Origin of the sequence: Pseudarthrobacter sp. NPDC092424, assembly GCF_044754925.1 — a bacterium.
Taxonomy (GTDB): Bacteria; Actinomycetota; Actinomycetes; order Actinomycetales; family Micrococcaceae; genus Arthrobacter.
This window is the reverse complement of the sequence record NZ_JBIVQC010000001.1, coordinates 565,868-621,829: the sequence shown is the minus strand read 5'-3', so window position 1 is coordinate 621,829 and position 55,962 is coordinate 565,868. Positions and strand designations below refer to the sequence as shown.

Sequence of the window (55,962 nt, the reverse complement as noted above, 5' to 3'; positions counted from 1 at the left end):
GGAATCCGCTTGGCACCTTGGGAAGGCGGACCGTCATAGAGGGAGTCGACGTCGGAGAGCAGCACCAGCGCGTCGGCCCGGACCAGGTGCGCCACCAGGGCGGCGAGGCGGTCGTTGTCTCCGAAACGGATCTCATGCGTGGCCACGGTGTCGTTCTCGTTGACCACCGGCACCACACCGAGGTTCAGGAGCCGGTTGAGCGCCCGGAAGGCATTGGCGTGCTGGCTTCGGCGCATGAGGTCCTCCGCGGTGAGGAGGACCTGGCTGACGGTCACGCCGTGGGCACCGAAGGCCTGGGTGTACCGGGCCATGAGCAGGCCCTGGCCCACGCTGGCAGCAGCCTGCTGGGTAGCCAGGTCACGGGGGCGTTTGGCCAGTCCCAGCGGAGCGAGTCCCGCGGCGATGGCACCGGAGGACACCAGGATGATCTCGGCACCGGTGTTGCGCTTGGCCGCGAGGGCGTCTGCGAGGCTGGTCAGTGACTCCTCGGAGATGCCTCCCTTGATACTCGTCAGGGACGACGAACCGACCTTGACCACGATCCTGCGGGCATTGGCCAGTACGCTCCGGTCTGACGCGGGTACCGCTATCGGGGCAGGCGCGGATGCGCGCGCGTCGGCGGGCCTAGAACTCATCGCCTGCGTCCAGTCCACTCTCCTTGAGGGGCTTGGCCACGCGGCGGCTGCTCACGGACTCGGTCCAGATGCCGGCCTTGCGCTCAGCCTCAAGCTCGGCCCGGGCCGCAGCCTTGGCATCCTTGCGTTCCTGCTGCTCTTCGCGCTTCTGGCTGCGGGTGGGACGGTCGCCGATGTCCGCGAACCGGACGTCGGTGCCGCGCGGGGACGCCAGGAGTTCGGCGCCTGCCATCATGGTGGGCTCCCAATCGAAGACAACGCCGTCGTCCTCGCCGATAACCACGGTGTCGCCGGGCTTGGCCCCCTGCTTGAACAGCTCGGTTTCCACGCCCAGCTTGGCCAGGCGGTCAGCCAGGTAGCCGATGGCTTCCTCGTTGGTGAAGTCCGTCTGCTTGACCCAGCGCACGGGCTTTTCGCCGAGGACGCGGAACAGCGGCTCCAGGCCCTTCTCTTCGCGGCGGATCCGGAAGCCGGTCTCATTGACGGCGCGGGGACGCAGGACAACAGGCTGCACCTTGGGCGGGGCTGCGGCCACGGCATCGCGGGCGGCCTTGACGATTTCAGCCATGGCAAAGCCCAACTGGCGCAGGCCTTCATGGCTGGTGGCGGAAACCTCAAAGACGCGGTAGCCGCGGGACTCAAGCTCGGGGCGGACGAACTCGGCCATGTCCTTGCCGTCCGGAAGGTCCACTTTGTTCAGGGCCACCAGGCGCGGGCGGTGGTTCAACGGGACGACTTCGCCGTTCTGCCCGGCGTAGCTCATGTCCACGGCGTACTTCTCGAGTTCAGCCTCGATGATTGCGAGGTCGGAGAGCGGATCGCGGTCCGATTCGAGGGTGCCGCAGTCCAGGACATGGACCAGCGCGGCGCAGCGCTCCACGTGGCGCAGGAAGTGGTGGCCGAGGCCCTTGCCCTCGCTGGCGCCCTCGATCAGCCCGGGCACGTCGGCAATGGTGAAGCGGACGTCGCCTGCCTGCACCACGCCGAGGTTGGGAATGAGGGTGGTGAAGGGATAATCGGCAATCTTGGGCCGTGCGGCAGACATGGCCGCGATGAGGCTGGACTTGCCCGCGGAAGGGAAGCCGACCAACGCGATGTCCGCAATGGACTTCAGCTCCAGGACGATGTCGCGCGATTCGCCTTCGATGCCGAGCAGCGCAAATCCGGGAGCCCGGCGCTTCTGCGAGGACAGGGCGGCGTTGCCCAGGCCGCCGATCCCCCCGGCGGCCGCGACGAACTCGGCGCCTTCGCCGACGAGGTCCGCAAGGACGGTGCCGTCCTTGGACTTGACGACCGTGCCGTCCGGAACGGGCAGGACCAGGGTCTCGCCATTCTTGCCGCCGCGCCAGTCGCCCATTCCGGGGCCGCCGTTGGTGGCGTGCCGGTGCGGTGCGTGGTGGTAGTCAAGCAGGGTGGTGGTCTGGTGGTCCACGCGGAGGATGACGTCCCCGCCGTTGCCGCCGTTGCCGCCGTCGGGCCCGCCGAGGGGCTTGAACTTCTCACGGTGGACGGAGACGCACCCATGGCCGCCGGTACCGCCGGATACGTGCAGTACTACCCGGTCTACAAAGCTGGCCACGTGGATCTCCTCAAATGCTGTTTCCCGGCGCCGCTGGACGCCAAGACGATTGTAATGCGGTTAAAAGAACAGTGGAGCGGACCGTATGGCCCGCTCCACCGCTTCAGAACTGTTTGTTACTCTGCAGCTGCAGCAGCAACGATGTTGACGACGCGACGACCGCGGCGGGTGCCGAATTCAACGGCGCCCGGGGTCAGTGCGAACAGGGTGTCGTCGCCGCCACGGCCAACGCCGGCGCCCGGGTGGAAGTGGGTGCCGCGCTGGCGGACGATGATCTCGCCTGCGGAAACAACCTGGCCGCCGAAGCGCTTCACGCCGAGGTACTGAGCGTTGGAGTCACGACCGTTGCGAGTGGAGCTCGCGCCCTTTTTATGTGCCATCTGAAATGCCTGCCTCTAAATTCTGGGGAATCTGCTGAAAAAGCTGAACAGTAACCGGTGGTTACTTGATGCCGGTGATCTTGACCTTGGTCAGTTCCTGGCGGTGACCCTGGCGCTTCTTGTAACCGGTCTTGTTCTTGAACTTCTGGATGACAATCTTAGGACCACGGAGGTCCTGGAGGATCTCAGCCGTAACAGTCACCTTGGCCAGGTCAGCAGCGGCGGAGGTGACCTTGTCACCGTCTACCAGGAGCAGTGCGGGCAGCTCAATGGTGCTGCCGGCTCCACCGGCGACGCGGTTCAGGGTAACGAAGTCTCCAACGGAAACCTTCTCTTGGCGGCCGCCTGCGCGGACAATCGCGTACACCACTTGGGAACTCACTTCTCTCGACGTTTATTACTAAATTTGCGTGCGGCACCCGGCGCTGAATGGCTGGGTTTCCGCTGTGCCTCAACGCCGTGGATTTCCCGGGGGAACCCGTGAGCTATCCCGGAAGATTCCGCTGCATGTCCTGGACACGCGGCGGCCCCCCAGGGTCATAACCCAAGTGTTGGCGTAAGCACCGAAGATCTAGAATACGCTAGTTTTGGCTTCGGCCGCAAATGAGGCTGGTTCCGGCGGGTCGTCTGTGATAGTGGCCACAGGTTGCTCCGGCGCCGGGACCGTGCGTCACTATATTAGCCGCGGCGGGGCCCCGCCGGGGTCAGCAATGAAGGCGCGGCGCGTCGAAAAAATCCACTTCCAGGCGGCAGGACTGCCGGAACGCCGTTGCCATGGCAGCCCGGTCGGCCTCAGACGCGTTCCGGCCGGCATCATCCACAATCGCCACCGCCCGGCGCGTTGCCGCCGCGAAGGCCTCGTCCGCGTAGGTGCGCAGCCATTCGGCGTACGGATGGCCTGCTGGCTCACCCGCTGCCACGAAAGCTGCGTGCAGAGTCCGCCCCACCTCCGCATACAGCCAGAAACAGGGCAGGACCGCAGCGGCCAGTACCGCATAACTGCCCGACGCCGACGCCGCAGTCAGGTGGTCCACGTACGCCTTGGTCACGGGGCCAAGTCCGCCCTGGGCAGGCCTCGTGTTCAGCCAGGACCGGTGCAGCCCGGATTCAACTTCAAGGCACTGCTGCGCGGACCTGGCCCAGAAGAGCTGTTCCGCCTCCGTGGGGGCCAGCGCACTGGCCCTCGCCAGCACGCGGGAGTACCCGGCCAGGTAGATGGCATCCTGGGCGAGGTAATACGCGAATTCGCTTTCGGGCAGGGTGCCGGCGGCCAGCGACCGAATGAACGGCAGGGCGTGGATTTGCCCGAGGTGATCCTCGGCGTCAGCCCAAAGCTGTTGGGCGAAGGAGCCCTCCGCCCGGAAAACCGGCTGGTGGTGGAAATGGTGCACGGGCCCGTTGCCGGTTCCCACGGAGAGCCGATCCGAAGCGGCGAGGGCGCCCGCGAGCCACGGCTTGACCTCCCGCAGCGACGCTTCCCAGTCACCCAGCCGGGCCTGCATCGTGGCCATGGCCGACGACAGCGAGCAGCCCGTACCGTGGCTGTTCCGCGTAGCGATCCGCTCCCCCGGCAGTTCCACCACCTCCGCCGACAGTCGGCCGGACGTATCCACCAGGGCATCCGGGCAGTCCCGGCCGGCGAGGTGGCCGCCCTTAACCAGGATGGTGGCTCCCGTGGTCCGGGCAAGGCAGCGGCCCTGGTCCAGCGCGCCGACCCAGGTCGACTGCAGCCCGCCGCCTGCCAGGAGGGCAAGTTCGGCCAGGTTGGGGGTGATGAGGTCGGCCAGCGGCAACAGGTCCCCCAGCGCGGCCTCGGCGGACTCCTGAAGGAGCCGGTCACCGCTGGTGGCAACCATCACCGGATCGAGGACGACGACGGCCGGGCGCGCCTTTTCGAGCCAGGTCCGGACCACCTCAATCACCGCGGCCTCCCCCAGCATGCCGATCTTGACCGCGTCCACGGTGATGTCTTCGCTGATGGCGTCCAGCTGCTGTGCAAGGAAGGCTGCGGGCGGAACATGCACCGCACGCACGCCACGGGTGTTTTGCGCAGTGAGCGCGGTGATGGCAGCCATTCCGTAGCCACCGAGGGCGGCGATGCTCTTCAGGTCCGCCTGGATGCCCGCGCCGCCGGAGGGATCGGAACCCGCAATGGACAGGACCCGCGGAACGCTGCGCACTGTGGCAGTGGTTTCCGGCGGTTGCAGCTGGACAGTGGTCGACGACAAGAGACATCCCTTCGCCGGTGCTAACCGGACAGGTTCAACGGGTCTGGATCTCAGCCGGCCCTCTGCGCGGCACCCCGTGTCGGTTTCCCAGCCTAGTCCTCTTGCCGTCCCGGACGCAGAAATCCCCGCCTTATGAACAACTCCCCCTGTAGTTCAAGGGGCAGCGTCCATGAGACGGGGACTTCCGGAGGGCGTTTGCGCGGAACTACAGCTCCGACGCCGGCACACCGACACCCAGGATGATGGGCTCCTCGGCCCGCTTCCCGGCGGGCCGGGCGGTTCCCGGCGCGGCGGCCGGTGCAGGCTCCGGAGCCTTGGCCGCGTGGGAGTGCCCGGCAGCCGGGGCGGGCACGTTTTCGTGCTGCTCCACCGTGGTTGCGTTGGCTGCGCCCTGGGCACGGCTGGCGCTGCGGTTGCGCCGCGGCCTGCGCTGGCGGGACTGCTCAAGCGTGTGGTCGGAGTAGTCCTTTTCGGCGGCCGCAACTGCCGGAGCCGCAGCAGCTGGAGCAGCCGAAGGGGCCGGCGCGGCGGAGTCAGCGTCCGCAACGGCGGGCACGGCGTCAGGCTGCCGGGCAGGCTCACCCAGGTGGGCGAACGCCTCGGCCAGCCGGTCCAGGGACAGTGAGGGCTGGGGCTGTTGCTCTTCCGTGTGCTCCACGAACGGCAGCGCGACCTTCTCGCCGCCAAAGGTGAGGACGGCTGCGGGCCGGGCGGAAGCACCGGCGTCGCTCTTTTCCGCCTCTTCGCCGCGTCCAGCGGGAACGGGCCCGGCAGCGGGAGCCGGCGCTGCCTGCTTGCCTGCGGCCACCTCGTCATCGTGCAGGTGCGCTGCGTGGGCGGCTGCGGCAATGTTGGCCAGGGCCAGGCGGGTAGCTTCTGCCTTGGCGTGGCGTTCGGCATCCGAAGGGTCCGGGTGGACCGTGTGGACCTGGACCGCGGGTGCCGGTGTTGCCTCAACCTGCTGGCCGCCCCGTCCGCGCCGGCGCTTGCGCTCCGGGCGACCGCCCGGCTGGTTGGCGTCGCCGCGCTGGTTCTCGTTGCGGGACCCCTCCCCCCTGGCCTCGCCGCGGTTGTCGGCGCGGTGAACGTGGTGTTCGGCGGCCACAGTGTTGGCGCGGCGGTGCTCCACGGGATCGTCGTGGGTGATCATGCCGCGGCCTGCGCAGGCCTCGCACTGCTCACCGAAGACTTCCAGGAGTCCGGTGCCCATGCGCTTGCGGGTCATCTGGACCAGGCCGAGCGAGGTGACCTCGGCAACCTGGTGCTTGGTGCGGTCACGGCCCAGGCACTCCACCAGGCGGCGCAGGACCAGGTCGCGGTTGGACTCGAGCACCATGTCGATGAAGTCGATGACGATGATGCCGCCGATGTCCCGGAGGCGCAGCTGGCGCACCACTTCCTCGGCTGCCTCAAGGTTGTTCTTGGTGACGGTCTCTTCCAGGTTTCCGCCGCTGCCCGTGAACTTGCCGGTGTTGACGTCCACCACGGTCATGGCTTCGGTCCGGTCGATCACCAGAGAGCCGCCCGAGGGCAGGAAGACCTTGCGTTCCAGGGCCTTGTGGATCTGCTCGTCGATGCGCCAGGCGGAGAAGATGTCCTGGTCCTGGGTCCATTTTTCCAGCCGGCCCACCAGGTCCGGGGCCACATAGGTCACGTAGGCCTCGATGGTGTCCCAGGCTTCCTCGCCGGAAACGATGAGCTTGGAGAAGTCCTCGTTGAAGACGTCACGGACCACTTTGATGGTCAGGTCAGGTTCGCCGTAGAGCAGTTCCGGGGCAAGAATCTTGGTGGACCTGGACTGGCTCTCGATGCCCTCCCACTGCGCGCGGAGGCGGTTGATGTCGTGCGTCAGCTCTTCCTCGGAGGCGCCTTCGGCGGCCGTACGCACGATGACCCCGGCGTGCTCCGGGAGGCGGTCCTTGAGGATGCGCTTGAGGCGGTTGCGTTCCACGTCCGGCAGCTTCCGGGAGATGCCGGTCATGGAGCCGCCCGGAACGTACACCAGGTAGCGCCCCGGCAGCGAAATCTGGCTGGTGAGGCGCGCGCCCTTGTGGCCCACCGGGTCCTTGGTGACCTGGACCAGCACGGTATCCCCGGACTTCAGCGCGTTTTCGATGCGGCGCTGCTTGCCCTCGAGGTTCACGGCGTCCCAGTTGACTTCGCCGGCGTAAAGGACGGCGTTTCGGCCGCGTCCGATGTCCACGAACGCAGCTTCCATGGAGGGCAGCACGTTCTGGACCTTGCCCAGGTAAACGTTGCCGATCAGCGAGTCCTGCTGGGTTTTGGAGACAAAGTGCTCTGCCAGCACGCCGTCTTCCAGGACGCCGATCTGGATTCTGTCATCGCGCTGGCGGACGATCATCTGGCGGTCCACGGATTCCCGGCGAGCCAGGAACTCGGCCTCAGTGATGACGGTGCGGCGGCGGCCGGTGTCCCGCGATTCGCGGCGGCGCTGCTTCTTGGCCTCCAGTCGGGTGGAACCCTTGACGCTGGTGACGCGGTTGCTGGCCGGAACGTCGCTTACGGAGCGGGGGGCGCGGACGCGGGTCACCGTGTTGGGCGGGTCATCGTCCTCGCCGCCGGTGAGTTCAAGGTCCTGGTCGCCACGACGGCGGCGGCGCCGGCGGCGGGACGTCACCACGCCATCCTCGGCCGGCCCGGTGGAGTCCTCGTCGGCGCCGTCCGTGGTGTCTGAGCCTTCCTGGCCGTCCACGGTTTCGACGTCGCGGTCAGAGCGGCTGCGGCCCCGACGGCCCCGGCTGCGGCGGCGGCGCCGGTTGCCGGATTCCTCGGAGTCGTCCTCGTCCTCGTCTTCCTGGTCCGCTTCCACGGCGGCTGCCGCCGGACGGGCAACAGTGCTCAGGTCCGGGGCCTGGAACAGGACCGAGGTAGCCGAACCGGGTTCCATGAACAGCGAGCCAAACGCTGTGGCGGGGGCTGTTTCTTCGACCGGTTCTTCGCTGGCGGGTTCCGCGGTGGCGGCTTGCGCGGCGACAGGTTCCTCTGTCCCGGGCGCGGCGACAGGTTCTTCGGCGGACGGTGCGGTGGCAGGCGCTTCCACCGCGGTGGCTGCAGCTGCTGCTCCCACCACTGCTGGTTCAAGGCCGGCTTCCGCCGTTTCCGCGCCAGTGGCGGCCTGCACCTTGCGCGTTGACGTACGACGGCGGCGCACCGGCTTCGCGTCCGGCCCGTCTGGGGTGTCCTGGCTGGATTCTGCCGGCGCGCCAGGTTCGTGGGCAGTTGCCTCGGCCGGGGGAACTTCCGCACCTGTTTGAGCCGTTTCAGCAGCGGGCTCTGCTGCGTCCGGCTTCTTGCGGGACCGCGTGCGCCGGGCCGGGGCAGCTTTGGCCGGGACCGGAGTTTCCTCTGCAGAACCTGCTCCAGCGGCAGCCTCGGCCGGCGCAGAAGTGGTCGGTGCAGACGTGGTCGGTGCAGACGTGGTCGGTGCAGACCCAGCCGGAGCAGTCCCGGCCGCAGTCGGACTATCCGCTGCCGTTACTTCTGCGGCGTCCTTCCCGGGCGCAGCCTTGCGCCGGGTCCTGGCGGCCTTCTTGGGGGCAACTGCGGCCGCCGCACCAGCATCTTCGTTAACGGCCAAACCTTGTTCATTTTCCATATGTGGCAACACTCCTGCCCCTGACGTACCGCCACATCCGGCACCCATTGGGGCAAATATTGTCAAAACCCGCAGGCGTTGACAGAAGTCAAGTGGATACTCCCAGGTTCGCACCGGCGTTGGGGTGCGGCAGCCCTTGGGAGCCGGCAGGATGTTCTGAAACCCGTTGTTCTACGTGCCACAACCAGGTGCCGCCCAATGGAGTCGCGGGAGTCTGATCCGAATAAAACCGAAGCCTGCCCTGCTCATCATTGGCGGTCTTGCAAACAAGCCACCGGACCGGAGTCCGAATGTGGATCGGCTTCCAGCCACGCTTATTGTCTCACACCCCGGCAATCACAGGGCGGAAGCGCGGCCCGGACCCGCCCGGCTGGGCGGCCCTCCCAGCACGCGGCGTTACAATCGGGGCAGGAGCACCCTGACGAAAAGGACGCTATGCCAATGCCCAGCATCTCCCCCGCCAACGGCACGCCTGCACTGGACGGTTCAGCAGCGGACAGGACTGCCATGGACCGGGCCGCACTGGACCGGAAAGGCGGCCCGGCCGCCGGGAGCGCCGCGTCCGTCCCCGCGATGACCCGCACCCGGCCGTTCGGCTGGCTCCTGGTGATTACCGGCGTCGTTGGCTGGTTTGCCTCCGGCGTGCTGGTGCTGGAGAAGCTCGAAGTCCTCAAGGACCCCGGCCACACTACGGTGTGCGACGTAAACCCGTGGATCTCCTGCGGACAGGTCATGCAGACATGGCAAAGTTCGGTGTTCGGCTTCCCAAACATGTTCATCGGAATTGTGGCGTTCGCGGTGGTGATCACCATCGGCATGGCCTTGTTGGCGGGCGCAACTTTCGCGCGGTGGTACTGGATTGGCCTGCAGGTCGGCGTGACGCTGGGATTCGCCTTCGTGGTGTGGCTCTGGTCCCAGGCTCTCTATGTCATTAATATCCTCTGCCCGTTCTGCATGGTGGTGTGGGCCGCCATGATTCCCCTGTTCGTCTGGGTGACCATCCGCAACATCACTGCCGGCGTTATCCCCGTTCCGGCCAGGGCGGCCCGCGTCCTGGGCGATTCGGGCTGGGTGGTCACTGCCTTGCTGTATGTTGCGGTGATTGCCACGATCTTCTTCGCCTTCATCCAGGTATTCGCCGGAACCTCCGGATACTAGGTCTGCGGCTACGGATCCGCTGCTGCGAAACATGAGTACCTGCTACTCGTGCCAAGGCAGCATGTCGGCGTTCTGATGGAACTTCCCAACAGCGGGAAACCGTTCGGAGCGGACGGTAATTCCTTCAGACGAGAGGATCCATTGCAATGCGCAAAAACCTTTTCAGGGCAGCAATACCGATGGCGCTGGGTCTGTGCCTGGCCGGCGGCGCAGGCGTGCCGGCCATGGCCGCAACTCCGCCGGCCGCCGAGCAATCACCTTTGGGCGGAGAACACGCCCACCAGCACGTCGTCATGACTCCCAGTGGCTGCGTGGATATCGACCAGGTTCTGTTTGAGCCTGACGTCAGGGGCCTGCACCGTGCCGCTAATGAATCGGGACCGGCCAAGGGCCCCTGGCACATCTTCCCCGGGCTTGGCTGCGACGATCTTTAACGTCAAACAGCCTGGCACCCGCAGCTGGAGCTGCAGGTGCCGGGCTGGAGTCCTGTGGGACGGACAGGCGGCTCCGGCTGCCCGGACCACCTGTCCGTCCATCCCCGGCGTGGCTGCCGGGGCACGGAGCATCAGTCCTGGAACCAGATCTTGATCTCGCGTTCGGCTGACTCGGTGGAGTCGGAGCCGTGCACCAGGTTCTGCTGGACCTTCAGGCCCCAGTCGCGGCCGAAGTCGCCGCGGATGGTGCCGGGGGCCGCCGTCGTCGGGTCCGTGGTGCCGGCCAGGGAACGGAAGCCTTCGATGACCCGGTGCCCCTCGAAGATCGCAGCCACCACCGGGCCGCTGAGCATGAACTCCACGAGGGGCTCGTAGAACGGCTTGCCTACGTGCTCTTCGTAGTGCTGCTCGAGCAGTTCGCGGGTGGCGTCCACCTTCTTGAGTTCTGCCAGGGTGTAGCCCTTGGCTTCGATCCGGCCGAGGATGGCGCCGGTCAGGTTACGGGCGACGCCGTCTGGCTTAATCAGGACGAGGGTGCGCTCAGTGGTCACAACTGCTCCAATGCGTTTTTGGGGGGATTTCGGAAATTAGTCTACGGGGCCTGGTCCGGATGCGCCTGGCCATGGCCTGCCTGGTCAGGATGTGCCGCTTCCCACTCGGCCTGTTCCCGTTCGCGCTGGGCTCCTTCACGGTCCAGCCTGATTCCGGTCCGGATGCCGTACCACCAGGCGAGCGCAAACATGGCGCCCACCAGGAACATGGCCGGTTCAATGAAGCCGGTGAGGATCAGCACCGCCTGCAGCGCCCAGCCCAGGCCGATGCCCCACGGCCGGCTGAGGAAAGCGCACGCTGCCACCATCACCAGGCTGAGGCAAATGCCCACGGACAGGATGAGGACAGGGGAAATCTCGCCGCGCCGCAGGCCGAAGACCGCCAGTGTGGCAAAGAACATCACGAACGCTTCGAGCAGGAGCACGGAGGACGCGAACATGACCTTGGTGGAGCGCCGTTTCTTCGGCATGCCCGGCCGCCATTCGCGCTGGGCCTTGGTGAGCCTGGCCATCGCTATGCCTCCGTCTTCCCGAGCAGGATGCGGGCTTCGGCCACCAGGGTGATGGAGCCGGTGACCAGCACGCCGCCGGACAGGTCGTCGTTCGCCTCGGCCCGTTCGACGGCCCACTCGATGGCGTCGTCGAGCTTCTCAGCGATGTGCACGTTGTCCTCGCCGAAGCCCAGGTCCACTGCGAGTTCGGCCAGCTCCGCGGCAGGCACTGCGCGCGGCGAATTGGACTGCGTGAAGCAGTATTCTTCCGCAACCTCCCCCAGGGACTCCTTCAGCTGGCGCAGGATCTCTTCGGCGTCTTTTTCCTTCAGCACCCCGACCACCGGCACCAGCCGGGTGAAGGTGAAGGCTTCCTGCAGGGCGGCGGCCGAGGCCTTGATGCCGTCCGGGTTGTGCGCGGCGTCCACGATGATAGTGGGTGCGGTCCGCACTACCTCCAGCCGGCCCGGTGAGGTCACCTCAGCGAAGCCTTCCTGCAGCACTGCGAAGTCCAGCTCCTTCCCGCCGCCGAAGAACGCCTCCAGCGCCGCGATGGCCACGGCGGCATTCTGGGCCTGGTGGGCACCGTGGAGGGGCACCAACAGGTCGGGGTAGCGGCCGGCGATGCCCTGGACGGTCACCATCTGGCCGCCGACGGCAACCGTCCGGGATTCGACGCCGAACTCCACGCCTTCAAAGCGGAACGGCACCCCTACGTCCTTGGCTTTCTCGAGCAGCACCTGGGCGGCGTCCAGTGGCTGGGCGGCACTGATGAGGTAGCCGCCGGGCTTGATGATCCCGGCCTTTTCGTGCGCGATGTCCTCCGTGGTGTCGCCCAGCAGGTCCGTATGGTCCAGGGAGATCGGCGTGACCACCGAAACCTGGCCGTCGCCAACGTTGGTGGCATCGGTGATGCCGCCAAGGCCAACCTCGATGACGGCCACGTTCACCGGCTGGTCCGCGAACACGGCGAATGCCAGGATGGTAAGGCACTCGAAGTAGGTCAGGCGCGGCTGGCCTTCGGCCTCCAGCTCCGCGTCCACGATCTGCAGGTACGGGCGGATTTCGTCCCAGATCCGGACGAATGTCTCATCCGGGACCGGGTGCCCGTCAATGCTGATGCGTTCGGTCACCTTGGACAGGTGCGGGCTGGTGTAGCGTCCGGTGCTCAGGCCGTGGGCGCGCAGCACCGATTCGATCATGCGGGAGGTGGACGTCTTGCCGTTGGTTCCGGTGATGTGGATGATCGGGAACGCCTTGTTGGGCTCGCCCAGCACGTCCATGGCGCGGAAGAGCGGTGCGAGCCGGGGCTCCATTTTGTTCTCCGGCGCGCGTCCCAGCAGTTCGGCGTAGACGCTTTCGACCGAAAATTCGTCGGGCGTGTGTTCGGACATGTGGTCAGGCCTCCACTTTCGACACCATGACGGCAGGCTCGTCAAGGTCCGCCGGTTCGGCGGTGAGGTCCACGCTCAGCGTTTCCCCCTTGACCAGCTCTGCATTGGCCAGCAGTGCGTCCACCACGTTCTGACGGGCGGACACAGAGGTCCGGATCCGGTCGCTGACGTTCAGTCCGGCATCCTTGCGGGCCTGCTGGATGGCGCGGACCATGTCGCGGGCCAGGCCTTCGGCTTCCAGCTCCGGGGTGACCTCGGTGTTGAGGACCACGAAGCCGCCGCCGGGCAGCACCGCCACCGACGCGGAGACGCCCCCGGACTCAGCCACCACGGTCTCCAGGGCGTACTCCTGCGGTTCCAGCTCCAGGCCCCCGGCGGTCACAACGCCGGAATCCGAGACTGACCAGTCGCCGGACTTGGAGCCCTTGATAGCCGCCTGGACGTTCTTGCCCAGTCGCGGGCCGGCCGCGCGGGCGTTGACCACCAGCTTCTGCTGGATGCCGAATTCCTCCGGAGCGGCCGTGGCTGCGTCCAGCAGGCGGACCGAGCGCAGGTTCAGTTCATCGGCGACGACGGCGGCGAACCCGTCCAGCGCATCCGCGCCGGGTGCCACCACAGTCAGTTCCTGCAGCGGCAGGCGGACGCGCAGGTTCGCGGCCTTGCGCAGCGACGAGCCCGTGGAGCAGATCTGCTGGACCCGCTCCATGGCTTCGACCAGCTCCGGGTTGGCCGGGAACAGGCTGGCATCCGGCCAGTCTGCCAGGTGCACCGAACGGCCGCCTGTCAGTCCGCGCCAGATCTCCTCCGAAACCAGGGGCAGCAAGGATGCTGCCGTCCGGGTAACGGTTTCCAGGGCTGTGAAGAGCGCGTCGAAGGCATCGTGGTCCTCGTCGAAGAACCGCTGGCGGCTGCGCCGGACGTACCAGTTGGTCAGCATGTCCAGGTAGCCGCGCAGCGCGTCGCAGGCACCGGAAATGTCGTACTCGTCCAGCTTGGCGGTCATGGTCCGTACCAGCTCGCCGGTGTGTGCCAGCAGGTATTGGTCCAGGGTGTCGGCGTAGCCGCCATAGCGCAGCTTCGCGTCGTAGCCTCCACCGCCGTTCGCCGCGTTGGTGTAGAGCGTGAAGAAGCTGTACACGTTCCACAGCGGCAGGATGACCTGGCGGACGCCGTCGCGGATGCCCTGTTCGGTGACGATCAGGTTGCCGCCGCGGAGGATCGGGCTGGACATCAGGAACCAGCGCATGGCGTCGGACCCGTCGCGGTCCAGGACCTCGGACACGTCCGGGTAGTTGCGCAGGCTCTTGGACATCTTCTGCCCGTCGGAGCCAAGCACGATGCCGTGGCTGATGACGTTGCGGAACGCCGGCCGGTCGAACAGGGCCGTCGAGAGGATGTGCAGCATGTAGAACCAGCCACGGGTCTGCCCGATGTACTCGACGATGAAGTCGGCGGGGTTGTGGGTGTCGAACCAGGCTTCGTTCTGGAACGGGTAGTGCACCTGGCCATACGGCATGGAGCCTGAATCGAACCAGACGTCCAGCACATCCTCAACACGGCGCATGACGGACTGGCCCTCTTCGGGCGTGCGGGGATCGTCCGGGTTGGGCCGGGTCAGTTCGTCGATGAACGGCCGGTGCAGGTCCACCTGGCCATCCTTGTTCAGCGGCAGCCGTCCGAAGTCCGCCTCGATTTCGGCCAGTGAGCCGTAGACGTCGGTGCGCGGGTATTCGGGGTCGCTGGACTGCCACACCGGAATGGGGCTGCCCCAGTAGCGGTTGCGGCTGATGGACCAGTCGCGTGCGTTTTCCAGCCATTTGCCGAACTGGCCGTCCTTGACGTTGCCGGGGATCCAGTTGATCTCCTGGTTCAGTTCGGACATCCGGTCCTTGAACTTGGTGACCTCCACGTACCAGGAGGAGACGGCGCGGTAGATCAGCGGATTGCGGCACCGCCAGCAGTGCGGGTAGCTGTGCTCGTAGCTGGCCTGCTTGACCAGCCGGCCCTGGGCGCGGAGTACCTGGGTGATGGGCTTGTTCGCTTCGAAGACCTGCAGTCCCGCGATGTCGTGCAGGTCGCCGTGCTTGAAGAGCGGCAGGAACTTGGCGCCCTCATCGACAGAGAGGATCACCGGAATGCCGGCCTCTTCGCAGATTTTCTGGTCGTCTTCACCGTACGCCGGCGCCTGGTGGACGATGCCCGTACCGTCGGTGGTGGTGACGTAGTCCGCGGCGAGGATCCGCCAGGCGTTGTCCATGCCGTATTTTTCGTTGTCGCTGAAGTCCAGCCACAGCGGCCGGTAGGCCAGGCCGGCCAGTTCGGAGCCGGTGTGCGTCGAGCTGATCGCAGCGGCTGCTGCGGCGGCGTCCTCGTAGCCCAGGTCCTTGGCATATGCCGGCAGCAGGTCAACGGCCAGCAGGAAACTTCCCGTAACGGGCGCATCGGCAGCGGCAGCCTTGATCCCGGTGGGCCCGGCGGGCAGCACTGCGTACGTGATGGAAGGGCCGACGGCGAGCGCGGCGTTGGTGGGCAGCGTCCAGGGCGTGGTGGTCCAGGCGAGCGCCTGTACGCCGGCGAGCTGCTGCGAAAGCTCCGACTCCCCCGCCAGGATGGGGAACGTGACGGTGACGGTCTGGTCCTGGCGGTTCTTGTAGACATCGTCGTCCATGCGCAGTTCGTGGTTGGACAGCGGCGTCTCGTCCTTCCAGCAGTACGGCAGGACGCGGTAGCCGTTGTACGTCAGGCCCTTGTCGTGCAACTGCTTGAACGCCCAGAGGACGGACTCCATGTACTCGACATTGAGCGTCTTGTAGTCGTTGTCGAAGTCCACCCAGCGGGCCTGCCTGGTCACATAGTCACGCCACTCGTCGGCGTACTTCATGACAGAGGCGCGGCAGGCGTCGTTGAACTTGTCGATGCCCATGGTTTCGATCTGGGTCTTGTCCGTCATCCCCAGCTGCTTCATGGCTTCAAGTTCGGCGGGCAGGCCGTGGGTGTCCCATCCGAACCGGCGCTCGACGCGCTTGCCGCGCTGGGTCTGGTAGCGTCCCACCAGGTCCTTGGCGTAACCGGTGAGCAGGTGCCCGTAGTGCGGCAGCCCGTTGGCGAAGGGAGGGCCGTCGTAGAAAACGAATTCGTTGCTGCCGGGGGCTCCGCCGGGGGCGTCCGCGCTGCGCTGGTCGATGCTGGCCTGGAACGTTCCGTCCTCGGCCCAGTACTTCAGGATGCGTTCTTCGATCTCCGGAAACTTCACGGAGGCGGAAACGCCGGCGCCACTGGGGGAAGTACTGCTGGAGGCTGAGGCCTTGGGGTAATACGTCATTCTCGACATCCTGGGTTGGGCTGGGCGAACCTCCGGCAGCCGCCGGGGATTCCGTTCAGGATGCGAGGACGGCTGCCGTGCTGCCTTTCCGGACTGCACGTGAACCGCGGTACCACCTCACTTACCGGCGCCGCCTGCTCCCGGAGGAACGGGCCGGCCGGCCGCTCATTACTGCTGTAACGGGCTTACCCGTCCGGTTCTACTGGCGACGGGCCACCAAGTGGTGGCCGGCGTGTTCTTCCGGAAGCTCGCCGGTGATAGCCGGGTCGACGCTGCTCGTTCCAGTTTAGGGTGCCCGGACGGCGGATGTCGAAAACATCAGCCGCCGGCGGACCCGGCGGGCCGCCCATCCTGAAGTCTGGACGCCGCGCCTGCCAGGGGAAATACTGCAGGTATCAGGGTCCAAAGGGGAGGATGCCATGCCATACGAAGAAGAAGCAGCTGCATACCCCGGTCCGGAGGAGGTAATTGTCTCCATTCAAGACACGCGCAGTGAGGACGCTGTCGCCGGGCATCTTGCCTGGGGCGAGCTCCTGTCACCGCAGCTGGTGGCTGTCCGCGGCAGTACCGGCTGGACCACGGATGGCCTGGCCCGCTTCGAAGTCCTGCTGGCTGCACCCGAACACATACCGCTGGACGCTGCTGCCATTGAGCGGATCAAGCCCAGGAGGATCGAAGTGATCCCGCCGGCGGCGGACGGCACCGAACGCGGCGCCCTGGTCTGGCTTGCCCAGCTGTCCGGGCTGCCGGCGCCCTACCCGGAAACGCTCGGTCCCGCTGATGCGCCGGGCGGGACGGCTGAAGGTCTCGAAGTCCAGGGCCCCCCGGAGTGGGACCCCGGCGCGGTCCTGGGTCCGGTGGCGGCCCGTGAAGAAGCTCTGCGCCAGGGCCTGGTCCGTCCGTCCGCCGGGTCAGGGGATGAGGAATTCCGGATGTGGTGGTGCTTCATTTTCGGCGGCTGCTGATGCACCGCGGCGGGGGAAACCGGCGCCGCTGGCGGCAATTGGGTGATGCCGCCGCCGTCGTCCTGTGCTATTTGCTGGAGCTGCTGCTGTCCTGGGACAAGGTGTCTGCACCCCATCCCGGCGGTGCCGCGCTTGTTCCCTGGCTGGTGTCGCTCCTGTACGTTCCCCTGCTGTTCCGCCGCAGCCGTCCGGCGGGTGTTTTCGCAGCCGTTGCAGCCGGAAGCGCCGCCATGAGTGTGCTGGTACCGGGCTTTGTTCCGCTATTCAGTGTCTGGCTGGCCTTGTACGCGGCCGCCCTCCTATGCAGGCGCAGCACTGCCATTGCCGCAGCCGCGGCGGCCTGCGCCCTCATTGCACTCAACACCGCTGTGGAAGTGGGCAGGGGCGGCTTCGGGCAGGACCTTGAGGCGGCCACCGTCGGCGCGCTGGGCGGTGTGGTTATCACCCTTGCCGTCTTCGGACTGGGCAGGTGGGTCGCCTGGAGCGTTGAGCAGCGCCGGCTGGCGGCCAGGCACGCCGCAGAACGTGCCATCCGGGAGGAACGCTCCCGGATAGCCCGCGAACTGCACGATGTGGTGGCCCATGCCGTCAGCCTCATGGTGCTGCAGTCCGCCGGTGCCGCCCGCGTCATGCAGGCAAACCCTGCACAGGCTGCCGCGGCCCTGGAGAATGTCGCCCTGCTGGGGAACGAGGCCGTCGTCGAACTGCGAAGGATGCTGGGACTCCTGCATGAGGGCCCGGCGGCAGCTTCGGCGGCCCGCGGAGACACCCCGCCCCAGCACCTGCCCGGTCTTTCCCGGCTTGGTCCTCTGCTCAGGGACGCGGAGCAGGCCGGGATCCGCGTGCACCTTAGGGTCACCGGGGACCCCGTCCCACTGGAACCGGGGGTGGATGTCTCCGCCTACAGGGTGGTGCAGGAAGCCCTTACCAACGCGTCCAGGTATGCGGCCCCGGGCCACACTGTCAGCGTGTTCCTGCACTGGCAGGCCTCAGGGGTGCGGTTGGAGGTCCGTAACCGCTGCGCCCCGGAACGCCGGGATCACCCGCTGTCCACCGGCCACGGGTTGATCGGGATGGCGGAACGCGTGAAGGCAGCTGACGGCCGGCTCGACGCTTGCCGCCGCGGCGACGAATTCGTTGTGGAGGCCGCATTCCCAGGTTCCAACCGCCCGGCGGGTCCTGAGCCGGCAGCCGGCCGTGGGCGGTGACCCTGTGCCGCCGGTCCGCGTCCTGCTGGTCGATGACGAACCCCTGGTGCGCGCCGGCCTGGCCATGCTCCTGGGGGCGGAGCCGGGCATCACGGTTGCCGGGCAGGCCGGAAACGGCCGCGAAGGCGTGGACGCCGCCCGGCGCGGCATTGCCGACGTCGTAGTGATGGACCTGCGCATGCCCGTACTCGATGGGGTGTCGGCAACGAGGGAGCTGACCTCGGACGCGTTCCTGCCGGACGCGCGGCCACTGCCGGTCCTGGTGCTGACCACCTTTGACGGCGACGAACAGCTCTATGCCGCGCTGCGGGCCGGCGCATCCGGCTTCCTCCTCAAAAGCGCGGCTCCGGAAAGCCTGGCGGAGGCGGTGCGTGCACTGGCTCGGGGTGAGGGCTGGCTGGACCCCGCGGTTACCCGGGCGCTGATAGCCCAGTTCGCGGACCGCGCCCCCGACGTCCTGCCTCCGCCTGCGGAGCTTGCCCGGCTTACCCGGCGCGAGCAGGAAATCCTTGCCGCCATGGCCACCGGGCTCAGTAACGCGGACATCGCGGGCAGACTGTTCCTCAGCGAAGCCACCGTCAAGACCCATGTGGGCCGTATCTTTGCCAAGCTGGGACTGCGCGACCGCGCCCAGGCCGTGGCGTTCGCCTACGAAAGCGGCCTCGCCCGCCCGGGCGCCCCCTGGCAGGGAGCTTAGCCCGGGCCCGCCCCTACGCCTGCGGACGTATGGCGCAAATACGCCTGGAGCCTGACGATCCTGACTGCCCGGAAGCGCACAGTTGAGGCATCGCGGGGCCTCAACCGGAAGCCCCCGGGACCTGCAAAGGACAAGCAATGACCATTCCAGCAGCCCCCGGCGTGAACATCCCTCCGACCGCGCGGGCCCCTAAGGGGCGCCGCGGATTCAGGAGGGCCGTGGCGGGTGTCGCCCTCGCCGCAGCCCTGGCGGGCGCCGGCGCCGGCGCCGCGCAGGCTGACGGCCTCGTCGCTCCGGGCTCGTCCACCTACGTCAGCACCAACGTCTGGGGTTCCTCCCGGATCTGCGTGACCAACTATGGAGCCAGCTGGGGCAGCTTTACGCTGTACGCCAGCTTCGCCAGCCCCGAACAGAACTGGGTGCCTGCCTACAGCACCCGCTGCCGCGAGGCCTGGTGGTTCGGGCAGAACGTCCGGGTCCAGAACACCGGCTACACCATGCTGTACGCGTACCGGGCCTTCTGAGCCGGCCTCAGCCCTGCTTCCGGATCAGCTTGTAGTTGGCCGCCTGCGCCACCGGCCTGATGACGATCTGGTCCAGGTTGATGTGGTGCGGCACGCTCACGGCGTACCGCACCACATCCGCCACGTCTTCGGCGGTGAGCGGCTTTTCCACGCCCTGGTAGACCTTCGCCGCCGCCTGGCGGTCGCCCAGCCGGTTGAGGGCGAACTCCTCGGTCTGCACCAAACCGGGGGCAACCTCGACCACCCGGATATTGTTTTCGGCTTCTTCCAGACGGAGCGCGCCCGTCATGGCGTGCTGGGCGAACTTTGCGGCGTTGTATCCGCCGCCGCCCTCGTATGCGGCCAGCCCGGCCGTGGACGTCAGGTTGAGCACGGTACCTTCCCCGTGGGCGCGCAGCATCGGCAGGAACGCACGGGTGAGCTTCATGGTGCCCAGGACATTGACCCGGTACATCCATTCCCAGTCTTCGGTGTCCGCGGAACCCACCGTGTCGGCGCCGCGGGCGCCTCCCGCAATGTTTACCAGTGTGCTGATGCCCCCGGTTTCGGTGACCTGCGCGAGGAGGCGTGCGACGTCGTCGTCCTCTGCAATGTCCGCAGGAAGCGCGACGGCGCCGGTTTCAGCCGCCAGCGCCGCAAGCCTTTCCGCCCGCCGCGCCACGGCGTAAACGGTCCATCCATCGGCCCGCAGTGCCCGGACGGTTGCTTCGCCGATTCCGCTGCTGGCGCCGGTCACCAAAGCTGTCTTGTTCTGCAATTCGTCAGTCATGGCACCACCCTAGCGGGACCGGGCCGGCCCCGGGTTCTGCGGGAGCAAGAGAGCATGAAAGAATTGCCCAATGGCTGAAGACACGCAGGGTACAGACACGCCCACCACCGCCCCCATCAACGTTCCGGACAAGCCGGCCCTCGAAGGCCTGGAAGCCTCGCTCACCCAGCGCTGGCTCGCCGAAGGGACCTACAAGTTCAACCCCGACACCACCCGGGAACAGGTCTACTCGATCGACACTCCCCCGCCCACGGCGTCAGGATCCCTGCATGTGGGGCACATGTTCTCCTTCACCCAGACGGACGTCCTGGCACGCTACCAGCGCATGACCGGCAAGAACGTGTTCTACCCCATGGGCTGGGATGACAATGGCCTGCCCACCGAGCGCCGCGTGCAGAACTACTACGGCGTCCGCTGCGACCCTGCCATCCCCTACAACGCGGATTACCGCCCGCCTGCCCAGCCGGCGAAGAACCAGCGCGATTTCGACGTCGTGTCCCGCCGGAACTTCATCGAGCTGTGTGAAGAACTGGCTGTGGAGGATGAGAAGGTCTTCGAAAGCCTGTTCCAGCAGCTTGGCCTCTCCGTGGACTGGCAGTTGACGTACCGGACCATCGACGACGTTTCCCGCGAGGTGTCCCAGCGGGCGTTCCTGGCCAACCTGGCCGCCGGAGATGCCTACATGGCCGAGGCCCCTACGCTGTGGGACGTCACCTTCCGCACGGCCGTGGCGCAGGCAGAGCTTGAGGACCGCGAGGTGGCCGGTGCCTACTACCGCTACCCGTTCTTCACCGAAGACGGGGAAAAGGTCTACATCGAAACCACCCGTCCCGAGCTCCTCGCGGCCTGCGCGGCACTCGTGGCAAATCCCGATGACGAACGGTACCAGCCGCTGTTCGGCAAGACTGTCACGTCCCCGGTCTTCGGCGTCCAGGTTGAGGTCAAGGCCCACCCGCTGGCCAAGGCGGACAAGGGTTCCGGCATCGCCATGGTGTGCACCTTCGGCGACCTGACCGACGTGACCTGGTGGCGGGAACTCCAGCTGCCTACCCGCGCCATCGTGGGCCGCGACGGCCGCATCATCGGCGAGACGCCTGACTGGATCACCACTGAGGCCGGCCGTGCCGCGTTCGCGTCGATCGCCGGAAAGACCGTGTTCAGCGCCAAGGAAGGCGTGGTGGAGCTCCTGGCCGCCGAGGGCCTCCTGGACGGCGAACCGAAGAAAATCATGCACCCGGTGAACTTCTTCGAAAAGGGCGACAAGCCCCTGGAAGTTGTCACCTCGCGCCAGTGGTACATCCGCAACGGCGGCCGGGACGAGGACCGGCGCGAACGGCTGATCGGCCGCGGCCGCGAGATTGAATTCCACCCCGCGTTCATGCGGTCCCGCTTTGAAAACTGGATTTCGGGGCTCAACGGCGACTGGCTGGTGTCCCGCCAGCGCTTCTTCGGCGTGCCGATCCCCGTCTGGTACCCGCTGGACGCCGATGGCAACCCGGACTACGACGCGCCCATCCTGCCCTCCGATGAACAACTGCCGGTTGACCCCGCAGCCGACGCAGCCCCCGGCTACCAGGAAACGCAGCGCGATGTCCCCGGCGGTTTCACCGGCGACGCCGACGTCCTGGACACTTGGGCAACCTCTGCGCTGACCCCGCAGATCGTGGGCGGCTGGACCCGCGACGAGGAACTGTTCGCCAAGGTCTACCCGTTCGACCTGCGCCCCCAGGGGCACGACATCATCCGCACCTGGCTGTTCTCTTCCGTGGTCCGCGCGGACGCCCTGCAGAAGAGCGCTCCGTGGAAGCACGCCGCGATCTCCGGCTGGATCCTGGACCCGGACCGGAAGAAGATGTCCAAATCCAAGGGCAACGTGGTGGTACCTACGGACGTCCTGAACGAGTATGGCTCCGACGCGGTCCGTTACTGGGCCACCTCCGCGAAGCTCGGGGCGGACACAGCCTACGAAATCGCACAGATGAAGATCGGCCGCCGCCTGGCCATCAAGCTGCTAAATGCCTCCAAGTTCGTGCTGAACCTGGGTGCCACCGAGGACTCTGTGGTTGGCACGGACCTGTCCGTGCTGTCCAACGCGCTTGACCGCGCGCTGCTGGCCCAGCTCTCCGACGTGACGGCACAGGCCACCAAGGCGTTCGAGAACTACGATTATGCCCGGGCGCTGCAGATCACGGAGTCGTTCTTCTGGCAGTTCACCGACGACTACGTGGAACTGATCAAGGACCGCGCATACGGTGCCGCCGGTGAGGCGGAGCAGGCTTCCGTCCTGGCGGCCCTGGCCACTACCCTGGACACGCTGCTGCGCCTGTTCGCCCCGTTCCTGCCCTTCGCCACCGAAGAGGTGTGGAGCTGGTGGCGCCGCGGTTCGGTGCACCGGGCAGCCTGGCCGGCGCCCGTCGCGGTGGACGGCGACACCACCATGCTGGCTACGGTGGGCACTGCCCTGAGCGGCGTCCGGAAGGCAAAGTCCGAGGCCAAGGTCAAGCAGCGCACCGAGGTGCTCTCTGCCACCATCACCGCTTCCGAGTCCCTGACCGCGCAGCTCAAAGCCGGCCTGAACGACCTGAAGGCGGCGTCCAACGCCCGTGAGCTGACCCTGGTGGCCGGCGACGGCGAACTGTCCGTCAGCGACGTGGTCCTGGCCGCTCCCGAGGAAGCAGCCGGCGCCTAGCCACGTTCGGACTGGCCTGTTTTCGGGCAAAGGGGAAGCCCCATCAGCGTTTTGCCGTTGGTGGGGCTTCGACTTTTTCGGCCATCCGGTGACGACTCTGATGGTCTGGCAGGATCCGCCGAACTCCAGGTCTTCCTACCACGTCACTGGTAGCTTGTATCCGGCTTTGCCGATGGCTGCGCCGGAAATACATATCACTGAATCTTTGGTTCCTGCGTCCCGCTTCTTTCGAAGTGGGTAAGAACCATTGTGGTCCTGGCGCTGCGCGTGCGCAAGGGCCCTGGAGTAACTACATGGCAGTAGTTTCCTGGTCGAACCGGGGGCTCTCGGTGCGGCTGCGCTTGAGCTCGAAGAAGGACGGGTAACCGGCCAGGATGGTGGCGGCGTCCCACAGTCTTCCGGCTTCTTCACCGCGGGGAATCCGGGTCAGGACCGGCCCGAAAAAGGCGGTTCCGTTGAAGGCCACGATGGGTGTGCCCACGTCCTGGCCCACCAGGGAGATACCTTCTTCATGGCTGGTCCGGAGCGGGCCGTCGTAGGCATCCGTGGTGGCCGCCTCTGCCAGGGACGCCGGGAGTCCGCATTCAGCCAGTGCTTTGCTGATGACTACCGAACGGTCTTTTTCGCCCGCCTCGTGGATCATGGTGCCCATGGCGTCGTAGAGCGGCTTGACGGTTTCGGGGCCGTGCTCCTGCTGGGCAGCGATGATCACCCGGACGGGACCCCAAGCGTTGTCCATGGCTTCGCGGTAACCGGGATCCAGGTCCCGGCCTTCGTTCAGTACGGACAGGCTCATGACGTGCCACACGGTCTCGATGTCGCGGACGGATTCCACCTCACCGATCCAGCGGGAGGTAACCCAGGCGAAGGGGCAGGCCGGGTCAAACCAGAAATCGGCGCGGTTCTTGACAGGTTCAGGCATGGGAAACTCCTTGGTAGGCAGTGGGCGGCCGGGAGTTCAGGCGGACTTCCGTCTCTTGGCCGCGTGCGGAACGATGGTGGGTTCGGCGCCGTTGAGGACTGCGTCACGGGTGATGACCACACTGGCCACATCCTCGCGGCTGGGCAGGTCGAACATGACCGGGAGCAGGACTTCTTCCATGATGGCGCGGAGGCCGCGTGCCCCGGTGCCGCGTTCGAGGGCCTGCTCCGCGATGGCTTCCAGGGCGGTGTCGTCGAACACCAGCTCCACGCCGTCAATCTGGAACATCTTCTGGTACTGCTTGACCAGCGCATTCTTGGGCGTGGAAAGGATCTGGATCAGGGCATCCCGATCCAGGTTGGAGACAGTGGTGATGACCGGGAGCCTGCCAATGAATTCAGGGATGAGGCCGAACTTCAGGAGGTCCTCCGGCATGACTTCACCATAGGAGTCCACCTTCTTGCTGGCCTCATTCAGCGGGGCACCGAAGCCGATGCCCTTCCGGCCCGAGCGGGAGCCGATGATTTCCTCAAGACCTGCGAAAGCCCCCGCCACGATGAACAGCACGTTGGTGGTGTCGATCTGGATGAATTCCTGGTGGGGGTGCTTCCTGCCGCCCTGCGGGGGCACGGATGCCACGGTCCCCTCAAGGATCTTCAGCAGCGCCTGCTGGACGCCCTCGCCGGAGACATCCCGGGTGATGGACGGGTTTTCGCTCTTGCGCGAGATCTTGTCGATCTCGTCGATGTAGATGATGCCCTGTTCGGCCTTCTTGACGTCGTAGTCGGCTGCCTGGATGAGCTTGAGGAGGATGTTCTCAACGTCCTCGCCCACGTAGCCGGCTTCGGTCAGGGCGGTGGCGTCGGCGACGGCGAACGGAACATTCAGGCGCCGGGCAAGGGTCTGCGCGAGGTAGGTCTTGCCGCAGCCGGTGGGGCCGATCAGGAGGATGTTCGACTTGGCGATTTCGACGTCGTCGTGATGGCCGCCGTCAGCCAGCGTCCCGGCCTTGGGCGCGTGGCCGGCCTGGATGCGCTTGTAGTGGTTGTACACGGCGACGGCCAGGGAGCGCTTGGCAGGTTCCTGGCCAATGACGTATTCCTGCAGGAAGTCGAAGATTTCCCGGGGCTTGGGAAGTTCAAAACTGCCGAGGTCCGCAACCTCGGCCAGTTCCTCCTCGATGATTTCGTTGCAAAGCTCAATGCACTCATCGCAGATGTAGACACCGGGCCCGGCAATGAGCTTGCGCACCTGCTTCTGGCTCTTTCCGCAGAAAGAGCACTTCAGCAGATCCGTGCTCTCGCCAATCCGAGCCATATGTGAACCCCTTAGTATCGTGCTGCCAGGCAGCCTTGCACCGTTGCTGGAAACTTCACCAGCCTGCATGGACCGGTTTGTGACGATATCCACTCTAGGTCACATCGGTGCCCAAGGGTGGAAGGAAAAGGCCGGTGCGGCCAAAAGAACGGGCCGCACCGGCGCTTGTTTGCTGCTAGCGGGTGATTGCCTGGGGCTTGATCTTGCGGGAATCCAGCACCTGGTCGATCAGGCCGTATGCGTGGGCCTCTTCCGCGGTAAGGATCTTGTCGCGCTCGATGTCGTTGTTGACCTGCTCGGACGTGCGTCCGGAGTGGTGCGCCAGCGTGTCCTCGAGCCAGGAACGCATCCGCATGACCTCGGCGGCCTGGATTTCGAGGTCCGACGCCTGGCCGCCCTGCCCGCCGGAGAGGGCCGGCTGGTGGATGAGCACACGGGCGTTCGGCAGGGCCAGGCGCTTGCCGGGCGTGCCGGCTGCGAGCAGGACAGCAGCCGCGCTGGCGGCCTGGCCGAGGCAGACAGTCTGGATCTCGGGGCGGATGTACTGCATGGTGTCATAGATCGCCGTCATCGCGGTGAACGAACCGCCCGGCGAGTTAATGTACAGGGTGATGTCGCGGTCCGGGTCCGTGGACTCCAGGACCAGCAACTGGGCCATGATGTCGTCTGCGGAGGCATCGTCCACCTGCACGCCGAGGAAGATGATGCGGTCCTCGAACAGCTTGGTGTACGGATCCTGGCGCTTGAAGCCATAAGGAGTGCGCTCCTCGAACTGGGGCAGGACGTAGCGGCTGGACGGAAGATTACCGGCGGACCACCCGAAGTTGTAGTTCATGTTCTTTGCTCCTGATCTGAGTGTTCTTGGTGCCGGTTACTTCTGGGAATCCGGTCCGCCGGAACCGTTGGAGGTTCCGCCGCCGCCGGACACCGATCCGGCGTGCGCCGCGATCTTGTCGAAGAAGCCGTATTCCAGCGCTTCGGTGGCGGTGAACCACTTGTCACGGTCGTTGTCCTTGAGGATGGTCTCCACCGTCTGGCCGGTCTGCTCTGCGGTCAGTTCGGCCATGACCTTCTTCATGTGCAGGATCAGCTCGGCCTGGATCTTGATGTCCGAGGCCGTGCCGCCGATGCCGCCGGAAGGCTGGTGCATGAGGACGCGGGCATTGGGGGTGGCGTAACGCTTGCCCTTCGTGCCCGAGGAGAGGAGGAACTGGCCCATGGAAGCGGCGAGGCCGGTGGCCACGGTGACGACGTCGTTAGGGATGAACTGCATGGTGTCGTAAATGGCCATGCCGGCGGTTACGGAGCCGCCCGGGGAGTTGATGTACAGGTAGATGTCCTTCTCCGGGTTTTCTGCGGAGAGGAGGAGCAACTGCGAGCAAATGGCGTTGGCGTTGTCATCCCGCACTTCGGAGCCCAGCCAGATGATCCGTTCCTTGAGGAGCCGGTTGTAGATGTAGTTGTCCTGGGCAGCGGGATCGACGGTCGCCATCCGGGGAGCCTCGTGGTGCTGTGACATGTGTACTTACCTCTCGCTGGTGACGGTGACATCACTGAAAATCTCTACTTGGACCCTAACCGGTTTCACCGGTGTTTTGTTCGTGCACCGTGGGCTGTTCGCTGACGGCGCACGATCGGCGGAATCGCGCAGCCGCGGCCGGTTCCGGAAATGCGAACGGCCTCCGGATCAGGTGATCCGGAGGCCGTTCGTCTGCGCATGCAGCAGGCGTTCAGAAGGGGCTAGGCCTTGGCCTCTGCCTTTTCTTCTTCAGCGACGCCGGCTTCAACGGTGTCGGCGGCAGGAGCCTCTTCACCGGCAGGCCGGACGAAGTCGCTCAGGTCCACGGACTTGCCCGCGGTGTCGGTAACCTCGGCCTGGCCCAGAACGACGGCCAGCGCCTTCCGGCGGCGGACCTCGGAGACCATCATGGGAACCTGGCCGCTCTGGTCGATGATCTGGGCGAACTGGTTCGGGTCCATCCCGTACTGGCTGGCCGTGGTGACGATGTAGTCGATCAGCTCGCTCTGGCTGACGTTGACTTCTTCCTTCTCGGCGATGGCGTCGAGGATGATCTCGTTCTGGAAGGCGCGGGCGGTGTTGGCGCGGACCTCTTCGCGGTGCTCCTCGGTGTCGTGCTCGCCTTCACCGTGGCCGTTGCCCTCCTTGAAGTGGGCTTCGAGCTGTTCTTCGACCACCGAGTCCGGCACGGGAACCTCAACGAGCTCGACAAGCTTGTCCAGGACCTTGTCGCGGGCCTCGACGCCCTGCTCGACAACCTTGGAGTCGGCCGCCTGCTTGGCGAGGTCTGCGCGCAGTTCCTCGAGGGTGTCGAACTCGGATGCCAGCTGGGCGAAGTCGTCATTGGCCTCGGGGAGCTCGCGCTCCTTGACGGCCCTCACTACAACCTTGACCTGGGCGTCCTGGCCGGCGTGCTCGCCGCCCACCAGGGTGGTGTTGAAGATGGCGTCCTCGTCGGCGCTCAGGCCGGTCACGGCCTCGTCCAGGCCCTCGAGCATGGTGCCGGAGCCTACCTGGTAGGACAGGCCGGAGGCGGAGTCAACTTCGTTGCCGTCGATGGAGGCGGTGATGTCGATGGTCAGGAAGTCACCGTCGGCCACGGGACGCTCCACGGACTTCAGCGTGCCGAAGCGGCCGCGCAATTCGTCCAGGGCCTTGGTCACGTCGTCGTCGGAGGACTCCGCGGCAGCGACCTCGACCTTGATACCGGCGTAGTCCGGCAGTTCGATCTCGGGACGGACGTCAACCTCGGCAGCGAACTTCAGGCCGCCGTCAGTAGCGGAGGGGTCCGGTACCTCGGTAATCTCCACCTCGGGGCGGCTCAGCGGGCGGATGCCGGATTCCTGCACGGCAGCCTGGTACCAGCCGTTGAGGCCTTCGTTGATGGCCGTCTCCAGGACGTAGCCGCGGCCCACGCGCTGGTCGATGAGCTTGGCAGGGACCTTGCCCTTACGGAACCCAGGGACCTGGATCTGCGAGGCAACAGTCTTGTAGGCCGAGTCGATGCTGGGCTTCAATTCCTCAAAGGGGACCTCAACATTGAGCTTGACCCGCGTGGGGGTGAGGTTCTCGACAGCGCTCTTCACGGTCTAAGTACTCCTGGGATTGTTGGATGGGTTTCTGCAAACGCAACGTTTTGTCCGGCCGAGTGGTCCGGGCAGCAGAGTCGGGGTGACAGGATTTGAACCTGCGACTTCCTGCTCCCAAAGCAGGCGCTCTAGCCAAGCTGAGCTACACCCCGTTAATGCACAGGCAAGTCTACGGTCTCCGGCGCGGGGATTGCACATTTGACACGTGGGGCATGAATTAGGTTTAGTTATATCCGGCTTGGACAGCCACCCCGGAGTTACCGGCCCCGGGGACGTAGCTTAATGGTAAAGCCTCAGTCTTCCAAACTGATTACGCGGGTTCGATTCCCGTCGTCCCCTCCAAAGAAATGCACCCCCAGTCTCCGGACCGGGGGTGCATTTTTGTGGCCGGGCTACGCCTGGCAGGACGGACACCAGTAGAGCTTGCGCCCCGCCAGTTCGGCCAGCAGCACCGTGGTACGGCACAGGCGGCACGGAAGCCCTTCCCGTTTGTAGACAAAGTGCGCGTCGGCGCCGGAGGGGTATTCCGCGGACTTCAGCGCCTGCCGCTGACCGGGGTCCACGCCGGGCCCGCTCCAGTAACGGGCCGGGGTGGTAATGATCCGGCCGTCCTCCACGCCGTCGTTCATCAGGACAGACACTTCCCGCCACAGCCGCCGCGCTGCGGCGGCCTCCACGGCGGAACCGGGCAGCCACGGGTCCAGCCGGCGCCGGAAGAGCACCTCCGCCCGGTACACGTTGCCCACGCCGGCGATGACGGCCTGGTCCATCAGCAGAGCGGCCAGGGGCGTCTTGCGGCCGCGCAGCCGTGCCTCGAACCGGCCGGCGTCGCCGCGGAGGTTCCGCAGCGGGTCGGGACCCAGCCGTGCGGACACCGCTTCAGCCTCCGCCGCAGTAATGGCGGCACAGGTCGTGGCGCCACGAAGGTCGGCCCAGCCGTGGGCACTGGCAAGGCGGACCCGGACGGCCCCCACCGGAGGCGGCGGACCCGCATAGGAGCCGCCGGCGTCGTACGCTTCCGCGGGAGTCTCCCGCTCCCCCACCCGGCGGGGCGCACCAATGCTGGACGCGCCGGCGAAGGAACTGTCGCCGCCGAAGCTCCACGCGCCGTAGAGCCCGAGGTGCACGTGCAGCACGACGCCGTGGTCGAAGCGCAGGAACAGGTGCTTGCCGTGGGCATCGGCCGAGACCAGGGTGTGTCCGTCAAGCAGAGCGGCACCCGCGGCGAACCGGCCCTGCGGGCTGGACACCGCGAGCTGCCGGCCGCCGAAGACATCATCAAACTGCCGGGCCAGGCGCCGGACCGAGTGCCCTTCCGGCACTACTCGATGACCTCGCCGGTGGCCTCGTAGGCCGCGATCTTGCCGATGCGCCGCACGTGGCGTTCGTCGTTGCTGAACGGCTCGGCAAGGAAGGCCTCGATCAGCGCGGTGGCCTCGTCAACCGTGTGCTGGCGTCCGCCGACGGCCACGACGTTGGCGTCGTTATGCTCGCGGGCCAGGACGGCCGTGGAGTGGTTCCAGGCCAGGGCGGCGCGGATTCCTTTGACCTTGTTCGCGGCGATTTGCTCGCCGTTGCCGGAACCGCCCAGCACAATGCCAAGCGCGTGGACGCCGGCCTGCTGGTCCGCCACGACGGCGAGCGCCGCGTTGATGCAGAAGGACGGGTAGTCGTCCTGGGCGTCGTATTCCTTGGGTCCGTGGTCCACAACGTCGTAACCCGTGGCGGTGAGGTGGCTGACCAGGTGGGCGCTGAGCTCCATTCCGGCGTGGTCGGTGGCGATGTGGACCCGCGGGAAGGCAGGGGCTGAAGTCACGAGCAGTATCCGTTCAGTGGTGGGCGCTGGGCCGGGCCGGCGGGCCTGGCCGGGGCAGGACAACAGGCATAAGGATACTAGGACCCGCCCGCAGCAGTGGCGTCCGAGGGGCCGCCTCCGCGCCGGGCCCGCGCCGCTACCCGGGTGAGGACTTCCGCCAGGCGCGCGGCACTGGCGGGGCTTCCGCCGCTGACCGCCACCTGCTGGCCGTCGTTCTTGCGGACGACGACGGCGGGACCGCTGCTGACGAGCATGGCTGCGGTTCCGTCGTGGTGCCGGTAGCCCCATCCGCCATAATCTGCGGCCTTGACGTCCGCGGCGCTGGCCGCGGAGATGGCCCCGGCCGGAACGTCCATGACCGGGACGAGCCCGGCGAGGCGGACCTTCAGCCCGCGGCGGTCCGCCGTTACGCGGGCGAAGAGGAACGCGGCGCCCATCACTGCGAGCAGGACCAGCAGCAGGCCCAGCCAGGGCACGGCGATGGCAATGAGTGCGGCCGGGAACAGGGATGCCACGGCGATCATCACGAACACTGAGCTCCGCGCATGGACCCACAGCCTGATGTTGTCCCGCACCAGGTCCGGATCCAGTTCGCGGGCTACGGCGGCTTCCAGGGCCTGGTCGTCTTCCGGCGACCACTGCCGGTCCGCTTTGTAGACGAAGGCCATGACCACGCCCAGGGACAACGCCGCACCCGATCCGAGGGCGAGGACGGTCAGGTCAACCCGGGACTGGCGTGCGTCCGCAAGTCCCGCCTGGCCCACGAGGCCCGCGGCAAGGACGCTGGTGATGAAGAGGGTGAGGAAGAGTCCGGTTCCCATCATGATCCGGCGCATCACCACGGGCCTGCCCAGCGGCACCGCCTGCATCAGGCCCAGCCATCCGACCACGATGATCAGGGCTGCGCCGATGCCCACGTAGGCACCGAACGGGGCGAAGGAGGCGCCGCCGTCGTCCGTCCAGCGGATGGCCAGCGGGTCGGGCAGGTCAGGGCGCAGCAGCGAGGCGCACACGGCGAACCCGGCTGCCAGGACAACGGGAAATCCCAGCGCGAAGCGCAGCGCCCTGGCGTCCACGGAATCCAGAAACTTTGCCATACCTTAACGCTACTCCGGCTCTGCCTGCCCGGCCGGTCCGGGCAGAGGACTGGCCGGGCAACTTAACTGTCAGCCGGGGATGCAAGAATGAACGAAGCCGGCGCTGGAGCCGCCAGCCGGTCACCGCAACTTCTCTGGAGGACCCCTTGCCAGGCATCAATCTGACGCGCGACGAAGCCCGCGAACGGGCACAACTGATTACCGTCGATTCCTACGAAGTGGACCTTGACCTGACGCGCGGCAGCGAAGTCTTCGGAAGCACCACCACTGTGAAGTTCGGGGCCAGGGCGGGTTCCTCCACCTTCATTGATGCCATCACGGCGGCCGTCCACAGTGTCACGCTGAACGGCCGCACGCTGGATCCTGCAGCCGTGTCCGACGGGGTGCGCATCCAGCTCCCGGAGCTGGCGGAACAGAACGAACTGACCGTGGTGGCGGACGCGCCGTACATGAACACGGGTGAAGGACTGCACCGCTTCGTGGACCCGGTGGACGACGAGGTCTACCTGTACACGCAGTTCGAGGTGCCGGACTCGCGCCGGATGTTCGCGGTGTTCGAGCAGCCCGACCTCAAGGCCACGTTCACCTTCACCGTCACGGCGCCGTCGCACTGGGACGTGGTGTCCAATTCCCCCACCCCGGCGCCCGTGGAAACTTCGCAGGACCACGACGGCGGCGCCCGCTCGGTCTGGGCGTTTGCGCCCACCCCCCGCCTGTCCTCCTACGTCACGGCGCTGATCGCCGGGCCATACCAGTCGGTGCGCAGCGAGGTCACCAGCTCGGACGGCCGGGTGGTTCCGCTGGGCGTCTTCGCCCGCAAATCCCTGATGCGGTACCTGGACGCTGAGAACATCTTCGAACTCACCCGGCAGGGGTTCGGGTTTTTCGAGGCGCAGTTCGGCTGCCCGTACCCGTTCGAGAAGTACGACCAGCTGTTCGTACCGGAGTTCAACGCAGGCGCCATGGAAAACGCCGGTGCCGTGACCATCCTGGAGGGCTATGTCTTCCGCAGCAAGGTGACGGACGCCCAGGTTGAACGCCGCGCCATCACGGTGCTGCACGAACTCGCGCACATGTGGTTCGGGGACCTGGTGACCATGCGGTGGTGGAACGACCTGTGGCTGAACGAGTCTTTCGCCGAGTACATGTCGCACCTGGCAGCCGTGGAGAACACCTCTTTCACCGGTGCGTGGACCACGTTCGCGTCGGTGGAGAAGTCCTGGGCCTACAGGCAGGACCAGCTGCCCACCACGCACCCGATCTTCGCCGAGATCAAGGACCTTCAGGACGTTGAGGTCAACTTTGACGGCATCACCTATGCCAAGGGTGCCTCGGTGCTGCGGCAACTCGTGGCCTGGGTTGGTCCGGAGCAGTTCATGGCAGGTGTCCGCGAATACTTTGCCAAGCACTCCTGGCAAAACACCGAGCTGCGGGACCTGATGGTGGAGCTGGAGAAGGCCAGCGGCCGGGACCTGGACAGCTGGGGCCGGCAGTGGCTGGAAACCGCCGGGGTGAACACGCTGGCCCCCGAGCTGGAAGTGGGCGCCGACGGCACGATCCGCACGTTCAGCATTGTGCAGACAGCGGTGCCGGAGTGGCCCACGCTCCGCCCGCACCGGCTCGCCGTGGGTTTCTACAACCTGGACGGCGCCGGCAAGCTGCAGCGGGTCCACCGGGAGGAACTGGACGTGGAAGGGGAGCGCACGCAGGTGCCGGCCCTGGTCGGGCTGCAGCGCCCGGACCTGGTGCTGGTCAACGATGATGACCTCGCCTACGCCAAGGTGCGGCTGGACCCGGCATCGCTGGCCACCGCCACCGCGCACCTGAAGGATTTCGCCGGCAGCCTGCCGCGGACCCTGGTGTGGAACTCCGCCTGGGACGCCGCGCGCGACGGCGAAAGTCCGGCCCGGGGCTACGTGGAGCTGGTGCTGGCCAACGTGGCGGCCGAGACCGACTCCTCCGTCATCCTGGTGCAGTTGCGGCAGCTGGCCACCACGCTGAACTTCTACGTGGCAGAGGAATACCGCGAGGCCACGGCGGTGGCCGCTGCGGACCGGTTGTGGGAGCTCGCTTCCGGCGTGCCGGGCGGGTCCGACGCGCAGCTGCAGTTCGTCAAGGCTTTCGCGCTGCACGCCCGCACCGACTCCCAGCTGTCCAGGGTCGCGGGCCTGCTGGACGGCACTGCGGGCCTGGCCGGACTGACCGTGGACCAGGACCTGCGCTGGGAACTGCTGGCCTCCCTGGTGGCCGGCGGCCGGATGGGCCAGGACGGGATCGACGCGGAGCTGGCGAAGGACAACACGGCCAGCGGCCAGAATGCGGCCGCGCTCGCCAAGGCGGCGATCCCCACACCGGAGGCGAAGGCTGCGGCATGGGATTCGATCGTGGTCAAGGGCGAGCTGTCCAACGCGCTGCAGGGCTCCGCGGTGGCCGGGTTCATGCGCGTCCTGGACCGGACACTGCTGGAACCGTACGCGGAGAAGTATTTCGACGCGGTGCCGGGAATCGTCGAAACCCGCACGCACGCGCTCGCCCAGCAGATCGTCGTCGGGCTTTACCCGGCGCTGCTGACCACGCAGGAGACCGTGGACCGGACGGACGGTTTCATCGCCGCCCTGCCCCCTGCCAGCGCGGCACTGCGCCGCATGATGCTGGAAAACCGCGACGGCGTGGCGCGCGCCCTGCGCGCCCGGGCCACTGACGCCGAAGCCGGCCCGGACGCTGAGGGGGCGGGCCGGTGAATCTCGAGGAGCACCATTACGCACTGGAAGTCCGGTGGACGGGGAACCTTGGTGCGGGAACGTCGTCGTACCGCGGCTATTCGCGGGATCACGACATCGCCATCCCGGGGCTGCCCGTGATCAAGGGTTCTGCGGACCCCACGTTCCACGGCGACCGGGAGCGGTACAACCCTGAACAGCTGCTGCTGGCGGCCCTGGCGCAGTGCCACATGCTCTCCTACCTGCACGTGGCAGTCAGGCATGGCGTGGTGGTTACGGATTACCGCGACCCGGCCACCGGCCTGCTGCGACTGAATCGTGACGGCAGCGGGCAGTTCGAGCGCGTTATCCTGCGGCCGCAGGTCACTGTGGCGGAGGCCGGGCAGATCGACCTGGCGCAGCGGCTGCACCGCGAGGCCAACGCGGTCTGCTTCATTGCCCGGAGCGTGAATTTTCCGGTGGAGCACCAGCCGGTGACCTCGGCGGGTTGAGCGGAGCGGCGGTCGCGGGGCTAGGGTTGAAAATGAATGTAGCCGATCCCCAAGGAGTCCCTGCCGCTTATGGTCAGCATGTTGTCAGCCCTTCCGCCGGTCGCCGCCGATCCGGACGGGGTCAGCGTTCCGGGTGTTGCGATCAGCCTTGGCGTGGGCGTTGCCGTATGGCTGCTTGCCACGTACGTCATCTCCCGCATCACCAAGCGGGTGGCAGCCGGCAGCAGCCTGTTCAAGCGTCCCACCTTCAAGTGGGCTGCCCCGGCGTTCCGGGCACTGGATCATGAGCGCAGGGTCCAGCGCGCCGAGACGATCGGCTCGCTCCTGAACAGCATCGTGGGCGTCCTGGTGGTGGTGATCACGGGCATGTACGTACTGCAGAACCTGGACATCAACATCGCTCCCCTGCTGACCAGCGTCGGCATCCTGGGTATCGCCATCGGCTTCGGCGCCCAGCAGCTGATCCGGGATTTCCTGGCCGGCATCTTTATCACCATCGAGGACCAGTTCGGTATCGGCGACGTGATCGAGACCAGCGAGGTGGTGGGCGTGGTGGAATCCATGGGCCTGCGCATCACCCGCGTCCGGTCCGACGACGGCGCCATCTGGTACCTGCGCAATGGTGAGATCCTGCGGGTGGGAAACCGTTCGCAGGGAAACTATGTTCCCCTGCATGAGGGCCCGGACGGTACCACGGATCAGGGCAGCGCGAAGACTGACAATGACAAGACCGACCAGAAAGCCGGCGACTAGCCATGACCATCACGCCTGAACCGCGCCAGCCCCGCCAACTGATGCAAAACGATCCGTTCAGCCAGCCCGGCTACACGGACAACTTCTACGACGCCGTGGGCGGCCACGAAACGTTCGTGAAGCTCATCGACGTCTTTTACGACGGGGTGGCCACCGACCCGCTGCTGCGTCCCATGTACCCGGAAGAGGACCTGGGCCCGGCCAAACGGCGGTTCCTCATGTTCCTCGAGCAGTACTGGGGCGGCCCCACCACGTACGGCGACGAGCGCGGGCATCCGCGGCTGCGCATGCGGCACATGCCGTTCAGGGTCACGCCGGAGGCGAAGGACCGGTGGCTGTTCCACATGCGGGCCGCCGTTGAGGCGCTGCAACTGCCACCACTGTACGAAGGCACGTTGTGGGACTACATGGAGCGGGCGGCGCTGTCCATGGTGAACAGCCCGTCCGAGCAGTAGGCAGGTCCCGTCGGTTACGGCAGGCCGCTGCCGGTCCGGGCGAGGACATGTCCGCGGGGTCCCGTCAGCCGGAACCAGCGGCCGGAGCGGTAAAGCTCCTGTTCCCCGTCGCCGAGGAAGCCCAGGGCGAGGGCCGCGAACGCCGCGCCGGCCGGCAGGCCGGAGCCGTCCAGCTCTTTTCCCCACACCGCTGCCCGGGCGTTGTTGACGATCAGCGTTCCCGGTTTGTCCGGCACGATTCCGGCGACCTCGCTCATGCCGGCCTCCGCCGCGCCGCGCAGGAAGGCATCGGTGAGGGTTTCTGCGTGCTCCCAGCCGCCGCGGGGCGCGCCCACGCCCGTCCAGGATTCGGTGACGGTCGACGGCGGTACCGGCAGTTCGACGTCGTCCGCTCCTGCGCGGGCAAGACGGTCCAGGACGGCCGACAAGGGCACCGTCACGTCCGTGCCGGAGGGCTGCGCCAGGGCCATGGTGCGCAGGCCGAGGATGGTGGGGGTCGACTCACCCAGCAGGCGGGGCCGCAGCACGCAGACGTAGGCGGCAAGGACTGTACCGGCCCCCTGCAGCCGAATGGCGCCGTCGTCAATGGCTTTAGCGCGGGTGGCGAAGGTTTTCAGGTCGGCCAGGTCCCGGGGGTCTGCGAAGCGGAAAGAGTGGGTAAGAAGATCGGACACACTCAAACCCTACCGGCTGGGCCCCGGTTGAGCGGTCCTTGGGTGACGTCTAGAGTCAAGCCATGACTGAAGCCGAAACCGGACTGTTGGCCCCGCCCGACGGTGACCCCACTGCATCGCTGATCAAGCTCCTGGACCTCGGCGAACTGGAAGGTGCCCGGACAGACGAGGACATTTTTTTGGGCCCCTCGCAGCAGCAGCCCCACCATCGGGTGTTCGGCGGGCAGGTCCTGGCACAGTCCCTTGTGGCATCCATCCGCACCGTTGATCCGGACCGTTTCGTCCACTCCATGCACGGCTACTTCCTCCGTCCGGGTGACGCCAACAAGCCCATTACATTTGGCGTGCAGCGGCTGCGCGACGGGCGGTCATTTTCTGCACGCCGGGTCCACGCCTACCAGGACGGCGTGCCGATCCTGTCCATGATCGCTTCCTTCCAGGGGGACGACGAAGGCATTGAGCACGCCTCCACCATGCCGGCGGGGATTCCGGATCCGGAGTCGCTTCCGAGCACGGCGGACCTGCTGGGCAAGTTCGACCACCCGGTGGCACGGCACTGGGCCTTCGAACGGCCGTTCGACATCCGGCACGTCGATCCGCCGCTGTATGTATCGGCAAAGGGACCCAGGGAGCCGCGCAACGCGGTGTGGATGAAGACGTTCGGGCCGATGCCGGACGACACCAACCTGCACCGCGCAGCCCTGGCGTATGCGAGCGACTACACGCTGCTGGAGTCGATCCTGCGCCGGCACGGGCTGAGCTGGATCACGCCGGGCATGAATGTCGCGAGCCTGGACCATGCGATGTGGTGGCACCGGCCGGCACGGGTGGACGAATGGCTGCTGTACGTCCAGGAGTCGCCCAGCGCGCAGGGCGCCCGTGGCCTGGCTGCGGGCAAGATCTTCAACCGGGAGGGCGAGCACGTGGCGTCCGTGGCCCAGGAGGGCATGATCCGCGTGCCGACGGACTTCAAGAACAAGGTGGTGGGCGCCTTCCAGTCCAAGGTGGTGGAGCACCAGATCCGAAAGGCATCCCGGGACTAGCCGGCGCTGGCCTGGCCGGGGCAAGGGAGAGGCCGGCGTCCGCGTGTGGTTTACACGTGGACGCCGGCCTTCCGTATGCCTGCTGGTGTCAGTCGCGGGTCAGGCGGCGGTGCGTAACGCGGTGCGGCTTGGCAGCATCCGGTCCCAGGCGGTCGACCTTGTTCTCTTCGTAGGACTCGAAGTTGCCCTCGAACCAGTACCACTTGGAGGGGTTTTCCTCGTCGCCTTCGTAGGCCAGGATGTGGGTGGCCACCCGGTCAAGGAACCAGCGGTCGTGCGACACGACAACGGCGCAGCCAGGGAATTCGAGCAGCGCGTTTTCCAGGCTGCTCAGGGTTTCGACGTCGAGGTCGTTGGTGGGTTCGTCGAGGAGCAGGAGGTTGCCGCCCTGCTTGAGGGTGAGGGCAAGGTTGAGGCGGTTGCGCTCACCACCGGAGAGCACACCCGCCTTCTTCTGCTGGTCCGGGCCCTTGAAGCCGAAGGCGGCAACATAGGCGCGCGAAGGCATTTCGACATTGCCCACCTGGATGAAGTCCAGTCCATCCGACACAACTTCCCACAGGGTCTTGTTGGGGTCAATGCCGCCGCGGCTCTGGTCAGCGTACGAGATCTTGACCGAGTCGCCGATCTTGAGTTCTCCGCCGTCCAGGGGCTCCAGGCCCACGATGGTCTTGAACAGGGTGGACTTGCCCACACCGTTGGGACCGATCACGCCGACGATGCCGTTGCGCGGGAGGCTGAAGGACAGCCCGTCAATCAGCACGCGGTCATCGAAGCCCTTCTGGAGGTTCTTGGCCTCCAGGACCAGGCCGCCCAGGCGCGGTCCCGGCGGGATCTGGATCTCTTCGAAGTCGAGCTTGCGGGTGCGGTCCGCCTCGGCGGCCATTTCCTCGTAGCGGGCCAGACGGGCCTTCGACTTGGTCTGGCGGCCCTTGGCGTTGGAGCGGACCCACTCCAGCTCCTCCGCAAGGCGCTTGGCCTGCTTGGCGTCCTTCTTCCCCTGGATTTCGAGGCGCGCACGCTTCTTTTCCAGGTACGTGGAGTAGTTGCCCTCGTACGGGTACAGGTGGCCGCGGTCCACCTCGGCGATCCATTCGGCCACGTGGTCCAGGAAGTACCGGTCGTGGGTGACCGCGAGGACAGCGCCTGCGTAGGTGGACAGGTGCTGTTCGAGCCACAGCACGCTTTCGGCGTCCAGGTGGTTGGTGGGTTCGTCGAGGAGCAGCAGGTCCGGCTTCTGCAGGAGCAGCTTGCACAGGGCCACGCGGCGCCGTTCACCACCGGAGAGGTTGGTCACGTCCGCATCCGCGGGCGGGCAGCGGAGGGCGTCCATGGCCTGTTCCAGCTGCGAGTCGAGGTCCCAGGCATCGGCGGCGTCGATGGCCTCCTGCAACTGGCCCATCTCTTCCAGGAGTGCGTCGTAGTCAGCGTCCGGGCTGGCCATTTCTTCGGAGATCTCGTTGAAGCGCTGGATCTTGCCGTAAATCTCGCCGACGCCTTCCTGGACGTTGCCCAGGACGGTCTTTTCCTCGTTCAGCGGGGGTTCCTGGAGCAGGATCCCGACGCTGTAGCCGGGGCTGAGCCGGGCCTCGCCGTTCGAGGGCGTGTCCAGTCCGGCCATGATCTTCAGGATGGTGGACTTACCGGCACCGTTCGGGCCCACGACGCCGATCTTGGCGCCCGGGAAGAAGGACATGCTTACGTCATCGAGAATGAGTTTTTCGCCAACGGCTTTGCGGGCCTTGGTCATTGTGTAGATAAATTCCGCCATGGTTCCAAATCTAGTGGGTTGGCGGTCATATCTCACATTCCGAACCTGCCGCTCAGGAACCCACGAAACACTTGCCGCTGGCCAGGACAGGCATCACGGTGACCGTCACGGCCCCTTCGCGGACCTGGCCGATCACGCAGTCCTTCCCCTGACGCACAGCGGCCTCGATCGACTCCGCCGCCAGGCCGGTGGGCGTGGTGCTTTCCGACACCTCAAGCGAGCGCGTATCAATGCCTGCCCCGGTGAGGGCATCACGGACCTGCGCCGTGGACGGTTTGGGCGCACCCGCGGCGAGCCTGCCCAGGACGTCGCTCACTTTGGTGCGTAATCCTGCAGCGGCAGCGGCCTTTCCAGTGGGGCCGGCCGTTGCAGTCCCTGTGGGTTCAGCGGCGGGAACCGTGATTTCCGCTCCCGGCGTACCGGCCTGGGCAGATGCCGAAGCCGCCGGCGAGCTGCCCGTGACCCGAGGATCCTGAGCGGCCCCGCTGCAGCCGGTGAGCACCAGGAGCGATGCCATGAACGCTGTCCCTGCCACCATTGCTGCCCTGCGGGGCCTTCCCCTCCTGCCACGCAGCAGGTGAAGGCCGGAAACACCCGGTGCAGGGTGGGCCGCACCGGGTGTCCGGCGGTCAGGCGATGTGGGCATGCTGTCATTGTGCCACGATGCCATGGCCGCTCGGCGGGCACCGGGTCATGGCAGCGCGGGCTCAGGCCGGCGCCGCCGTAAGCTCACCCGTGTTCGTGTCCAGCGACGAGAAGGCTCCGTCGCGTTCCTCGACTGTCAGTGTTTCGACGTCAAATTCACCCGGGTCTCCGCCGTTTCCTTCAACCCCGTCAAAGGCTTGGTCGGAGACCGGGGCTGAACCGGCGTCGTCCGTTCCTTCCTGGTCCACGAGCGAAAGAACGGGCCTGGTGGCGTTGCGGATGTAGTTGGCCGAGCCCCACTGCAGATCGTGGCCCACCGCGTCCGCGTCGATCTCGGTGGAGTGGTAGGTCCGGCCGTCCCGTTCCCAGCTGCGCAGCTTCAGCTTGCCGATCACAATGACGGGCTGGCCCTTGCGCACGCTGCAGGCCAGGTTCCCGGCAAGCTGGCGGTACCCCTGAACGTTGAACCAGTTCGTCTGCCCGTCCGCCCACGTGCCCGTCTCTTTGATGAAGCGGCGGGTAGTGGAGGCCAACCGGAAAGAGGCCGTGGGCACTCCCCCGGTGGTGGTGGAAGTCTTGACGTCCGTGGCCACGAAGCCACGGACCGTAATGAAGTCGCTCATCTCTTCGTCCTGTCTCAGATGGTGATGCCCGTTAGCAGGCACCACCAGCATGTCTCCGTGCGGGCGCCCGAAGGAGGGATGCCTTTGGCTATGTGCATAACCCGCCGGGTTCCGGCGGGTGTGGAGGACTGGTGTCCAAAGGTACAGCGGCTGATTCCCGCAGCACGCGGGGCAATGTAAACTTCTTGAGGCGCCCGGACTCAGCGTCCAGGGGTGCCCCGCCTCAGTAGCTCAGGGGATAGAGCAGCGGCCTTCTAATCCGCCGGTCGGGGGTTCGATTCCCTCCTGGGGCACCGTGTGATGTGGCGGGACATCCTTTACGGATTTGTCGGAACATCATTGACACCCCCGGTCTTCGGACCGGGGGTGTTTTGTTGTCCGGCCCCTTCCAAAGTCCGTCCTGTTTTCGACGCGCATCTTCATGGGCGCTGCGCATGTCCCCTGACGCACGCCATATATGGGCGTCGCCGGCGAGGATGCGCCTCGACCACAATTTTGCGCGTCGAAACCCGACGGCGCAGGACCAGGATCCGGGCGGTCAAGGCTTTCGGGCGCACTACATGGGCTGCTGTTCGGGTGGCGGGACCGGGATTCGACGGCCTTCAGGCCGGCATCGCGGTGACGGCGGGAACGAAGACTTCATGCTTCGACATCGCCCATCGTGCAGTTCACCGGAAAGCACCCCGGCCTTTGGACCGGGGTGCTTCGTTTTGCGCTTGCAGGCGGCCGGAACGGCTGGTGCGGCTGGTCAGATCACCGGGCGTTCAACGACGGGATCCCCGGTCTTGCGGAACAGGGTCCGTGTGCGGGGGTCCCAGAAGATCAGGTACAGGCCGAACAGCAGGCCCGTCAGCGCCGCAGCCACCCGCGCGAGGGCCAGCGCGATGCCGAGGTCCTCGGTCTGCAGGTACGGGAATACTTCCAGCTGGTCCGAGATGGCGTAGATCATGAAGAACGACACGACGAAGTAGAGCGCCTTGACCTGCCAGTCGTTGCGGATGCCGGTGACGGCGAACAGCGGAATGAGCCACACGACGTACCAGGCCTGGATGATTGGTGCCAGCACCACCACCGCGGCGAGTGCCAGGGTCAGCCGCCGCATCAGCCGGTCATGGTCGCCCCTGAAGATCTGCCAGGCAATGATGCCGAGGGCAAGGATCTTTCCGGCGCTGAATACCAGCCCGGAGAAGACGTCGTACTCCAGCCCAAACGCCCTTGCCAGCGAGCCCACCACCATGCCGGCCAGCCCCACGGGGGCGTACCAGATGGCGAGGCTGCCGGGCGCCGAAAGCCCGTTGATCCAGCCGAAGCCAAAGCCGTTGACCAGCGCCATCAGCACCAGAAGGCCCAGGCTCAGGGCGGCAGTCAGGCCCCAGAACCAGAACTTCCGCAGCCAGCCTGCTTCCTTGCCGGCCCACATCAGGCCAATGAAAGGCAGGAAGATGATCGTAATGGGCTTAACCGCAATGGACAGCGTGACCAGGACGATGCCCCGCACCACGCGCCGGGTGGCGGAGTAGTAAAGGCCCGCCAACGCCAGGCCGATCATCAGCGCATCGTTGTGCACGCTGGCGATGAAGTTGGTCAGGAAGAGCGGATTCGCAGCGGTCAGCCACAGGGCCCGGTGCGGGTTCACGCCATGCAGTTCCGCCAGCCGCGGCACATAGATGATGCAGAGCACCACACCCAACAGGGCAACCAGGCGGAACAGCATGATGCTGGCCTCCGGCTGGACGTTGGTCACCCACACCACGAACTGCTCGATCCACAGGAAAAGCTGGCCGTACGGGACGGGCGCCTCAGTCCACATCTTGTCAGCACCCAGCTGGAAATAGTTTGACAGCGCGGAGATCCCGTTTTCGTACGGGTTGAAGCCTTCCACCATCAGCCGGCCCTGGCCGATGTAGGCGTACACGTCCCGGCTGAACAGCGGGACGCTGAACATCATCGGAAGCCCCCAGGCCGCGACGGCCGCCAGCGTCGCCTTCCGCGCCGCAGGCCCCCATACGCGCACCTTCTGCCCCAGGCGCAGCCATGCCCGTACCAGCAGCATCCCGCCGGCGGCGAGCAGGATGATGGAGAGGGCCACCCCCAACGCTTCGGCGCGCATCCAGATGAACAGAGGCATCCGGCGCAGTTCGGAGACGGGTGCGAGCCAACCGACCCCAAGGGATCCGACCAGCATGAACATGGAACCCGCGAAGCCGGCGATCAGCGGCGAACGGGCACTGTCCATTTCGGCGCCCTCCGCAGGGACGGCCGCGTCAGCGGCCAGCTCTCCCGTCCCGGGCACAGGCGCCGTCATCTCAGGGTCGTCCAATCTTCTTGCGCGAAGAGGTGGTGTCTTGCGCGCAGCGGCCGGGCGCGGCGTCCCTCGTGGACCGCCGCGGCAGGTGGAACATGCGGCGGAATCATCCGCCGCGCGTCCCAAAATCCTAGCATCGGCGGTCCGCCGGGAGGTGTAAAGGTAGGCTGGTCGGGTGCCTATAACTAACGAACGAATCGTCTGGATCGACTGCGAAATGACCGGCCTGGACATCAAGAATGACGCCCTGATCGAGGTGGCCGCCCTGGTCACGGATTCGGAATTGAACATCCTGGGTGACGGCGTGGACGTTGTCATCAAGCCGGAAGACGCCGCCGTAGCGCAGATGGGCGATTTCGTCAGGGATATGCACACCAAGTCCGGCCTCCTGAAGGAACTGCCTCACGGCAAGACCATGGCGGAAGCGGAGGCACTCGTCATGGAGTACATCGCCGAGTGGGTGCCGGACCCCCGCAAGGCCCCGCTCGGCGGCAACTCGGTGGGAACGGACCGGGTATTCCTGTCCCGGGACATGCCGGCTGTGGTTGAGCACCTGCACTACCGGGTCATCGACGTCAGCACCATCAAGGAACTCTCGCGCCGCTGGTTCGCGCGCGCCTACTTCCAGTCACCTGCTAAGAAGGGCGGCCACCGCGCCCTGGGAGACATCAAGGATTCCATCGACGAGCTCCGGTACTACCGCGAGGCCGTCTTCGTTCCCGCGCCGGGCCCGGACAGCGCCACTGCCCAGCAGATCGCGCGCCGCATCACAGCGGGCGACCCGGAACTGCCGCAGGGGTAATCTGCGCCACGTTTCTACGAATTTTCGGGGAAAACGGGAAAAGTGGCCAAAACAGCACTCAACAGCAGGTAAGCTATTTGAGTTGCCTTTACAGAGGGCCGGGAAGCCGGCCGTTATGCGGGCACATGGTGGGCGTAGCTCAGTTGGCAGAGCGCCTGGTTGTGGTCCAGGAGGTCGCGGGTTCAACCCCCGTCGCTCACCCTCACGGGAGGCCGTACCGGATATCCGGTGCGGCCTCCTTTTTTGCGTAGCCCCCTGTACCGATTACCGGCCGTAGCGCGAAGGACGGACGCCATGACAGTTCTGCCGATCACTATCTGGGGAGAGCCCGTTCTCCACCGCCGGGCAGCCGAAGTTGAAGTGTTCGACGACGGGCTCCGCAGCCTCATCGCGGACATGTTCGAGACCAACGACGCCGCGAACGGCGTAGGCCTCGCCGCCCCCCAGATCGGCGTGGGTAAGCGGATCTTCGTCTACAAATACGCCAACGACGACGGCGTTCCCCCCACGGGCGTAGTGGTGAACCCCGTGCTGACGCTCTCCAAGATCTCCGGGGCGCTTCCTGATCCGGATGACGAGGAAGAGGGCTGCCTCTCCTTCCCGGGCGGCCACTACCCGCTGAAGCGGGCGGAGTGGGCGCGCGTGGAAGGATTCGACGGCTATGGCGAGCCGGTCCGGTTCGAAGCCACGGGCTGGTTTGCGCGGGTTATCCAGCACGAATACGACCATCTCGATGGCAAGCTCTATGTCAACCGGCTGATCGACCGCTACGCGCGAAAGGCGATGAAGCAGGCGAAGAAGAGCGGCTGGGGTGTTCCGGGGCTGACCTGGATGCCCGGCGTGGACCCGGACCCCTTCGGCCACTAGGTTCCACCGGCCTCACCGTGCGCGAATAGTCCCCTGGCCGGGGCAGGTTGCCAGAACCCTCTGCATGGCTTCCTTCTCGGCCGGGGTAACCCAGAGGCCGTAGGCGGCTTTGACCGATACCTGCCGGGCCACATAGTGGCAGCGGAACGCCTTGTTCCTGGGCAGCCAGGTTGCAGCGTCACCGGCCCCCTTTTGCTGGTTGGCGGCACCGTCCGCGGCCACCAGATTCACGGGATCGTTGGCAAAGTTCTGGCGTTGCCCTGCTGTAAGCTGCTGGGCGCCTTTCTGCCACGCATCCGACAGTGCCACCACATGGTCAATCTGAACTTCGCGGCTGGTGTCTGCGCCACGGCGGAAGTCGATGGTTTTCGCCGTATACGGATCCTGGAAGCGGCCAGCCGACACCCGGCACCCGGAACGTTCCATGAACTCAAGCTCTGCCAGGTCGCGCCGCAGGATGTCGTTGCGGGTATCGCAGCCGTTCCGGTCCGCGTCCAGCCATGCCTGGCCGAATGCTTCCCGCTGGTAGTTGGCCGCAGGGGCGCGTCCCTTGACCGGAAGCCCCTCGAGAACTGAAAGCGCGCTGGCGTCCGGCACCGGACGGACGGGCGCCACGGGCTTCATCCAAACGGGGTCGAACACGGGAGCTTCGGCGGGGCCGGCGCCCGTAGGCTCCGCCAATGCGAACTGGCCGTCGGTAAAAAACCACGCCAGTGCTGCCAGCGCCGAGACGACAGCCAGGGCCAGCAGTGCCCAGGCCTGACGGGAACGGCGGCGGGCACGGCGGTAGGCGGTCCAGCTGACGCTCATGGCGTCACCGCATTGCGATATACATCCTGCACCCGAAGAGCCTAGGGCACCGGTGCTCCCGCTCCGCAGATTTCCACAGTGTGGAGGACGAGTGAAGCGTCACATGGGACCGGTGGCCGCTACTGCTCGCGCATCACGCGACGCAAGTCTTCCTCGGCGATCGCCAGCAGGCCCTCAAGCTGGCGCACCCGCTCGTTGCCGACGTCGCCTGTTGCATGGGCTGCCCGCGCACCTTCGAGGAGGCGCACCGCTTCCTTGTGGTTGGCCTTGGCCACGTCAAGGGCATGTTCGAGGGTGGTTTCGTGCTGGACTGCCGTTTCCTTAGTCATGCCACCAGTGTGATCCGGTTTCCCGGCTGATTCCAGAGGATCAGGCGGGAAACCGGACGACCGTTGCTAGACCGAGATCGCTGCCAGCGCCGCAGCCGACTCCCTGGCCGGGAATGACGGCGGGTTGACCCCGGCCATTTCCTCCATGACCCGGACCACCTGGCAGCTGTAGCCGAACTCGTTGTCGTACCACACGTAGAGGACAAGGTTCTTGTCGTTGGAGATCGTGGCCAGCCCGTCCACGATGCCCGCACGCCGGGAACCGACGAAGTCCGTGGACACTACTTCCGGGGAGTCGATGTAGTCGATCTGCTTGCGCAGGTCCGAGTGCAGGGACATTTCGCGGAGGAAGTCGTTGACCTCGTCCTTGGTGGTGCCGTTCTCCAGGCTCAGGTTCAGGATGGCCAGGGAGACGTCCGGCGTGGGGACGCGGATGGAGCTGCCGGTCAGCTTGCCCAGGAGCTCGGGCAGCGCCTTCGCCACAGCCTTCGCGGCCCCGGTCTCGGTAATGACCATGTTCAGCGCGGCGGAGCGGCCGCGGCGGTCGCCCTTGTGGAAGTTGTCGATCAGGTTCTGGTCGTTGGTGAAGGAGTGCACAGTTTCCACGTGGCCGTGGACCACGCCGAACTTGTCATTGATGGCCTTCAGGACCGGGGTGATGGCGTTGGTGGTGCAGGACGCGGCGGAGACGATCCGGTCTGAGTCCAGGATGTCACCGTGATTGATGCCATGGACGATGTTCTTCAGCTCGCCCTTGCCCGGCGCCGTGAGCAGGACGCGGGCAACGCCCTTGCTCTGCAGGTGCTGGGACAGGCCTTCGCTGTCGCGCCAGCGGCCGGTGTTGTCCACTACCAGGGCGTCCTTGATGCCATACGCCGTGTAGTCGATGGTGGCGGGATCGTTCGAGTAGATGACCTGGATCTGGACGCCGTTGGCCGTGATGGTGTTGGCATCCTCGTCGATCCGGATGGTTCCTTCGAACGAGCCGTGGACGGAGTCGCGGCGCAGCAGGCTTGCGCGCTTGGAAAGGTCGTTGTCCGATCCGCGGCGCACCACGATGGCGCGCAGGCGAAGGCCGTGGCCGCCCCCGGCCTTCTCAACGAGGAGGCGGGCCAGGAGGCGCCCGATACGGCCGAAGCCGTAGAGCACGACGTCCGTGCTGGTGCGGTCGTCGCCGCCGCGCTTGCCCACAATCTCTGCCAGCTCGGCGCGGAGGAACTCCTCAAGGGTGGCACCGGCGCCTTCGTCCTTGAACTTCTGGTTCAGCCGGGCGATGTCAATGGCCGCCGCGCCCAGTTCCATGCCGGCGAGCGCGTTCAGCAGCGGGGCGGTCTCCTCCAGGCGCAGTTCGTCCTTGCTCATCCGGCGTGCGAAGCGGTGCGCCTTGAGGATGTTCATGGTGGACTTGTTGATCAGGCTCCGGCCGTGGATGCTCGTGACCACGTTGTTTTCGCGGTAAAGCCGCCCGATGACCGGGATCATGGCTTCGGCAAGGGCCTCCCGGCCCATCCACGTATCAAGACAAGAATCTGACGTCTGGCTCACAGAAATACCTTCCTCGGTTCAGCCGCATACGTCTTCGTACGCGGATGTCGGCCACCGGATGATGTCCAGGGGCACCGTGGCCTGCCGGGTTCGGCCCGCAGGCGCATGGGTCGCTGCAAAGAAAAACCGCCGGCTGCGAACGCAGCTCCGGCGGGAGAACTTCTACGTCCGGAATCCATTCTAGGTTGGCCGCCGCGCGCCGGGAGGCTCCGGACGCGTGAAATCACTCACACGCGTACAGGGGTTCAGTTGTGCATCGCCGAGTAGAGGTTGAGGCTGGCGGAGAAAACAACCCACGAAAAATAGGGCAACAGCAGCAGGCCCGCGGCTCCGCTGACTGGCCCGAAGCGGAGGATCAGGAAGGCCAGGGAGGCTGCCAGGGCAGTGATCAGGAGGAAGGCGGCCCACAAAGCGGGAGTGCCAAGGAGCGGGTACAACCCGAAGAATGCCAGCGGCCAAACGGCATTGAGTCCCAGCTGGGCACAGTAACCGGCCAGGGTGCTGCCGCGCAGGGCTCCCCGGCGCCAGACCAGCCAGGCGGCTATGGCGACCCCGGCGTAAAGGAGCATCCACATGGAACGGAACAGCCAGCCCGGCGGCATCCAGGGGGCCTGGGCTGAGGCGGCGAACCAGCTGCCGGCGGACCGGATGGGAACAGCGGCCAGGAACCATGTGGCGGCAGACAACGCGATGAACCCGGCGAGCGCGGGCAGGTCACGGGCCCGGCGGGGCGCGGGGGAAGTATCAGCAGGCACGGTTCAGATCCCCAACAGCGTTCCAGGTCAATCGACAGCGATCCAGGTCAAGCAAAAGCATGTGGATGGGACAGCCGATACGCCGGGTTCTGTACTCCCCCGCTGTTACCGGCGAAGGAGCGACGGCCATCCATCTACGGGTACCGTTGCCGGCACCCTCCAGCGGCCTACCCGGACACTCGGGCGGGCAGCCCTCAAACGTGTCCTGTCTGGCCTTGCTCCGGGTGGGGTTTACCTAGCCTTCCCGGTCACCCGGGAAGCTGGTGGTCTCTTACACCACCGTTTCACCCTTACCTGCGCTTGCCGTCCGGGGACGGCAAGGCGGGCGGTCTGTTCTCTGTGGCACTGGCCTGCGGGTTACCCCGAGTGGGCGTTACCCACCACCCTGCCCTGTGGAGCCCGGACGTTCCTCGAGCCACTTGCGTGACGCGCGGCCGCCTGGCTGTCCCATCCGCGTCCAGTCTACCGGCGCCTGTGCCTCTCCTGCCGCCGGTAGGATCGGACGGTGCTGATTCTGCTTCCCCCCTCTGAAGGCAAGACGCCGGCCGCCCGGGGCGCCGCGCTCGACTGGGACTCTCTCGCTTTCCCGGCCCTGAACGCCAGGCGGGCCGAAGTCCTCGAGGCACTGGGCACGGTCAGTGCGCACGAGGATGCCCTCGCCCTGCTGGGCGTGGGGGCATCCCTCCGCGACGACGTCGTACGCAATACACGGCTGCACGCCGAACCCGCGGCGCCGGCGCACCGGATCTATTCCGGCGTCCTCTACGACGCGCTGGGGTACGAAAGCATGAGTGCCGCCCAGCGGCGAAAGGCGGACGACGCCGTACTGGTCATTTCCGCGCTCTGGGGCGCCATCCGCTTCTGTGACAGCGTTCCCGCCTACCGGCTGTCAATGGGGACGGCACTGCCCGACGTCGGTCGCCTCGCCCCCTTCTGGAAGCCGCACCTGGCCGCTGCCCTCGCCCCGGTGGCGGAGGGGCAGCTGCTGGTCGATTGCCGCTCCAGCACCTACGCGGCCGCCTGGGCGCCGCCGCCGGAGCGGACCGCCGCCGTCAATGTCTTCACCGAAACCGGCGGGGTCCGCAAGGTGGTGAGCCACTTTGCCAAGCACACCCGCGGCGAACTGGCGCGGCATCTGCTGACCCGTCGGGGCAAGGCTCCCGCAACACCCCAGGCCCTCCTGAAGGCGGCGCAGGAAAAGTGGACGGCGGAACTGGTGCCCGGAACGGCCCGCAGGCCGCATGCACTGAATATCATCCTGCCGGGCTGAGAACAGCAGGGCCGGTCAGGCCCATTCTTCGGAGCGGACCAGAATGGCCCCCGAGTCCGGGCAGAACACGATGTCCTCCGGAGCTGCGGCTTTGATGTCCGCAAGGTCCCCGGGGCTGAGTTTCATGCCGGAGGCTTCCGAGGTGCCATGGAACAGCCGGGCTGCCCCCACCCCGCGCCTGGCAAGGGTTTTTTCATAGACCGCCAGCAGCGGGGCATCCAGGGTCCGGGCGAAGGAGGCGCGCCGGCCCTTGACCTCCGCCGCTTCTGCGTCGACCGCGGCCAGTTGCTGGTCGAGCTCGCTTCGGATCGAGCCGAAGGAGCCCTGGATGTCGTCCACGATCTGCTGCTGGGCGGCCTGCTTTTCGCGCAGGGTGTCCAGACGTTCCAGGACTTCCAGCTCCACGTCCTCCAGGTCCGAGCGCCGCTTGTTGAGCGAGGCGATGTCCTTCTGGAGGGCCACCAGGTCCTTGGACAGCCCGGTGCCGCTGTTGAGCCGGGCTTCATCCCGGTTGATCCGTGAGGTGACCTGTTCGACGTCGGCTTCCGCACGCTTGAGCTCGGCTTCAGCGTCATGGACGGCCACCTTGGCCGCGCCGAGTTCGCCGTTGGCCACACCCAGCGCCGCTTCGAGGTCCTTGATCCGCGGGTCCGTCTCCAGGGCGCGCCGGCGGTTGGCGAGCGCGGTGAGCTTGGCGTCCAGTCCCTGCAGTTCGAGCAACTTCAACTGTTCTGCCGGTGCTGCCTTGGCCACTTTTACCTCCGCTTAATCCCTACCGGCCGGAGCCGGGCACCGAACCGGCGCTTCCTAGACTCTAGCTGCTGGCCTGCTTCCCCGCCCGGCTTAGCCGGGAGTGAGGATGAAGTCCCACGGGTCGCTGTTGGTGGTGCTGACCCGGATTTCAACGTCGTGGCCCTGGTCGCTGAGCACGTTTCCGAGCGCCGATGCGGCCGCCGGCAGCCACAGCCATTCGCTGGCGAAATGCGAGACATCCACCAGGTAGGGCCGGCCATTGAGGGCCGCTTCCCGCGCTTCCGAGGCAGGATGGTGCCGCAGGTCTGCGGTGACGTAGACGTCCGCGCTGCTCGCCCTGACCTCGTTGAACAGCGAGTCCCCGGCACCGCCGCACACTGCGATCCGCCGAACCAGGCCGTCTTTGTCGCCGGAAACGCGCACTCCGCCGGCCACCGACGGCAGGATGCCGAACACGCGGGCAGCGAAATCGCCAAGGCTCATGGCATCCGGCAGTTCGCCCACGCGGCCGATGCCCTCTTCCGGCAGTCCGTTGGCCGACGTCGCCAGCGGGGCGACGTCCTGGAGCCCCAGCGCATCCGCCAGGACATCGGAAACGCCACCGACGGCGGAATCGCCATTCGTGTGTACCGTCAGCAACGCGGTGCCCGACTCGATCAGGCGGTGGACGGCCCGCCCCTTGGGGGTGGTGGCGGCGACAGTGGTGACGCCCTTCAGCAGGAGCGGGTGATGAGTGATCAGGAGCTCGGCACCCCACTCCACGGCCTCCTCGATCACCTCAAGCGTGGGGTCCACGGCGAACATGACCCGCGAAACCGGTGCGGCCGGATGCCCGGCTACCAGACCCACCTCGTCCCAGTTCTCCGCCAGCGACTCGGGCCACAGCTCCTCCACCGCCAGGAGCAACTCGGCCAGGGTCGGAACGGTTTCGGAAGCCGCTGCCGCCGAACCGGAGCCACCGGGCCCGGCCAAGGGGGCATCGCCGTCGTGGGTCTCTGGTCCGGTAACGTCGGTGTCCTCAGGTTCCATAGTCTTATTTCTACCCCATCGTTTGGTCCGGCCGGCAGGAGCAGGGAATCATCCGGGCCCGCCAACCATTGAAGAGATCATGAAAACTTTTGTCCTGGGCGGAGGCTGCTTCTGGTGCCTCGACGCCGTCTACCAGAAGACCAGGGGTGTCACCTCCGTGGTTTCCGGCTACACCGGCGGCCATGATCCCGAGCCTGACTACTACTCTGTGTGCAGCGGCACCACCGGGCATGCCGAAGTGGTCGCGGTGACTTTTGATGAGGAAGTCATCCCCGCCGACGTTGTCCTGGACATGTTCTTCGCGCTGCACGACCCCACCACACTGAACCGCCAGGGATACGACGTGGGCACGCAGTACCGGTCGTCGATGTTCTATGAGACAACGGAAGAGAAGATCCTGTTCGAGGAGGCCATCGAACGCAACCAGGCGCTGTGGGCGGACCCGATCGTGACCGAAGTCAGCCGGCTGCCGCGGTTCCACGTGGCCGAGGAATTCCACCAAAACTACTACGCCCGGTACCCGGAACAGGGCTACTGCCAGGTGATCATCAATCCCAAGCTCGCCAAGGCCCGGAAATATTACTCTGCATGGCTTAACGCTTAGCCAGCCTTGGGCGGCCTCGTTAGGCTGACCTCAGTATCCACCCCTCAAAGATAGGCGTATGTACATGGCACGGATCTATGACGATGTAACCCAGCTGGTTGGCGGAACTCCGCTGGTCAGGCTGAACCGGCTCAGCGAGGGGCTGGACGCCACCGTCGCTGTCAAGCTCGAGTTCTACAACCCGGCCAACAGCGTCAAGGACCGCATCGGCGTGGCCATCATCGACGCAGCGGAAAAGTCCGGCGCCCTGAAGCCCGGCGGCACCATCGTCGAAGGAACCTCCGGCAACACGGGCATCGCCCTGGCCATGGTGGGGGCTGCCCGGGGTTACAAAGTCATCCTCACGATGCCCGAGACCATGTCCACCGAGCGCCGCGTCATGCTGCGCGCCTTCGGTGCCGAGATCGTCCTGACCCCCGGATCCGAGGGCATGCGCGGCGCGGTGGAAAAGGCCCAGGAAATCGTGGCCAACACTGAGAACTCCATCTGGGCACAGCAGTTCGCCAACGAGGCCAACCCCCGGATCCACCGCGACACCACGGCCGAGGAAGTCTGGGCTGACACCGACGGCGGGGTTGACATCTTCGTCTCCGGCGTGGGCACCGGCGGAACCATCACCGGCGTCGGCCAGGTCCTGAAGGAACGCAAGCCCGGCGTGCAGATCGTGGCCGTGGAGCCCAAGGACTCCCCCATCCTCAACGGCGGGGCACCCGGACCGCACAAGATCCAGGGCCTCGGCGCAAACTTCATCCCCGAACTGCTGGACACCAGCGTTTACGACGAGGTCCTGGACGCCAGCCTGGAGGATTCCGTCCGCGTTGCCCGCGAACTTGGCGTCAAGGAAGGCATCCTGGGCGGCATCTCCTCCGGCGCCATCGTCTGGGGTGCGCTTGAGCTGGCCAAGCGCCCGGAAAACAAGGGAAAGCTGATCGTCGCCGTGGTCTGCGACTTCGGAGAGCGTTACATTTCCACGGTCCTCTACGACGACATCCGCGGCTGATCAGTCGCACTCCCCCTGTTTCCTGTAGAAAGGACTTTGTGGGCTTTTTCGCAAGACTGAAGGAAGACCTCGACGCCGCCCGGTCACACGACCCGGCGGCGCGGGGTTCTTTCGAGAACTTTTTCGCCTATTCGGGCCTCCACGCCATCTGGATCCACCGGCTGACGCACCGGATGTGGCAGAGCCCTGGCCTGCGGTTCCCCGCGCGCCTGCTCTCCCAGCTGGGCCGGTTCCTGACCGGCATCGAGATCCACCCAGGCGCAACGATCGGCCGGAGGTTCTTCATCGACCACGGAATGGGTGTGGTCATCGGCGAAACCGCGGAAATCGGCGAGGACGTCATGATTTACCACGGAGTGACCCTGGGCGGCCGCTCGCTGGCACGGATCAAGCGGCACCCCACCATCGGCGACCGTGTCACCATCGGCGCAGGCGCGAAGATCCTTGGCCCCATCACCATCGGGCGGGACAGCGCCGTGGGTGCCAACGCCGTAGTGGTCAAGGACGCACCGCCGGAGTCGATCGTCACCGGCGTTCCCGCCAGGTGGCGCCATCGGGACGCCCAGCGGGAAACCAAACCCGCCGTGGACCCGGCCGAATACGACATCGAATACCGGATCTGACACTTCAAGCCGAAAGGCGGGCAGCTCCCCCGGATCCCCGGGAGGCTGCCCGCCTTTCGCGTTGCTGCTGAAACTCGTGGGCGCCGAGCCTAGTGGGTGTCCACGGCTTCAACCTCGGACTTGTCCTCGCCCCACAGCGTGTGGAACGTTCCCTCGGCGTCCACGCGTCCGTAGGTGTGTGCACCGAACAGGTCGCGCTGACCCTGGATCAGGGCCGCTGCGACGCGCTTGCGGCGCAGGCCGTCGTAGTAGGCCAGCGAGGAGGAGAACACGGGCACCGGAATGCCGAGCTGGACCGCGGTGGCAACGACGCGCCGCCAGGCGGGGAGGGCGTCGGCGATGGCTTCGGTGAAGGCCGGAGCGAACAGGAGGTTGGCAGGCTTTTCCTCTGCCGCGTAGGCCTTGGTGATGTCCTTGAGGAGCTCGGCGCGGATGATGCAGCCGGCCCGCCACAGGCTGGCGATCTCGTCCAGCTTGAGGTCCCAGTTGTATTCCTTGGCGGCCGAGGTCAGCATGTCCAGGCCCTGGGCGTAGGAGACCAGCTTGGAGGCGTAGAGCGCCTGGCGGACGTCCTCGACGAACGTTTCCGGGATCTGCACCTCTGCCTCGCGGCCGGCCAGCAGTTCCTGGCCGAGCTTGCGCTGGCCTGCCTGCGAGGACAGTGCGCGGGCGAAGACGGATTCGGCGATGCCGGATACCGGCGAGCCCAGTTCCAGGGCGGAGATAACGGTCCAGCGGCCGGTTCCCTTCTGGCCGGCGGCGTCCACCACGACGTCGACGAACGGCTTTCCGGTCTTGGCGTCCACGTGGCCCAGGACCTCGGCGGAGATTTCGATCAGGAAAGAGGACAGCTCGCCCTGGTTCCATTCGGTGAAGATCTTGGCCTGCTCTGCGGGCTCGATGCCTGCGCCGGAGCGCAGCAGGTCGAAGGCTTCGCCGATGACCTGCATGTCCGCGTACTCGATGCCGTTGTGGACCATCTTCACGAAGTGTCCGGCGCCGTCGGTTCCAACCCAGGCGCAGCAGGGCTCACCGTCCACCTTGGCGGAGATCTTTTCGAGCAGCGGGCCGAGGGCCTTGTAGGACTCCCTCGAGCCGCCGGGCATGATGGACGGGCCGTTGAGGGCACCTTCCTCACCCCCGGAGACACCGACGCCCACGAAGTGGAGGTCCTTCTTGGCCAGCGCAGCCTCGCGGCGGCGGGTGTCTTCGTAGTGGGAGTTGCCGGCGTCGATGATGATGTCGCCCGGTTCCAGGAGCGGTTCCAGCTGCTCGATGACGGAGTCGACCGGCTTGCCGGCCTTGACCATGATCAGGACGCGGCGGGGCTTCTCCAGCGAATCCACCAGCTCCTGCAGGGTCTCGGTGCGGACGAAGTCACCTTCAGAGCCGTACCGCTCCAGCAGCGCGTCTGTCTTTCCCACGGAGCGGTTGTGGAGGGCTACCGTGAATCCGTTCCGGGCAAGGTTGCGCGCCAGGTTGGCACCCATCACCGCGAGGCCGGTGACACCGATGTGTGCAGACATCAAATACTCCAATTCATCTTCATGCGACGGACGGCGGCCCCGGTTCCGGGTGCACCGCTCTATCGAGGGGTCGGAATAAAGCATATATATTCCCCGGCGTGCGGAAAAGCGGTGATCGCACCGTGGAACCCTGTGTGTCGGGACCGGTTGGCGCAGCAGCGGACGCGGGTACCGTTCCCACTAGGCTTATCAGCATGACCAGCAGCCTGCACCACCGTGCCATCGAAAGCCTTGGCACCCGCATCATTTCAGGCGAGCTGGCTGCCGGCCACGTCATGCTCGCGGAGCAGTTGGAAGACGAACTGCAGGTTTCCCGGTCAGTCATCCGTGAGGCAGTCCGTGTCCTGCAGTCGCTGGGCCTGGTGGAGACGACGAAACGGGTGGGAATCCGGGTTCTGCCGTCGCACCGCTGGAACCCCTTCGACGCGCAGGTGATCAGGTGGCGGCTTGCCGGTGAGGCGCGCGGTGCCCAGCTGCGGTCCCTCGCAGAGCTGCGCGCCGCCGTCGAACCCGCTGCGGCGGAGCTGGCCGCGCAAAACGCCCCGGCCGGGCTCAGGCTGGAACTGGTGGACGCCGCCTACGCCATGCGGGAAGCCGGCCACAGCGGCGACGTGGCCCGTTTCCTTGAACTGGACATCCGGTTCCACTCACTGCTGCTTTCGGGCTCCGGGAACGAAATGTTCGCCAACCTCATGGGGCAGGTGGCCGAAACGCTGACCGGGCGCACGGTGCACGGCCTCATGCCGGAGCATCCGCACGAGGGCGCGCTGCAGTGGCACGTGGACGTTGCCGAAGCCATCAGCCGGGGGGACGCCGCGGCGGCCAGGAAAGCATCCGACCGCATCCTCCGCCGCACCATTTCCCGGATGGCCGATACCTGGACAGGCCAGCCCAGGGTCTTTGTTCCGGTGGCACCCTGAAACCGGCCGCAATGTTTTTTTGTTTCCGGAAGTTCACGGTATATTCGTTTTCAGGCCCTCCCCCGCGGCATCCCCCAATAGTCGCGGTGGAGGGCTTTCCACTGCCCCGGGGCAGCGGGACGGGTCAGGCCGCATCTGCCGCCTGTTCCCGCAGCCGCCAGCCGCCGCCCAGGCCGTCGCGCTCCAGGACCATGGTGGTCAGGGCTGAATTCCGGTTGCGGCCCAGCCTGACCTGCAGTTGGAGGACCTCCACGTCCACACCCGCTGCACCGCGCGGCATCCGGCGATGGACCTCCCACCAATTGATGCGCTCATACCACCTGACCGGCTGGGCAGCCACGTCCCATTGCCGACCGTCCCGGAGCACCGCCGTCGGAAGCCCGTCCCTGCCGGTGCGCACTATTACCTGTTCCATACGCGCAACCTACGGCAGGGGTCCGACAATGCCCGGTGCCGGTGCCCGAAACGCGAAAACCCCGCCATCACAGGCCGTTTGGCCTGCAATGACGGGGTTTCCTATGGTGGGTCCTACCGGGATCGAACCGATGACATCCACGGTGTAAACGTGGCGCTCTACCAGCTGAGCTAAAGACCCAGGATGCGGATTACCGGCGCTTCACGCCGCAACCAACGAACATAGACTGTACCCGAACAGGGGCGGCAAACGCGAATCGGCGCCGTCTGCGCCTACAGCGGCGGGAGTTCCGCGGCCAGCCATGCCAGTGCTTCGCTCACGCCGGCCTCGAGTT

The 55,962-nt window shown here is 66.3% G+C and carries 52 protein-coding genes, 5 tRNA genes, 1 other RNA gene and 1 riboswitch (2 of these 59 only partly in view); of the genes, 22 read left to right on the top strand and 36 right to left on the bottom strand.

Annotated elements, in window-relative coordinates:
• From proB to ACIQCN_RS02920, 6 genes are all read right to left on the bottom strand, one after another.
• Positions 1–635, bottom strand: partial view of a glutamate 5-kinase gene (gene proB / locus ACIQCN_RS02945; protein WP_400609305.1) — the 5' portion only. Its footprint begins 565 nt before the window's first position; only the first 635 of its 1,200 coding nucleotides appear in the window; the start codon lies at positions 633–635; its stop codon lies beyond the left edge, outside the window.
• Positions 625–2,214, bottom strand: a complete 1,590-nt coding sequence (gene obgE, locus ACIQCN_RS02940) for a GTPase ObgE (RefSeq protein ID WP_400603464.1) — start codon at positions 2,212–2,214, stop codon at positions 625–627. Before obgE ends, proB begins: the two co-directional genes overlap by 11 nt.
• A gap of 116 nt (positions 2,215–2,330) precedes the next feature.
• Positions 2,331–2,594, bottom strand: a complete 264-nt coding sequence (rpmA, locus tag ACIQCN_RS02935) for a 50S ribosomal protein L27 (protein ID WP_009372867.1) — start codon at positions 2,592–2,594, stop codon at positions 2,331–2,333.
• Positions 2,595–2,655: 61 nt separating this feature from the next.
• Positions 2,656–2,964: a 50S ribosomal protein L21 gene (gene rplU / locus ACIQCN_RS02930; protein ID WP_003803420.1), complete on the bottom strand. Its 309-nt coding sequence runs from the start codon at positions 2,962–2,964 to the stop codon at positions 2,656–2,658.
• 334 nt (positions 2,965–3,298) lie between these two features.
• Complete coding sequence (locus tag ACIQCN_RS02925; protein ID WP_400609303.1) at positions 3,299–4,822, bottom strand: bifunctional hydroxymethylpyrimidine kinase/phosphomethylpyrimidine kinase; 1,524 nt, start codon at positions 4,820–4,822, stop codon at positions 3,299–3,301.
• Positions 4,812–4,909, bottom strand: a riboswitch (TPP riboswitch). It overlaps the preceding gene by 11 nt.
• A 118-nt stretch (positions 4,910–5,027) precedes the next feature.
• Positions 5,028–8,438 (bottom strand): Rne/Rng family ribonuclease, encoded by a 3,411-nt coding sequence (locus ACIQCN_RS02920; protein ID WP_400609301.1) that lies wholly within the window; start codon positions 8,436–8,438, stop codon positions 5,028–5,030.
• 441 nt (positions 8,439–8,879) lie between these two features.
• Between ACIQCN_RS02920 and ACIQCN_RS02915 the strand changes: the two genes are divergently transcribed.
• Both ACIQCN_RS02915 and ACIQCN_RS02910 read left to right on the top strand, forming a co-directional pair.
• Positions 8,880–9,596: a vitamin K epoxide reductase family protein gene (locus ACIQCN_RS02915; protein ID WP_400609299.1), complete on the top strand. Its 717-nt coding sequence runs from the start codon at positions 8,880–8,882 to the stop codon at positions 9,594–9,596.
• A gap of 146 nt (positions 9,597–9,742) precedes the next feature.
• Positions 9,743–10,030: a hypothetical protein gene (locus tag ACIQCN_RS02910; RefSeq protein ID WP_400603460.1), complete on the top strand. Its 288-nt coding sequence runs from the start codon at positions 9,743–9,745 to the stop codon at positions 10,028–10,030.
• A 131-nt stretch (positions 10,031–10,161) separates the two neighbouring features.
• Here ACIQCN_RS02910 and ndk read toward each other — a convergent pair whose 3' ends face one another.
• From ndk to ileS, 4 genes are read right to left on the bottom strand one after another with little or no spacing between them, the layout of a single operon-like run.
• Positions 10,162–10,581 carry a nucleoside-diphosphate kinase gene (gene ndk / locus ACIQCN_RS02905; RefSeq protein ID WP_400603458.1) on the bottom strand — a complete coding sequence of 140 codons (420 nt, stop codon included), beginning with the start codon at positions 10,579–10,581 and terminating at the stop codon, positions 10,162–10,164.
• Between the two features lie 41 nt (positions 10,582–10,622).
• The gene (locus ACIQCN_RS02900) at positions 10,623–11,093 is read right to left on the bottom strand and encodes a DUF4233 domain-containing protein (RefSeq protein WP_400603456.1); all 471 of its coding nucleotides are present in this window, start codon (positions 11,091–11,093) and stop codon (positions 10,623–10,625) included.
• A gap of 2 nt (positions 11,094–11,095) precedes the next feature.
• Positions 11,096–12,466 (bottom strand): bifunctional folylpolyglutamate synthase/dihydrofolate synthase, encoded by a 1,371-nt coding sequence (locus tag ACIQCN_RS02895; protein WP_400603455.1) that lies wholly within the window; start codon positions 12,464–12,466, stop codon positions 11,096–11,098.
• 4 nt (positions 12,467–12,470) lie between these two features.
• On the bottom strand, positions 12,471–15,788 hold the full coding sequence (gene ileS / locus ACIQCN_RS02890; protein WP_400609297.1) for an isoleucine--tRNA ligase: 3,318 nt from the start codon (positions 15,786–15,788) through the stop codon (positions 12,471–12,473).
• A 419-nt stretch (positions 15,789–16,207) separates the two neighbouring features.
• Here ileS and ACIQCN_RS02885 point away from each other — a divergent pair, with 419 nt between their 5' ends.
• The 4 genes from ACIQCN_RS02885 (at position 16,208) to ACIQCN_RS02870 (ending at position 19,182) form a co-directional block, all read left to right on the top strand.
• Positions 16,208–16,753, top strand: a complete 546-nt coding sequence (locus ACIQCN_RS02885) for a hypothetical protein (RefSeq protein WP_400603453.1) — start codon at positions 16,208–16,210, stop codon at positions 16,751–16,753.
• The gene (locus ACIQCN_RS02880) at positions 16,726–17,961 is read left to right on the top strand and encodes a sensor histidine kinase (protein ID WP_400609295.1); all 1,236 of its coding nucleotides are present in this window, start codon (positions 16,726–16,728) and stop codon (positions 17,959–17,961) included. Before ACIQCN_RS02885 ends, ACIQCN_RS02880 begins: the two co-directional genes overlap by 28 nt.
• Positions 17,951–18,658, top strand: coding sequence for a response regulator (locus ACIQCN_RS02875; RefSeq protein ID WP_400609294.1), 708 nt, complete (start codon positions 17,951–17,953; stop codon positions 18,656–18,658). The genes ACIQCN_RS02880 and ACIQCN_RS02875 overlap by 11 nt, the downstream gene beginning before the upstream one ends.
• Positions 18,659–18,795: 137 nt before the next feature.
• Positions 18,796–19,182 (top strand): hypothetical protein, encoded by a 387-nt coding sequence (locus tag ACIQCN_RS02870; RefSeq protein ID WP_400609292.1) that lies wholly within the window; start codon positions 18,796–18,798, stop codon positions 19,180–19,182.
• 7 nt (positions 19,183–19,189) lie between these two features.
• Here ACIQCN_RS02870 and ACIQCN_RS02865 read toward each other — a convergent pair whose 3' ends face one another.
• Positions 19,190–19,951: an SDR family oxidoreductase gene (locus ACIQCN_RS02865; protein WP_400603449.1), complete on the bottom strand. Its 762-nt coding sequence runs from the start codon at positions 19,949–19,951 to the stop codon at positions 19,190–19,192.
• A gap of 70 nt (positions 19,952–20,021) precedes the next feature.
• Here ACIQCN_RS02865 and valS point away from each other — a divergent pair, with 70 nt between their 5' ends.
• Positions 20,022–22,640 (top strand): valine--tRNA ligase, encoded by a 2,619-nt coding sequence (gene valS / locus ACIQCN_RS02860; RefSeq protein WP_400603448.1) that lies wholly within the window; start codon positions 20,022–20,024, stop codon positions 22,638–22,640.
• Positions 22,641–22,929: 289 nt separating this feature from the next.
• Here the strand turns inward: valS and ACIQCN_RS02855 are convergent, their stop codons facing one another.
• From ACIQCN_RS02855 to ACIQCN_RS02830, 6 genes are all read right to left on the bottom strand, one after another.
• Positions 22,930–23,562, bottom strand: a complete 633-nt coding sequence (locus ACIQCN_RS02855; RefSeq protein ID WP_400609290.1) for a disulfide bond formation protein DsbA — start codon at positions 23,560–23,562, stop codon at positions 22,930–22,932.
• Positions 23,563–23,598: 36 nt separating this feature from the next.
• On the bottom strand, positions 23,599–24,879 hold the full coding sequence (gene clpX, locus ACIQCN_RS02850; RefSeq protein WP_400603446.1) for an ATP-dependent Clp protease ATP-binding subunit ClpX: 1,281 nt from the start codon (positions 24,877–24,879) through the stop codon (positions 23,599–23,601).
• Between the two features lie 175 nt (positions 24,880–25,054).
• Positions 25,055–25,714, bottom strand: a complete 660-nt coding sequence (locus tag ACIQCN_RS02845; RefSeq protein WP_058267539.1) for an ATP-dependent Clp protease proteolytic subunit — start codon at positions 25,712–25,714, stop codon at positions 25,055–25,057.
• 36 nt (positions 25,715–25,750) lie between these two features.
• Entirely contained in the window at positions 25,751–26,371 is a 621-nt protein-coding gene (locus tag ACIQCN_RS02840; protein ID WP_400604269.1) for an ATP-dependent Clp protease proteolytic subunit, read from the bottom strand.
• 248 nt (positions 26,372–26,619) lie between these two features.
• Entirely contained in the window at positions 26,620–27,984 is a 1,365-nt protein-coding gene (gene tig, locus ACIQCN_RS02835; protein WP_400609288.1) for a trigger factor, read from the bottom strand.
• Positions 27,985–28,064: 80 nt separating this feature from the next.
• Positions 28,065–28,139 (bottom strand) — tRNA-Pro (locus ACIQCN_RS02830).
• 116 nt (positions 28,140–28,255) lie between these two features.
• On the opposite strand from ACIQCN_RS02830, the gene ACIQCN_RS02825 reads away from it, so the two are divergent.
• A tRNA-Gly gene (locus ACIQCN_RS02825) sits at positions 28,256–28,329 on the top strand.
• Positions 28,330–28,379: 50 nt separating this feature from the next.
• On the opposite strand, the gene ACIQCN_RS02820 is transcribed toward ACIQCN_RS02825, so the two are convergent.
• From ACIQCN_RS02820 to ACIQCN_RS02810, 3 genes are all read right to left on the bottom strand, one after another.
• Positions 28,380–29,309, bottom strand: coding sequence for an Fpg/Nei family DNA glycosylase (locus ACIQCN_RS02820; protein ID WP_400609286.1), 930 nt, complete (start codon positions 29,307–29,309; stop codon positions 28,380–28,382).
• The gene (locus ACIQCN_RS02815) at positions 29,309–29,803 is read right to left on the bottom strand and encodes a ribose-5-phosphate isomerase (RefSeq protein ID WP_400609284.1); all 495 of its coding nucleotides are present in this window, start codon (positions 29,801–29,803) and stop codon (positions 29,309–29,311) included. Before ACIQCN_RS02815 ends, ACIQCN_RS02820 begins: the two co-directional genes overlap by 1 nt.
• Before the next feature lie 77 nt (positions 29,804–29,880).
• Positions 29,881–30,900: a hypothetical protein gene (locus ACIQCN_RS02810; protein ID WP_400609282.1), complete on the bottom strand. Its 1,020-nt coding sequence runs from the start codon at positions 30,898–30,900 to the stop codon at positions 29,881–29,883.
• A gap of 146 nt (positions 30,901–31,046) precedes the next feature.
• Between ACIQCN_RS02810 and pepN the strand changes: the two genes are divergently transcribed.
• The 4 genes from pepN to ACIQCN_RS02790 all read left to right on the top strand — a co-directional run bounded on the left by pepN (position 31,047) and on the right by ACIQCN_RS02790 (position 35,319).
• Positions 31,047–33,641, top strand: a complete 2,595-nt coding sequence (gene pepN / locus ACIQCN_RS02805; protein WP_400609280.1) for an aminopeptidase N — start codon at positions 31,047–31,049, stop codon at positions 33,639–33,641.
• Entirely contained in the window at positions 33,638–34,111 is a 474-nt protein-coding gene (locus ACIQCN_RS02800) for an OsmC family protein (protein WP_400603440.1), read from the top strand. Before pepN ends, ACIQCN_RS02800 begins: the two co-directional genes overlap by 4 nt.
• A 69-nt stretch (positions 34,112–34,180) precedes the next feature.
• Positions 34,181–34,864 (top strand): mechanosensitive ion channel family protein, encoded by a 684-nt coding sequence (locus ACIQCN_RS02795; RefSeq protein ID WP_400609278.1) that lies wholly within the window; start codon positions 34,181–34,183, stop codon positions 34,862–34,864.
• Between the two features lie 2 nt (positions 34,865–34,866).
• Entirely contained in the window at positions 34,867–35,319 is a 453-nt protein-coding gene (locus ACIQCN_RS02790; RefSeq protein ID WP_400603438.1) for a globin, read from the top strand.
• 14 nt (positions 35,320–35,333) lie between these two features.
• Here ACIQCN_RS02790 and ACIQCN_RS02785 read toward each other — a convergent pair whose 3' ends face one another.
• A complete protein-coding gene (locus ACIQCN_RS02785) occupies positions 35,334–35,993 on the bottom strand; it encodes a hypothetical protein (RefSeq protein ID WP_400609276.1) in 660 nt (219 codons plus the stop codon).
• A gap of 62 nt (positions 35,994–36,055) precedes the next feature.
• On the opposite strand from ACIQCN_RS02785, the gene ACIQCN_RS02780 reads away from it, so the two are divergent.
• Positions 36,056–37,036, top strand: a complete 981-nt coding sequence (locus ACIQCN_RS02780) for an acyl-CoA thioesterase (protein WP_400603436.1) — start codon at positions 36,056–36,058, stop codon at positions 37,034–37,036.
• 88 nt (positions 37,037–37,124) lie between these two features.
• On the opposite strand, the gene ettA is transcribed toward ACIQCN_RS02780, so the two are convergent.
• The 3 genes from ettA to ACIQCN_RS02765 all read right to left on the bottom strand — a co-directional run bounded on the left by ettA (position 37,125) and on the right by ACIQCN_RS02765 (position 40,075).
• Complete coding sequence (gene ettA / locus ACIQCN_RS02775) at positions 37,125–38,807, bottom strand: energy-dependent translational throttle protein EttA (RefSeq protein ID WP_400603435.1); 1,683 nt, start codon at positions 38,805–38,807, stop codon at positions 37,125–37,127.
• Positions 38,808–38,859: 52 nt separating this feature from the next.
• Positions 38,860–39,453, bottom strand: coding sequence for a DUF6993 domain-containing protein (locus ACIQCN_RS02770; RefSeq protein ID WP_400603434.1), 594 nt, complete (start codon positions 39,451–39,453; stop codon positions 38,860–38,862).
• Between the two features lie 61 nt (positions 39,454–39,514).
• Positions 39,515–40,075, bottom strand: coding sequence for a single-stranded DNA-binding protein (locus ACIQCN_RS02765; protein WP_400603433.1), 561 nt, complete (start codon positions 40,073–40,075; stop codon positions 39,515–39,517).
• A gap of 220 nt (positions 40,076–40,295) precedes the next feature.
• Here ACIQCN_RS02765 and ACIQCN_RS02760 point away from each other — a divergent pair.
• Positions 40,296–40,368 (top strand) — tRNA-Arg (locus ACIQCN_RS02760).
• Positions 40,369–40,823: 455 nt separating this feature from the next.
• On the opposite strand, the gene mptB is transcribed toward ACIQCN_RS02760, so the two are convergent.
• Positions 40,824–42,380 carry a polyprenol phosphomannose-dependent alpha 1,6 mannosyltransferase MptB gene (gene mptB / locus ACIQCN_RS02755; protein WP_400603432.1) on the bottom strand — a complete coding sequence of 519 codons (1,557 nt, stop codon included), beginning with the start codon at positions 42,378–42,380 and terminating at the stop codon, positions 40,824–40,826.
• Positions 42,381–42,555: 175 nt separating this feature from the next.
• Between mptB and orn the strand changes: the two genes are divergently transcribed.
• The 3 genes from orn (at position 42,556) to def (ending at position 44,049) form a co-directional block, all read left to right on the top strand.
• Entirely contained in the window at positions 42,556–43,182 is a 627-nt protein-coding gene (gene orn / locus ACIQCN_RS02750; RefSeq protein WP_400603431.1) for an oligoribonuclease, read from the top strand.
• A 128-nt stretch (positions 43,183–43,310) separates the two neighbouring features.
• Positions 43,311–43,383, top strand: a tRNA-His gene (locus ACIQCN_RS02745).
• Positions 43,384–43,476: 93 nt separating this feature from the next.
• Positions 43,477–44,049 (top strand): peptide deformylase, encoded by a 573-nt coding sequence (gene def / locus ACIQCN_RS02740; RefSeq protein WP_400603430.1) that lies wholly within the window; start codon positions 43,477–43,479, stop codon positions 44,047–44,049.
• 12 nt (positions 44,050–44,061) lie between these two features.
• Here the strand turns inward: def and ACIQCN_RS02735 are convergent, their stop codons facing one another.
• The 5 genes from ACIQCN_RS02735 to rnpB all read right to left on the bottom strand — a co-directional run bounded on the left by ACIQCN_RS02735 (position 44,062) and on the right by rnpB (position 47,938).
• Entirely contained in the window at positions 44,062–44,859 is a 798-nt protein-coding gene (locus ACIQCN_RS02735; RefSeq protein ID WP_400603429.1) for an HNH endonuclease family protein, read from the bottom strand.
• Positions 44,860–44,978: 119 nt separating this feature from the next.
• The gene (locus ACIQCN_RS02730; RefSeq protein ID WP_400603428.1) at positions 44,979–45,188 is read right to left on the bottom strand and encodes a hypothetical protein; all 210 of its coding nucleotides are present in this window, start codon (positions 45,186–45,188) and stop codon (positions 44,979–44,981) included.
• Between the two features lie 66 nt (positions 45,189–45,254).
• Positions 45,255–46,733 (bottom strand): glyceraldehyde-3-phosphate dehydrogenase, encoded by a 1,479-nt coding sequence (locus ACIQCN_RS02725; RefSeq protein WP_400603427.1) that lies wholly within the window; start codon positions 46,731–46,733, stop codon positions 45,255–45,257.
• Between the two features lie 245 nt (positions 46,734–46,978).
• Positions 46,979–47,488: a TspO/MBR family protein gene (locus ACIQCN_RS02720; RefSeq protein WP_400603426.1), complete on the bottom strand. Its 510-nt coding sequence runs from the start codon at positions 47,486–47,488 to the stop codon at positions 46,979–46,981.
• Positions 47,489–47,550: 62 nt separating this feature from the next.
• An RNA gene (gene rnpB / locus ACIQCN_RS02715) (RNase P RNA component class A) lies at positions 47,551–47,938 on the bottom strand.
• A gap of 55 nt (positions 47,939–47,993) precedes the next feature.
• Between rnpB and ACIQCN_RS02710 the strand changes: the two genes are divergently transcribed.
• Positions 47,994–48,758 carry a YaaA family protein gene (locus tag ACIQCN_RS02710; RefSeq protein WP_400609275.1) on the top strand — a complete coding sequence of 255 codons (765 nt, stop codon included), beginning with the start codon at positions 47,994–47,996 and terminating at the stop codon, positions 48,756–48,758.
• Between the two features lie 15 nt (positions 48,759–48,773).
• On the opposite strand, the gene ACIQCN_RS02705 is transcribed toward ACIQCN_RS02710, so the two are convergent.
• On the bottom strand, positions 48,774–49,511 hold the full coding sequence (locus ACIQCN_RS02705; protein ID WP_400609274.1) for a zinc ribbon domain-containing protein: 738 nt from the start codon (positions 49,509–49,511) through the stop codon (positions 48,774–48,776).
• 90 nt (positions 49,512–49,601) lie between these two features.
• Complete coding sequence (locus tag ACIQCN_RS02700; protein ID WP_400603423.1) at positions 49,602–50,540, bottom strand: Nif3-like dinuclear metal center hexameric protein; 939 nt, start codon at positions 50,538–50,540, stop codon at positions 49,602–49,604.
• Between the two features lie 79 nt (positions 50,541–50,619).
• On the opposite strand from ACIQCN_RS02700, the gene msrA reads away from it, so the two are divergent.
• The 3 genes from msrA (at position 50,620) to epsC (ending at position 52,767) form a co-directional block, all read left to right on the top strand.
• Complete coding sequence (gene msrA, locus ACIQCN_RS02695) at positions 50,620–51,144, top strand: peptide-methionine (S)-S-oxide reductase MsrA (RefSeq protein WP_400603422.1); 525 nt, start codon at positions 50,620–50,622, stop codon at positions 51,142–51,144.
• A 64-nt stretch (positions 51,145–51,208) separates the two neighbouring features.
• Positions 51,209–52,144, top strand: coding sequence for a cysteine synthase A (gene cysK / locus ACIQCN_RS02690; RefSeq protein ID WP_400603421.1), 936 nt, complete (start codon positions 51,209–51,211; stop codon positions 52,142–52,144).
• Between the two features lie 38 nt (positions 52,145–52,182).
• Positions 52,183–52,767 (top strand): serine O-acetyltransferase EpsC, encoded by a 585-nt coding sequence (epsC, locus tag ACIQCN_RS02685; RefSeq protein WP_400603419.1) that lies wholly within the window; start codon positions 52,183–52,185, stop codon positions 52,765–52,767.
• A gap of 89 nt (positions 52,768–52,856) precedes the next feature.
• Here the strand turns inward: epsC and gndA are convergent, their stop codons facing one another.
• Positions 52,857–54,293, bottom strand: coding sequence for an NADP-dependent phosphogluconate dehydrogenase (gndA, locus tag ACIQCN_RS02680; protein ID WP_400603418.1), 1,437 nt, complete (start codon positions 54,291–54,293; stop codon positions 52,857–52,859).
• Between the two features lie 194 nt (positions 54,294–54,487).
• On the opposite strand from gndA, the gene ACIQCN_RS02675 reads away from it, so the two are divergent.
• Complete coding sequence (locus ACIQCN_RS02675; protein WP_400609272.1) at positions 54,488–55,213, top strand: FadR/GntR family transcriptional regulator; 726 nt, start codon at positions 54,488–54,490, stop codon at positions 55,211–55,213.
• A 124-nt stretch (positions 55,214–55,337) separates the two neighbouring features.
• Here the strand turns inward: ACIQCN_RS02675 and ACIQCN_RS02670 are convergent, their stop codons facing one another.
• From ACIQCN_RS02670 to ACIQCN_RS02660, 3 genes are all read right to left on the bottom strand, one after another.
• Complete coding sequence (locus ACIQCN_RS02670; protein ID WP_400603416.1) at positions 55,338–55,628, bottom strand: hypothetical protein; 291 nt, start codon at positions 55,626–55,628, stop codon at positions 55,338–55,340.
• Positions 55,629–55,732: 104 nt separating this feature from the next.
• A tRNA-Val gene (locus tag ACIQCN_RS02665) sits at positions 55,733–55,808 on the bottom strand.
• A 92-nt stretch (positions 55,809–55,900) separates the two neighbouring features.
• Positions 55,901–55,962: the end of an NAD-dependent protein deacetylase gene (locus ACIQCN_RS02660; RefSeq protein WP_400603415.1), read on the bottom strand. 859 nt of this gene lie beyond the right edge of the window; only the last 62 of its 921 coding nucleotides appear in the window; its start codon lies off the right edge, out of view — the gene reads right to left on this strand; its stop codon occupies positions 55,901–55,903.

Coding starts and splice junctions, on each gene's coding strand:
- rpmA (WP_009372867.1), bottom strand. CDS start 2,594: ATGGCACATAAAAAGGGCGCGAGCTCCACTCGCAACGGTCGTGACTCC.
- ACIQCN_RS02920 (WP_400609301.1), bottom strand. CDS start 8,438: ATGGAAAATGAACAAGGTTTGGCCGTTAACGAAGATGCTGGTGCGGCG.
- ACIQCN_RS02915 (WP_400609299.1), top strand. CDS start 8,880: ATGCCCAGCATCTCCCCCGCCAACGGCACGCCTGCACTGGACGGTTCA.
- ACIQCN_RS02910 (WP_400603460.1), top strand. CDS start 9,743: ATGCGCAAAAACCTTTTCAGGGCAGCAATACCGATGGCGCTGGGTCTG.
- ACIQCN_RS02900 (WP_400603456.1), bottom strand. CDS start 11,093: ATGGCCAGGCTCACCAAGGCCCAGCGCGAATGGCGGCCGGGCATGCCG.
- ACIQCN_RS02895 (WP_400603455.1), bottom strand. CDS start 12,466: ATGTCCGAACACACGCCCGACGAATTTTCGGTCGAAAGCGTCTACGCC.
- ileS (WP_400609297.1), bottom strand. CDS start 15,788: ATGACGTATTACCCCAAGGCCTCAGCCTCCAGCAGTACTTCCCCCAGT.
- ACIQCN_RS02885 (WP_400603453.1), top strand. CDS start 16,208: ATGCCATACGAAGAAGAAGCAGCTGCATACCCCGGTCCGGAGGAGGTA.
- ACIQCN_RS02870 (WP_400609292.1), top strand. CDS start 18,796: ATGACCATTCCAGCAGCCCCCGGCGTGAACATCCCTCCGACCGCGCGG.
- ACIQCN_RS02865 (WP_400603449.1), bottom strand. CDS start 19,951: ATGACTGACGAATTGCAGAACAAGACAGCTTTGGTGACCGGCGCCAGC.
- valS (WP_400603448.1), top strand. CDS start 20,022: ATGGCTGAAGACACGCAGGGTACAGACACGCCCACCACCGCCCCCATC.
- ACIQCN_RS02855 (WP_400609290.1), bottom strand. CDS start 23,562: ATGCCTGAACCTGTCAAGAACCGCGCCGATTTCTGGTTTGACCCGGCC.
- clpX (WP_400603446.1), bottom strand. CDS start 24,879: ATGGCTCGGATTGGCGAGAGCACGGATCTGCTGAAGTGCTCTTTCTGC.
- ACIQCN_RS02845 (WP_058267539.1), bottom strand. CDS start 25,714: ATGAACTACAACTTCGGGTGGTCCGCCGGTAATCTTCCGTCCAGCCGC.
- ACIQCN_RS02840 (WP_400604269.1), bottom strand. CDS start 26,371: ATGGCGACCGTCGATCCCGCTGCCCAGGACAACTACATCTACAACCGG.
- ACIQCN_RS02810 (WP_400609282.1), bottom strand. CDS start 30,900: ATGGCAAAGTTTCTGGATTCCGTGGACGCCAGGGCGCTGCGCTTCGCG.
- ACIQCN_RS02795 (WP_400609278.1), top strand. CDS start 34,181: ATGGTCAGCATGTTGTCAGCCCTTCCGCCGGTCGCCGCCGATCCGGAC.
- ACIQCN_RS02790 (WP_400603438.1), top strand. CDS start 34,867: ATGACCATCACGCCTGAACCGCGCCAGCCCCGCCAACTGATGCAAAAC.
- ACIQCN_RS02780 (WP_400603436.1), top strand. CDS start 36,056: ATGACTGAAGCCGAAACCGGACTGTTGGCCCCGCCCGACGGTGACCCC.
- ettA (WP_400603435.1), bottom strand. CDS start 38,807: ATGGCGGAATTTATCTACACAATGACCAAGGCCCGCAAAGCCGTTGGC.
- ACIQCN_RS02770 (WP_400603434.1), bottom strand. CDS start 39,453: ATGCCCACATCGCCTGACCGCCGGACACCCGGTGCGGCCCACCCTGCA.
- ACIQCN_RS02765 (WP_400603433.1), bottom strand. CDS start 40,075: ATGAGCGACTTCATTACGGTCCGTGGCTTCGTGGCCACGGACGTCAAG.
- mptB (WP_400603432.1), bottom strand. CDS start 42,380: ATGACGGCGCCTGTGCCCGGGACGGGAGAGCTGGCCGCTGACGCGGCC.
- def (WP_400603430.1), top strand. CDS start 43,477: ATGACAGTTCTGCCGATCACTATCTGGGGAGAGCCCGTTCTCCACCGC.
- ACIQCN_RS02735 (WP_400603429.1), bottom strand. CDS start 44,859: ATGAGCGTCAGCTGGACCGCCTACCGCCGTGCCCGCCGCCGTTCCCGT.
- ACIQCN_RS02730 (WP_400603428.1), bottom strand. CDS start 45,188: ATGACTAAGGAAACGGCAGTCCAGCACGAAACCACCCTCGAACATGCC.
- ACIQCN_RS02700 (WP_400603423.1), bottom strand. CDS start 50,540: ATGGAACCTGAGGACACCGACGTTACCGGACCAGAGACCCACGACGGC.
- msrA (WP_400603422.1), top strand. CDS start 50,620: ATGAAAACTTTTGTCCTGGGCGGAGGCTGCTTCTGGTGCCTCGACGCC.
- cysK (WP_400603421.1), top strand. CDS start 51,209: ATGGCACGGATCTATGACGATGTAACCCAGCTGGTTGGCGGAACTCCG.
- gndA (WP_400603418.1), bottom strand. CDS start 54,293: ATGTCTGCACACATCGGTGTCACCGGCCTCGCGGTGATGGGTGCCAAC.
- ACIQCN_RS02675 (WP_400609272.1), top strand. CDS start 54,488: ATGACCAGCAGCCTGCACCACCGTGCCATCGAAAGCCTTGGCACCCGC.
- ACIQCN_RS02670 (WP_400603416.1), bottom strand. CDS start 55,628: ATGGAACAGGTAATAGTGCGCACCGGCAGGGACGGGCTTCCGACGGCG.